56 protein-coding genes and 1 tRNA gene (1 of these 57 only partly in view) are annotated in these 54,987 nt (G+C 68.4%); 25 read left to right on the top strand and 32 right to left on the bottom strand.

The genetic code is table 11. From position 1 onward, the window contains the following. The 4 genes in view from ACFVWR_RS11960 to ACFVWR_RS11945 are tightly spaced (at most 13 nt apart) and all read left to right on the top strand, a layout consistent with a single transcriptional unit that may run on beyond the window. On the top strand, window positions 1-404 hold the 3' end of the coding sequence (locus tag ACFVWR_RS11960) for a carbohydrate ABC transporter permease (protein WP_387211874.1). The gene continues 625 nt to the left of window position 1, outside the view; 404 of the gene's 1,029 nt are visible here — the last part of the coding sequence; its start codon lies off the left edge, out of view; its stop codon occupies window positions 402-404. Beyond that, the gene (locus ACFVWR_RS11955) at window positions 404-1,318 is read left to right on the top strand and encodes a carbohydrate ABC transporter permease (RefSeq protein ID WP_387211871.1); all 915 of its coding nucleotides are present in this window, start codon (window positions 404-406) and stop codon (window positions 1,316-1,318) included. Before ACFVWR_RS11960 ends, ACFVWR_RS11955 begins: the two co-directional genes overlap by 1 nt. A gap of 10 nt (window positions 1,319-1,328) precedes the next feature. Then, window positions 1,329-1,583: a hypothetical protein gene (locus tag ACFVWR_RS11950; RefSeq protein ID WP_387211868.1), complete on the top strand. Its 255-nt coding sequence runs from the start codon at window positions 1,329-1,331 to the stop codon at window positions 1,581-1,583. A 13-nt stretch (window positions 1,584-1,596) separates the two neighbouring features. Further along, entirely contained in the window at window positions 1,597-2,610 is a 1,014-nt protein-coding gene (locus ACFVWR_RS11945) for a LacI family DNA-binding transcriptional regulator (protein WP_387211865.1), read from the top strand. A gap of 117 nt (window positions 2,611-2,727) precedes the next feature. Here ACFVWR_RS11945 and ACFVWR_RS11940 read toward each other — a convergent pair whose 3' ends face one another. Both ACFVWR_RS11940 and ACFVWR_RS11935 read right to left on the bottom strand, forming a co-directional pair. Next, window positions 2,728-3,966, bottom strand: coding sequence for an MFS transporter (locus tag ACFVWR_RS11940; protein WP_387211862.1), 1,239 nt, complete (start codon window positions 3,964-3,966; stop codon window positions 2,728-2,730). A 62-nt stretch (window positions 3,967-4,028) separates the two neighbouring features. Further along, window positions 4,029-4,499, bottom strand: a complete 471-nt coding sequence (locus tag ACFVWR_RS11935) for a MarR family winged helix-turn-helix transcriptional regulator (RefSeq protein WP_387211859.1) — start codon at window positions 4,497-4,499, stop codon at window positions 4,029-4,031. A gap of 108 nt (window positions 4,500-4,607) precedes the next feature. Here ACFVWR_RS11935 and ACFVWR_RS11930 point away from each other — a divergent pair, with 108 nt between their 5' ends. Continuing rightward, window positions 4,608-6,134, top strand: coding sequence for an amino acid permease (locus ACFVWR_RS11930; protein ID WP_387211856.1), 1,527 nt, complete (start codon window positions 4,608-4,610; stop codon window positions 6,132-6,134). On the opposite strand, the gene ACFVWR_RS11925 is transcribed toward ACFVWR_RS11930, so the two are convergent. From ACFVWR_RS11925 to rplJ, 3 genes are all read right to left on the bottom strand, one after another. After that, the gene (locus ACFVWR_RS11925; RefSeq protein ID WP_387211853.1) at window positions 6,107-6,754 is read right to left on the bottom strand and encodes a class I SAM-dependent DNA methyltransferase; all 648 of its coding nucleotides are present in this window, start codon (window positions 6,752-6,754) and stop codon (window positions 6,107-6,109) included. The genes ACFVWR_RS11930 and ACFVWR_RS11925 overlap by 28 nt on opposite strands. Before the next feature lie 526 nt (window positions 6,755-7,280). After that, the gene (gene rplL / locus ACFVWR_RS11920; protein ID WP_387211850.1) at window positions 7,281-7,667 is read right to left on the bottom strand and encodes a 50S ribosomal protein L7/L12; all 387 of its coding nucleotides are present in this window, start codon (window positions 7,665-7,667) and stop codon (window positions 7,281-7,283) included. A gap of 60 nt (window positions 7,668-7,727) precedes the next feature. After that, on the bottom strand, window positions 7,728-8,243 hold the full coding sequence (gene rplJ / locus ACFVWR_RS11915) for a 50S ribosomal protein L10 (RefSeq protein WP_387211847.1): 516 nt from the start codon (window positions 8,241-8,243) through the stop codon (window positions 7,728-7,730). A 447-nt stretch (window positions 8,244-8,690) separates the two neighbouring features. Here rplJ and ACFVWR_RS11910 point away from each other — a divergent pair, with 447 nt between their 5' ends. Both ACFVWR_RS11910 and ACFVWR_RS11905 read left to right on the top strand, forming a co-directional pair. Next, window positions 8,691-10,421: an MDR family MFS transporter gene (locus ACFVWR_RS11910; protein WP_387211844.1), complete on the top strand. Its 1,731-nt coding sequence runs from the start codon at window positions 8,691-8,693 to the stop codon at window positions 10,419-10,421. After that, on the top strand, window positions 10,418-10,882 hold the full coding sequence (locus tag ACFVWR_RS11905) for a MarR family winged helix-turn-helix transcriptional regulator (protein ID WP_387211841.1): 465 nt from the start codon (window positions 10,418-10,420) through the stop codon (window positions 10,880-10,882). The genes ACFVWR_RS11910 and ACFVWR_RS11905 overlap by 4 nt, the downstream gene beginning before the upstream one ends. 25 nt (window positions 10,883-10,907) lie before the next feature. Here the strand turns inward: ACFVWR_RS11905 and ACFVWR_RS11900 are convergent, their stop codons facing one another. The 3 genes from ACFVWR_RS11900 to ACFVWR_RS11890 all read right to left on the bottom strand — a co-directional run bounded on the left by ACFVWR_RS11900 (window position 10,908) and on the right by ACFVWR_RS11890 (window position 14,070). Next, window positions 10,908-11,687, bottom strand: coding sequence for an alpha/beta fold hydrolase (locus ACFVWR_RS11900; RefSeq protein ID WP_387211838.1), 780 nt, complete (start codon window positions 11,685-11,687; stop codon window positions 10,908-10,910). Beyond that, complete coding sequence (locus ACFVWR_RS11895; RefSeq protein WP_387211929.1) at window positions 11,684-13,219, bottom strand: sensor histidine kinase; 1,536 nt, start codon at window positions 13,217-13,219, stop codon at window positions 11,684-11,686. Before ACFVWR_RS11895 ends, ACFVWR_RS11900 begins: the two co-directional genes overlap by 4 nt. Before the next feature lie 95 nt (window positions 13,220-13,314). Further along, window positions 13,315-14,070 (bottom strand): response regulator transcription factor, encoded by a 756-nt coding sequence (locus ACFVWR_RS11890; protein ID WP_387211926.1) that lies wholly within the window; start codon window positions 14,068-14,070, stop codon window positions 13,315-13,317. A 186-nt stretch (window positions 14,071-14,256) separates the two neighbouring features. Between ACFVWR_RS11890 and ACFVWR_RS11885 the strand changes: the two genes are divergently transcribed. Beyond that, the gene (locus tag ACFVWR_RS11885) at window positions 14,257-15,807 is read left to right on the top strand and encodes an ABC transporter permease (protein ID WP_387211835.1); all 1,551 of its coding nucleotides are present in this window, start codon (window positions 14,257-14,259) and stop codon (window positions 15,805-15,807) included. Window positions 15,808-15,832: 25 nt separating this feature from the next. Further along, window positions 15,833-16,504: an ABC transporter ATP-binding protein gene (locus ACFVWR_RS11880; protein WP_387211832.1), complete on the top strand. Its 672-nt coding sequence runs from the start codon at window positions 15,833-15,835 to the stop codon at window positions 16,502-16,504. A gap of 85 nt (window positions 16,505-16,589) precedes the next feature. On the opposite strand, the gene ACFVWR_RS11875 is transcribed toward ACFVWR_RS11880, so the two are convergent. From ACFVWR_RS11875 to ACFVWR_RS11855, 5 genes are read right to left on the bottom strand one after another with little or no spacing between them, the layout of a single operon-like run. Next, window positions 16,590-17,171 carry a pentapeptide repeat-containing protein gene (locus tag ACFVWR_RS11875; protein ID WP_387211830.1) on the bottom strand — a complete coding sequence of 194 codons (582 nt, stop codon included), beginning with the start codon at window positions 17,169-17,171 and terminating at the stop codon, window positions 16,590-16,592. Window positions 17,172-17,206: 35 nt separating this feature from the next. Beyond that, complete coding sequence (locus ACFVWR_RS11870; RefSeq protein WP_387211827.1) at window positions 17,207-18,256, bottom strand: sugar phosphate isomerase/epimerase family protein; 1,050 nt, start codon at window positions 18,254-18,256, stop codon at window positions 17,207-17,209. After that, the gene (locus ACFVWR_RS11865) at window positions 18,249-19,343 is read right to left on the bottom strand and encodes a Gfo/Idh/MocA family protein (RefSeq protein ID WP_387211824.1); all 1,095 of its coding nucleotides are present in this window, start codon (window positions 19,341-19,343) and stop codon (window positions 18,249-18,251) included. Before ACFVWR_RS11865 ends, ACFVWR_RS11870 begins: the two co-directional genes overlap by 8 nt. Before the next feature lie 4 nt (window positions 19,344-19,347). Next, entirely contained in the window at window positions 19,348-20,448 is a 1,101-nt protein-coding gene (locus ACFVWR_RS11860; RefSeq protein WP_387211821.1) for a Gfo/Idh/MocA family protein, read from the bottom strand. Next, a complete protein-coding gene (locus ACFVWR_RS11855) occupies window positions 20,445-21,188 on the bottom strand; it encodes a sugar phosphate isomerase/epimerase family protein (RefSeq protein WP_387211818.1) in 744 nt (247 codons plus the stop codon). The genes ACFVWR_RS11860 and ACFVWR_RS11855 overlap by 4 nt, the downstream gene beginning before the upstream one ends. Before the next feature lie 142 nt (window positions 21,189-21,330). On the opposite strand from ACFVWR_RS11855, the gene ACFVWR_RS11850 reads away from it, so the two are divergent. The 5 genes from ACFVWR_RS11850 to ACFVWR_RS11830 all read left to right on the top strand — a co-directional run bounded on the left by ACFVWR_RS11850 (window position 21,331) and on the right by ACFVWR_RS11830 (window position 26,589). After that, a complete protein-coding gene (locus ACFVWR_RS11850) occupies window positions 21,331-22,530 on the top strand; it encodes an ROK family protein (protein WP_387211815.1) in 1,200 nt (399 codons plus the stop codon). Between the two features lie 131 nt (window positions 22,531-22,661). After that, window positions 22,662-23,840: a Gfo/Idh/MocA family protein gene (locus ACFVWR_RS11845; protein ID WP_387211812.1), complete on the top strand. Its 1,179-nt coding sequence runs from the start codon at window positions 22,662-22,664 to the stop codon at window positions 23,838-23,840. 3 nt (window positions 23,841-23,843) lie between these two features. Beyond that, window positions 23,844-24,587, top strand: a complete 744-nt coding sequence (locus ACFVWR_RS11840; protein ID WP_387211809.1) for a ThuA domain-containing protein — start codon at window positions 23,844-23,846, stop codon at window positions 24,585-24,587. A gap of 225 nt (window positions 24,588-24,812) precedes the next feature. Beyond that, the gene (locus tag ACFVWR_RS11835) at window positions 24,813-25,871 is read left to right on the top strand and encodes a Gfo/Idh/MocA family protein (RefSeq protein ID WP_387211806.1); all 1,059 of its coding nucleotides are present in this window, start codon (window positions 24,813-24,815) and stop codon (window positions 25,869-25,871) included. 91 nt (window positions 25,872-25,962) lie between these two features. Continuing rightward, window positions 25,963-26,589: a YqaJ viral recombinase family protein gene (locus tag ACFVWR_RS11830; RefSeq protein WP_387211923.1), complete on the top strand. Its 627-nt coding sequence runs from the start codon at window positions 25,963-25,965 to the stop codon at window positions 26,587-26,589. A gap of 25 nt (window positions 26,590-26,614) precedes the next feature. Here the strand turns inward: ACFVWR_RS11830 and ACFVWR_RS11825 are convergent, their stop codons facing one another. Next, on the bottom strand, window positions 26,615-27,334 hold the full coding sequence (locus ACFVWR_RS11825) for a DUF998 domain-containing protein (RefSeq protein ID WP_387211803.1): 720 nt from the start codon (window positions 27,332-27,334) through the stop codon (window positions 26,615-26,617). A 187-nt stretch (window positions 27,335-27,521) separates the two neighbouring features. On the opposite strand from ACFVWR_RS11825, the gene ACFVWR_RS11820 reads away from it, so the two are divergent. Further along, window positions 27,522-28,490, top strand: coding sequence for an NADP-dependent oxidoreductase (locus ACFVWR_RS11820; protein ID WP_387211800.1), 969 nt, complete (start codon window positions 27,522-27,524; stop codon window positions 28,488-28,490). Here ACFVWR_RS11820 and ACFVWR_RS11815 read toward each other — a convergent pair. The 8 genes from ACFVWR_RS11815 to ACFVWR_RS11780 all read right to left on the bottom strand — a co-directional run bounded on the left by ACFVWR_RS11815 (window position 28,487) and on the right by ACFVWR_RS11780 (window position 34,499). Next, the gene (locus ACFVWR_RS11815; protein ID WP_387211798.1) at window positions 28,487-29,020 is read right to left on the bottom strand and encodes a GNAT family N-acetyltransferase; all 534 of its coding nucleotides are present in this window, start codon (window positions 29,018-29,020) and stop codon (window positions 28,487-28,489) included. The two genes, ACFVWR_RS11820 and ACFVWR_RS11815, sit on opposite strands and share 4 nt — an antisense overlap. Before the next feature lie 44 nt (window positions 29,021-29,064). Next, a complete protein-coding gene (locus ACFVWR_RS11810) occupies window positions 29,065-29,457 on the bottom strand; it encodes a ChaB family protein (protein ID WP_387211795.1) in 393 nt (130 codons plus the stop codon). A 166-nt stretch (window positions 29,458-29,623) separates the two neighbouring features. Then, window positions 29,624-31,624 (bottom strand): protease pro-enzyme activation domain-containing protein, encoded by a 2,001-nt coding sequence (locus ACFVWR_RS11805; RefSeq protein ID WP_387211792.1) that lies wholly within the window; start codon window positions 31,622-31,624, stop codon window positions 29,624-29,626. Window positions 31,625-31,835: 211 nt separating this feature from the next. Further along, window positions 31,836-32,525, bottom strand: coding sequence for a 50S ribosomal protein L1 (gene rplA, locus ACFVWR_RS11800; RefSeq protein WP_387211789.1), 690 nt, complete (start codon window positions 32,523-32,525; stop codon window positions 31,836-31,838). A 90-nt stretch (window positions 32,526-32,615) separates the two neighbouring features. Beyond that, complete coding sequence (gene rplK, locus ACFVWR_RS11795; protein ID WP_387211787.1) at window positions 32,616-33,047, bottom strand: 50S ribosomal protein L11; 432 nt, start codon at window positions 33,045-33,047, stop codon at window positions 32,616-32,618. Window positions 33,048-33,152: 105 nt separating this feature from the next. Then, the gene (gene nusG, locus ACFVWR_RS11790) at window positions 33,153-34,076 is read right to left on the bottom strand and encodes a transcription termination/antitermination protein NusG (RefSeq protein WP_387211784.1); all 924 of its coding nucleotides are present in this window, start codon (window positions 34,074-34,076) and stop codon (window positions 33,153-33,155) included. A 35-nt stretch (window positions 34,077-34,111) separates the two neighbouring features. Then, the gene (gene secE, locus ACFVWR_RS11785; protein ID WP_387211781.1) at window positions 34,112-34,384 is read right to left on the bottom strand and encodes a preprotein translocase subunit SecE; all 273 of its coding nucleotides are present in this window, start codon (window positions 34,382-34,384) and stop codon (window positions 34,112-34,114) included. Between the two features lie 42 nt (window positions 34,385-34,426). Next, window positions 34,427-34,499: transfer RNA gene (locus ACFVWR_RS11780), tRNA-Trp, on the bottom strand. Between the two features lie 360 nt (window positions 34,500-34,859). Here ACFVWR_RS11780 and ACFVWR_RS11775 point away from each other — a divergent pair. Next, window positions 34,860-35,792 (top strand): endonuclease domain-containing protein, encoded by a 933-nt coding sequence (locus ACFVWR_RS11775; RefSeq protein WP_387211778.1) that lies wholly within the window; start codon window positions 34,860-34,862, stop codon window positions 35,790-35,792. A 28-nt stretch (window positions 35,793-35,820) separates the two neighbouring features. On the opposite strand, the gene ACFVWR_RS11770 is transcribed toward ACFVWR_RS11775, so the two are convergent. Both ACFVWR_RS11770 and ACFVWR_RS11765 read right to left on the bottom strand, forming a co-directional pair. Next, on the bottom strand, window positions 35,821-36,516 hold the full coding sequence (locus tag ACFVWR_RS11770) for a LuxR C-terminal-related transcriptional regulator (RefSeq protein ID WP_387211775.1): 696 nt from the start codon (window positions 36,514-36,516) through the stop codon (window positions 35,821-35,823). After that, entirely contained in the window at window positions 36,513-37,829 is a 1,317-nt protein-coding gene (locus ACFVWR_RS11765) for a PspC domain-containing protein (RefSeq protein WP_387211772.1), read from the bottom strand. Before ACFVWR_RS11765 ends, ACFVWR_RS11770 begins: the two co-directional genes overlap by 4 nt. A gap of 114 nt (window positions 37,830-37,943) precedes the next feature. Here ACFVWR_RS11765 and ACFVWR_RS11760 point away from each other — a divergent pair, with 114 nt between their 5' ends. Genes ACFVWR_RS11760 through ACFVWR_RS11745 form a run of 4 tightly spaced genes read left to right on the top strand, consistent with a single transcriptional unit; the run spans window position 37,944 to window position 41,764 of the window. Next, window positions 37,944-39,674, top strand: a complete 1,731-nt coding sequence (locus ACFVWR_RS11760; protein ID WP_387211769.1) for a PspC domain-containing protein — start codon at window positions 37,944-37,946, stop codon at window positions 39,672-39,674. Further along, window positions 39,671-40,048, top strand: coding sequence for a hypothetical protein (locus ACFVWR_RS11755; RefSeq protein WP_387211766.1), 378 nt, complete (start codon window positions 39,671-39,673; stop codon window positions 40,046-40,048). Before ACFVWR_RS11760 ends, ACFVWR_RS11755 begins: the two co-directional genes overlap by 4 nt. Window positions 40,049-40,055: 7 nt before the next feature. After that, entirely contained in the window at window positions 40,056-40,955 is a 900-nt protein-coding gene (locus ACFVWR_RS11750) for an ABC transporter ATP-binding protein (protein WP_387211763.1), read from the top strand. Next, window positions 40,952-41,764, top strand: a complete 813-nt coding sequence (locus tag ACFVWR_RS11745) for an ABC transporter permease (protein ID WP_387211760.1) — start codon at window positions 40,952-40,954, stop codon at window positions 41,762-41,764. The genes ACFVWR_RS11750 and ACFVWR_RS11745 overlap by 4 nt, the downstream gene beginning before the upstream one ends. Window positions 41,765-41,779: 15 nt before the next feature. Here ACFVWR_RS11745 and ACFVWR_RS11740 read toward each other — a convergent pair whose 3' ends face one another. Continuing rightward, window positions 41,780-43,873 carry a RecQ family ATP-dependent DNA helicase gene (locus ACFVWR_RS11740; RefSeq protein WP_387211757.1) on the bottom strand — a complete coding sequence of 698 codons (2,094 nt, stop codon included), beginning with the start codon at window positions 43,871-43,873 and terminating at the stop codon, window positions 41,780-41,782. A 165-nt stretch (window positions 43,874-44,038) separates the two neighbouring features. On the opposite strand from ACFVWR_RS11740, the gene ACFVWR_RS11735 reads away from it, so the two are divergent. Continuing rightward, window positions 44,039-44,518, top strand: coding sequence for an SRPBCC domain-containing protein (locus tag ACFVWR_RS11735; protein ID WP_387211754.1), 480 nt, complete (start codon window positions 44,039-44,041; stop codon window positions 44,516-44,518). Next, window positions 44,515-44,829, top strand: a complete 315-nt coding sequence (locus ACFVWR_RS11730; RefSeq protein WP_387211751.1) for an ArsR/SmtB family transcription factor — start codon at window positions 44,515-44,517, stop codon at window positions 44,827-44,829. Before ACFVWR_RS11735 ends, ACFVWR_RS11730 begins: the two co-directional genes overlap by 4 nt. On the opposite strand, the gene ACFVWR_RS11725 is transcribed toward ACFVWR_RS11730, so the two are convergent. From ACFVWR_RS11725 to ACFVWR_RS11710, 4 genes are read right to left on the bottom strand one after another with little or no spacing between them, the layout of a single operon-like run. After that, complete coding sequence (locus ACFVWR_RS11725; RefSeq protein WP_387211748.1) at window positions 44,826-45,809, bottom strand: glycoside hydrolase family 43 protein; 984 nt, start codon at window positions 45,807-45,809, stop codon at window positions 44,826-44,828. The genes ACFVWR_RS11730 and ACFVWR_RS11725 overlap by 4 nt on opposite strands. Window positions 45,810-45,814: 5 nt before the next feature. Then, window positions 45,815-46,726: a carbohydrate ABC transporter permease gene (locus tag ACFVWR_RS11720; RefSeq protein WP_387211745.1), complete on the bottom strand. Its 912-nt coding sequence runs from the start codon at window positions 46,724-46,726 to the stop codon at window positions 45,815-45,817. Further along, window positions 46,723-47,718 (bottom strand): carbohydrate ABC transporter permease, encoded by a 996-nt coding sequence (locus ACFVWR_RS11715; protein ID WP_387211742.1) that lies wholly within the window; start codon window positions 47,716-47,718, stop codon window positions 46,723-46,725. The genes ACFVWR_RS11720 and ACFVWR_RS11715 overlap by 4 nt, the downstream gene beginning before the upstream one ends. Beyond that, complete coding sequence (locus ACFVWR_RS11710; protein WP_387211739.1) at window positions 47,708-49,018, bottom strand: ABC transporter substrate-binding protein; 1,311 nt, start codon at window positions 49,016-49,018, stop codon at window positions 47,708-47,710. Before ACFVWR_RS11710 ends, ACFVWR_RS11715 begins: the two co-directional genes overlap by 11 nt. A gap of 176 nt (window positions 49,019-49,194) precedes the next feature. Here ACFVWR_RS11710 and ACFVWR_RS11705 point away from each other — a divergent pair, with 176 nt between their 5' ends. The 3 genes from ACFVWR_RS11705 (at window position 49,195) to ACFVWR_RS11695 (ending at window position 52,825) form a co-directional block, all read left to right on the top strand. After that, entirely contained in the window at window positions 49,195-50,205 is a 1,011-nt protein-coding gene (locus ACFVWR_RS11705) for a LacI family DNA-binding transcriptional regulator (protein WP_387211736.1), read from the top strand. Between the two features lie 73 nt (window positions 50,206-50,278). Further along, the gene (locus ACFVWR_RS11700) at window positions 50,279-52,114 is read left to right on the top strand and encodes a glycoside hydrolase family 2 protein (RefSeq protein WP_387211733.1); all 1,836 of its coding nucleotides are present in this window, start codon (window positions 50,279-50,281) and stop codon (window positions 52,112-52,114) included. A 147-nt stretch (window positions 52,115-52,261) separates the two neighbouring features. Further along, window positions 52,262-52,825, top strand: coding sequence for a GNAT family N-acetyltransferase (locus tag ACFVWR_RS11695; RefSeq protein ID WP_387211730.1), 564 nt, complete (start codon window positions 52,262-52,264; stop codon window positions 52,823-52,825). Window positions 52,826-52,854: 29 nt separating this feature from the next. On the opposite strand, the gene ACFVWR_RS11690 is transcribed toward ACFVWR_RS11695, so the two are convergent. The 3 genes from ACFVWR_RS11690 to ACFVWR_RS11680 are packed head-to-tail and all read right to left on the bottom strand — an operon-like array spanning window position 52,855 to window position 54,904. Further along, entirely contained in the window at window positions 52,855-54,039 is a 1,185-nt protein-coding gene (locus ACFVWR_RS11690) for a UDP-N-acetylmuramate dehydrogenase (protein WP_387211727.1), read from the bottom strand. Continuing rightward, a complete protein-coding gene (locus ACFVWR_RS11685) occupies window positions 54,036-54,458 on the bottom strand; it encodes a MaoC family dehydratase (protein WP_387211724.1) in 423 nt (140 codons plus the stop codon). Before ACFVWR_RS11685 ends, ACFVWR_RS11690 begins: the two co-directional genes overlap by 4 nt. Continuing rightward, entirely contained in the window at window positions 54,458-54,904 is a 447-nt protein-coding gene (locus ACFVWR_RS11680; RefSeq protein ID WP_387211721.1) for a MaoC family dehydratase N-terminal domain-containing protein, read from the bottom strand. Before ACFVWR_RS11680 ends, ACFVWR_RS11685 begins: the two co-directional genes overlap by 1 nt. Between the last annotated feature and the right edge of the window lie 83 nt (window positions 54,905-54,987).

Here is a 54,987-nt window from a genome sequence, read left to right as displayed (position 1 = left end):
CGCCGTTCATGGCGCTGCTCATCCTGGCGGGTCTGCAGATCATCCCCGAAGAGGTGTACGAGGCCGCGAAGGTCGACGGCGCGACGACCTGGCAACGGTTCTGGCGCGTCACCCTGCCGCTGGTCAAGCCGGCGCTGCTCGTCGCGGTGCTCTTCCGAGTGCTCGACGCGCTGCGCATCTACGACCTTCCCGCCATCCTCACCGGCGGAGGTGGTGGCACCGGTAATGCCACGACCACCCTCTCGATCCTGGTCGTCGACCAGATTCGGCAGGGCTTCAACAGCGCCTCAGCGCTCTCGACCATCACCTTCATCATCATCTTCCTGGTCGCCTTCATCTTCGTGCGGTTCCTCGGCACGAACGTGGTGCGAACACAGGAAGCCCAGCAGAAGGGAGCGAAGTGATGACCACCGTCGCCGGCCCCGCCGCAGCCACAGCGGAAGCCCAGGCCCTGCCTCGCACCAAGGCGAAGAGCAGAGCCAAGTCGCGCAACCGCAATCAGAGCATCCGCACCGGGGTCAGCGCGATCATCATCGTGCTCTGGTGTCTGCTGCCGTTCTACTGGATGGTCGTCACGTCGTTCCGCGACGTGGGCTTCACGTTCGAGACGACGCCGTTGCCCACGCACTTCACCTGGGACAACTACATCACCGCGTTCTCGACCCAGCTGGGCAACCACCTGGGGCAGGCACTGCTGAACTCGCTGTTCATCGGCGCCTGTGTCACGATCATCGCCCTGCTGGTCGGAACGTTCGCCGCCTACGCCCTCGCTCGCATCGACTTCCGGTTCAAGGGCATCGTGCTCGGGCTCATCCTCGGCGCCTCGATGTTCCCGGGCGTCGCGCTCATCACGCCGCTGTTCCAGCTGTTCACGAACATCGGCTGGATGGGCACCTACCAGGCCCTGATCATCCCGAGCATCTCGTTCGTGCTCCCCCTCACCGTCTACACGCTCACCTCGTTCTTCCGCGAGATGCCGTGGGACCTGGAGGAGGCGGCGCGGATCGACGGATGCACGCAGGCTCAGGCCTTCCGCAAGATCATCCTGCCGCTGGCCGCGCCGGCCGTGTTCACGACAGCGATCCTGGCGTTCATCTCCTCGTGGAACGAGTACCTGATCTCCAGCCAGCTGTCGAGCGACGCGACCCAGCCGGTGACCGTGGCCATCGCCTCCTTCGCCGGCAGCCAGCCGCACCAGGAGCCGTACACCGCGGTCATGGCGGCGGGCACGATCGTCACGGTGCCCCTCGTCATCCTGGTGCTGATCTTCCAGCGCAGGATCGTCGCCGGGCTCACCGCCGGCGGCGTGAAGGGATAGGGCGACTCGGATGCGCTGGGACGATTCGCTGGAGATCGTCGATGTCGGCATCGGCATCGTGGGGTTCTTCGCGTTCGCGTTCCTCGTCGTCACCGTGGTGACTGAGCTGACGGGCGCCGACGCCCTCGGCTGGGCGCTGACGCTGCTGGCGCTCGTTCTCGTTCTCGTGCTCCTCTGGCAGGCGCGCCGCCGCATCGTGGCGGCGCGCCGGCCGGCGGATGCGGGCGAGCCGGCCGCCCGCCGCGTGCCGGGCAAGAACTCCTGAGCCGGGGTTCGCCATGGCAGGGATCGACGAGGTCGCGCGCGCGACGGGCGTCTCGACCGCCACGGTCTCGCGTGCCCTGCGCGGCCTGCCCAACGTCTCGGACACGACCCGTGCTGCCGTCAGGCGCGCGGCCGACGAGCTCGGGTATGTCGCGTCGTCGAGCGCCTCAGGCCTCGCCAGCGGGCGCACGCTGGCGATGGGTGTCGTCGTGCCGTCGGTGAGCCGCTGGTTCTACACCAACGTGCTGGAGGGCGTCGACGCGGAGCTGCGGTCGGCCAGCTACGACATGATCCTGTTCAACCTGGGCGGACACCGCGGCGACCGTGAGCGCGTGTTCCATCGGTCGATCCTTCGCAAGAGAACGGATGCCCTGCTGGCCCTCTGCCTCGACTTCACGGCCGACGAACGCCACCAGCTGGCGTCGCTCGGGCATCCGACGATCGTGGTCGGCGGCCCGGTGAAAGGGCTCCGGAGCGTAGGGATCGACGAGAAGACCACCGGGATGACGGCCACCGAACACCTGATCAAGCTCGGGCACCGGGAGATCGCGCACATCGGCGGCGAAGACGAGGAAGGTCTCAACCGGCAGGTTCCGGTCGGGCGGCTGCACGGCTTCCAGCACGCGATGCGCTCCGCCGGCCTGACTGTCAGGCCGGAGTGGATCGTTCCCGGCGGCTTCTCGCTGCCGCAGAGCCGGTCGGCGATGAACGCACTCCTCGACCGCCCCGGCCCCCGGCCGACGGCCGTGTTCGCCGGGTCGGACGAGATGGCGTTCGGCGCCATGCTGGCCGCCTACGACCGCGGCCTCACGGTGCCGGGCGACCTGTCGGTGATCGGGATCGACAACCACACCTTCGCCGAGTCGTTCGGGCTGACGACGCTCGCGCAGAATCCGTTCGATCAGGGCGCCGTCGCCGCCCGCATCCTGCTCGACGAGCTCGGTGGCGCCGAGCCGCGCACGCGCTCGGTCCGCTCCCCCGTCTCCCTCGTCGTCCGCACCTCCACCGCCCCACCGCCCGCCCCCTAGCGCCGAAAGCAATCGAGTACAGGAAGAACGCTCCCAAAAGCACGTTTTGGGAGCGTTCTTCCTGAACTCGATTGCTTTGGGCGGGGGCGGGGGCGGGGGCGGGGCGGGCGGGCGAGGTCAGGTGGCGTCGGCGAGGGTGAGCGACTCGGCCTCGACGATGGGGCTCTCGGCGGGGCCGTCGACGCGCTTCAGGTGCTTGTGGCCGATGACGATCAGCGCCACGGCAACCAGCACCGAGATGGCCCCGGCGAAGAACGGCGTCGAGGGCGAGATCGTGTCGGCCAGCAGAGTCGCCGCGGGCGGGGCGATCGCTCCGCCGAGGAAGCGCACACCGGAGTAAGCACTCGAGGCGACCGAGCGGGGCAGATCTGTGGCCTCCATGACGCACTCGGTGAGCACCGTGTTCAGGATGCCGAGAAGCAGTCCACCGACGACCACGCATACGATCAGGCCGACCAGCGAGCCGATGAACAGCCCGGCGGCGGCCAGGTCGATCGCGAGCAGCGGCATGACGATCCACAGCACGCGGGTGCGCGGCATGCGGCTCGTGAGCAGCGGCGCTCCCCACACCGAGGTGACGGCGAGCGCGACACCCCAGCCGAAGAAGATGAAGCCGAGACCGATCGCCGAGTCGACGCCGAGCGGCACCAGAGCGAACGGCGTGTAGGCGAGCAGCACGAAGAACCCGATGTTGTAGAACAGGGCGGCAGCGGCGAGGAACCCGAGGGCCGGCTTGGCCAGCGCCTTGAACGGAGCACCGATCGAGGTCGGGGTCGGCTTCTCGGGATTCTTCTTCAGCAGCGACACGATCGCGACGAAACCGACGGCCATCAGCACCGCGGTGCCGAAGAACGGTCCGCGCCAGCTCCAGCTTCCGAGCAGACCGCCGAGCAGGGGGCCGATCGCGATGCCGAGCCCGAGCGCCGCCTCGTAGAGGATGATCGCCGACGACGTTCCGCCCGACGCGGCTCCGACGATGGTCGCCAGGGCGGTCGAGATGAAGAGCGCGTTGCCGAGTCCCCATCCGGCGCGGAACCCGATGATCGCCTCGACGTTCGGCGACAGTCCCGCCGCGAGCGCGAAGACGACGATGAGCGCCAGACCGATCAGCAGGGTCTTCTTGGCGCCGATCCGGCTCGAGATCCAGCTGCTGAAGAACATCGCGATGCCGGTGATCAGCAGATAGCTCGTGAAGAGCATCTCGGTCTCGGTCGGCGTCGCCTTCAGGCTCGCCGCGATGGCCGGCAGGATCGGGTCGACGAGACCGATTCCCATGAAGGCGATGACCGAGGCGAACGCGACGGCCCAGACGGCGGTCGGTTGCTTGAGAATGTTGTTGGGCTTGTCGTGTGACATGGCTGAGCAGGGGCTCCTATCGAGATGTCTGGTGTGGTGGATGCGGCGCGCGGCCGCGAAGGTCAGCGAGCGCCGGCGACGGCTTCCGAGGCGGCGGCCGACAGCTCGACGCGCGAGCCGATGATGGTCACCGTGCTGCGCAGGGCTTCGATCTCGTCGTCGCTGAGGTCGGCGAACATTGGCACGAGAGCCGCGCTCAACTCGTCGCGCCAGGCCTGAAGCGCGTCGGCGCCTTTCGGTGTGATCGCGATCTGCCAGGCGCGAGCGTCGTCGGTGTCGGCGATCCGTTTGACCCACTCGGATTCGACGAGGTTGCGCACGATCTTCGTCATCGTCGGCTGTGAGACCCGGCTGTGCGCGGCGAGCTCGCCGAGTCGCATCGCGCCGGTGGTCTGCAGAACGCTCAGAGTGCGCCAGGTGGCGGGCGACTCGGTGCTGCCCGTCACCCTCGCCGCGAGCCGGGTGAGGCGGTGGCTGGCGACCACGAGGTCGCCGAGGATGTGGTGAAGATCTGTGAGATCGGTCTGTGGCATTACTCCATTATATATAGCCGACCTATATAGTTCAAGTCGCGTCGAACAATCCACTTGAATCTGATATTCGCACTTTCATACTTCTGATTTTTATGGTTTTCTGGGGGAATGCGCCAACAGAACGACGACGTCCTGCGTGACCTGGCCGAGACGGAGGAGTCCGCCTCCTACCATCAGGCCCTCAAACGCCGCCACATCCAGATGATCGCCGTGGGAGGCGCGATCGGCACCGGGCTCTTCCTCGGAGCAGGCGGCCGTCTCGCCGCCGCCGGCCCTGGCCTGCTCATCGTCTACGCGGTCTGCGGAGTCTTCGCGTTCTTCATCCTCCGCGCGCTCGGCGAGCTGGTGCTGCACCGTCCCGACTCAGGGTCGTTCGTCTCGTACGCCCGCGAGTTCTTCGGTGAGAAGACGGCGTTCATCACCGGCTGGATGTACTGGATGTACTGGTCGATGGTGGCGATCGTCGACGTGACCGCCATCGCGCTCTACCTCGCCTTCTTCGGCAAATACATCGAGGCCTTCTCCGCCATCCCGCAGTGGGTCTTCGCTCTCGCCGCCCTGGTGCTCGTGCTCGTGCTCAATCTGCTCTCCGTCTCCGTGTTCGGCGAGTTGGAGTTCTGGTTCTCGGCGATCAAAGTGACGGCCTTGATCGGCTTCCTCATCGTCGGCGTCTGCTTCGTGGTGTTCGGCACCCCCGTCGACGGCCGTACGCCCGGATTCGACCTGATCTCCGCGAACGGCGGGATGCTGCCGAACGGCCTCCTCCCGCTGGTGATCGTCGTGCAGGGCGTCGTCTTCGCCTACGGCGCCATCGAACTCGTCGGCACCGCCGCCGGGGAGACGAAAGACCCGGAGAAGACCATGCCGCGGGCCATCAACTCGGTCATCCTGCGGATCGCGGTGTTCTACGTCGGCTCGGTGCTGCTGCTCTCGCTTCTGCTGCCTTTCACCGCCTACAAAGAAGGCGAGAGCCCGTTCGTCACCTTCTTCGCGTCGATCGGCGTCGAGGGCGCCGACGTGATCATGAACCTCGTGGTGCTGACCGCCGCCCTGTCATCCCTGAACGCCGGCCTGTACTCCACCGGACGCATCGTGCGCTCCATGGCGCTCCGCGGCTCTGCGCCGCTCTTCACAGGCCGCGTGAGCCGGCACGGCGTTCCCTTCGGCGGAATCCTGCTGACCGGGGCCGCCGCCTTGCTCGGCGTCGGCCTCAACCTCGTCATGCCCGGTCAGGCCTTCGAGATCGGCATCAACCTGACGTCGATCGGCATGCTCACGGCGTGGTCGATCATCGTGCTCTGCCAGTTGCGCTTGCGTGGTCACGCCGCGAAGGGGCTCGCCGAGCGGCCACGGTTCCGGATGCCCGGCTCGCCGTACACGAGCTATCTCACGCTCGCCTTTCTGGTCACCGTCGCCGTGCTGATGCTTTTCGACTACCCGACCGGCACCTGGACCTTCGGCCTCACCCTCGTGATCGTCGTGCCGGCGCTCATCATCGGCTGGTTCGCCGTGCGACGGCGCGTGGCCCGCATCGCCGAGCTCCGTGACAGCGCTGTCGGCCGCGCACGCGACAGCGCGGGCGACAGCACCGTCGACGACGGCGGGGCTCAGGACCGCGATCGGGCGAGCACATAAGCCTGCTGGGTCTTCTCCCCCGCATCCGGCGCACGAACCGCACGCAGGCGCTCCTCGAAGCCGGCGGCACTCAGGAGCTCGGCGACCCGCGCGGGGCGCTGGCGTCTCGTGTCGAGCGACAGCTCGTGACCGTAGGCCCGTTCCAGGTGCACCACGTCGTCGCCCACCTGGAAAGCCAGCAGCAACCAGCCGCCGGGCCGGATGACCCGGGCGAACTCCGCGAACAACGCCGGTTGCCGCTCGTCGGGCGTGTGGATGATCGAGTACCAGGCCAGCGCTCCGGCGAGCGCGTCGTCGCCGAGCTCGAGATCGGCCATGGTGCCCACGTCGAAGCGCAGGTGCGGATGGGCGCGACGAGCGACCTCGATCATCCCCGGTGAGAGGTCCACACCGAAAGCGTCGAGCCCGAGCCCGGCGAGCTCGATCGTCACACGCCCCGGGCCGCAGCCCAGGTCGGCCACGGCGCCACCGCCGTCGGCGAGCAAATACTCGGCGAAGACCCCGAGCATGGCCCGGTCGACCGGCTTTCGGGCGAGCTCGTCTTCGAGCATGGCCGCGTAGTCGGAAGCGACGGCGTCGTAGGCGGTACAGGTCTCGGTCACGTCGAGCGGTTCGGGCATGCCCCGAGTGTATGGAGCACCGCCGACCTTCAGGGATGCATCGCCGCGCAGAGAGAAAGCCCCCGGCCGTACCAGGGCCGGGGGCTGTCGAAGGGATGGAGGCTACCGCAGGAACCGCTCGTAAAGAGCGGTGCTGCGGTACAGATCCGGCGGGTGCGCGGAGTGTTCGCGGGCTTCCCCGCTGAGGACGACGCTGCTGAGGCGCCGCCAGTACGCGGCATAGCCGCGCCATCGACTGGTATTCATCGTGGTTCTTTCCGGATGCGCGTCCTTGCACATCGCTTGCCCGCAGGCAGGCGCTATCGGACGCTGGATGAACCGTCACCGGATGGTGACGGCCGATCCGGGCATCCGCGTCGCTCGACCCCTCTGCGTTCGAACCCGCACGGGTTAAACACAGAGGGCGTCGTTCCCATTGCGGGGAACGACGCCCTCGCAACGCGGATACTCGGTGTGTGGAGTCCGCGTCGCGACTTGCGTCAGGCGATGTCAGCCTGCGGTAGAAAGAGCCCCGATGGGGCGCAGACTACTTGAGGGTGACGGTGGCGCCAGCTTCTTCGAGCTGAGCCTTCGCCTTGTCAGCGGCTTCCTTGTTGGCGCCTTCGAGAACGGTGCTCGGGGCGCCGTCAACGAGTGCCTTCGCCTCACCGAGGCCGAGGCTGGTGAGTGCGCGCACCTCCTTGATGACCTGGATCTTCTTGTCGCCGGCCGCCTCGAGGACGACGTCGAAGGAGTCCTTCTCCTCGACCTCTTCAACGGGGGCGGCAGCGCCGGCACCGGCCGCAGCAACGGCGACGGGGGCGGCGGCGGTGACCTCGAAGGTCTCCTCGAACTTCTTCACGAACTCGCTCAGCTCAATGAGCGTGAGCTCCTTGAACGCGTCGAGCAGCTCGTCAGTCGTGAGCTTTGCCATGATTTTCTCCTTAGGTGTTTTCGTGTACTCAACCGCTGGTGGTGCATCCCGGGGGATGGACTACGCAGCGGACTCCTGCTTCTCACGCAGCGCGTCGACCGTGCGAACGGCCTGCGACAGCGGTGCGTTGAACAGATATGCGGCTCCGAACAGCGAGGCCTTGAAGGCGCCGGCGAGCTTCGCCAGCAGAACTTCACGAGACTCGAGGTCGGCGAGCTTGCCTACCTCTGCTGCGGTCAGCGGGTTACCGTCGAAGTAACCACCCTTGACCACCAGGAGAGGGTTTGCCTTGGTGAAGTCACGCAGCGACTTCGCGACGGCGACAGGGTCTCCGTGCACGAAGGCGATCGCAGACGGACCAACGAGCTCCTCGTCGAACGACGAGATGCCGGCGTTGTTGGCCGCGATCTTGGTCAGCGTGTTCTTCACCACGGCGTACGTCGCGTGCTCACTGATCGATGTGCGCAGCTGCTTGAGCTGAGCGACAGTGAGACCGCGGTACTCGGTCAGCAGAACGGCGGACGAGTTCTTGAAGAGATCTTCAAGCTCGGCAACCGCGGCTTCCTTGTTCGCCATGGCCTACTCCTCTGATTTTGCGTCGCACACCGCGGAGGCGATGTGCGCCTCGACCGCCGGGGAAAAGAAAAAAGCTCCGTACGCAGTGGCACGGAGCTGGCGACGCGAACCGGAGTTCACGAGTCTGCTTCATACACCTGCGCGGGCCCTCACCTGAGTGAGTCTTCGTTCGTGAGCTTTCGCGCACGACGACCAGCGGTCTTTGGCTTCGATCACAGTACGGGATGCGGGCGACCGAATGCAAGTCGAGCGCGCCTCCGAATTTAGTTGACTTCGGTCTACTATCGAGATACAGTTGATCCAGATCAACTATTTGGGCGCAGCGTCGAGCCAACAATCCGCTTCGTCCCCCGCATTGGAGTACCCACGCACATGTCGAAATCCGTCGATACGGATGCGCGCGCATCCGCTCATCCCATAACCCCTGAGGGCTCAACCCCCGCGCCCATGTCGCACCGCCAGGTGCTCCAGGCGCTCTCCGGCCTCCTGCTCGGCATGTTCGTGTCGATCCTGGCCGGCACGGTGGTCTCGAGCTCCCTCCCCCGCATCATCGCCGACCTCGGCGGCGACCAGGCGGCGTTCACCTGGGTGGTCACGTCCACCCTGCTCGCCACAACCGTGTCGACGCCCATCTGGGGCAAGTTCGCCGACCTCTTCAGCCGCAAGCTGCTCATCCAGCTCGCCCTCGTGCTGTTCGTCCTCGGCTCGGCACTCGCCGGCTTCTCGCAGAACCCGGGCATGCTCATCACGTTCCGCGTGGTGCAGGGCCTCGGCGCCGGTGGCCTCACCGCCCTCAGCCAGATCATCATGGCCGACATCATCAGCCCGCGTGAGCGCGGCCGCTACATGGGCCTCTTCGGCGGCATCATGGCCGTCGGCACCATCGGTGGTCCTCTGATCGGCGGCCTGCTGACCGACTCGATCGGCTGGCGCTGGAACTTCTTCGTCGGCGTGCCGGTGGCGATCGCGGCCATCCTGCTGCTGCAGAAGACCCTGCACCTGCCGAAGCGGCCCCTGCAGAAGGTGCGCATCGACTATCTCGGCGCCGTGCTGCTCGCCGGCGGCATTTCGCTGCTGCTCATCTGGGTCACCATGGCCGGCAACCAGTTCGACTGGATCAGCTGGAACACCCTCCTCATGGTCGGCGGCGCCGTTCTGCTGCTGGTGGCGACCGTGGTCACCGAACTGCTCGTGAAAGACCCGATCATCCCGCTCGGCATGTTCAAGAACCGCACGTTCACGCTCGCCGTCATCGCCAGCATCGCGGTGGGTGTCGCGATGTTCGGCACGTCGGTGTTCCTCAGCCAGTACATGCAGCTCGCCCGGGGCGCGACCCCGACCGAATCCGGTCTGCTGACCCTGCCGATGATCGCCGGTCTGCTGATCTCCTCGACTGTGGTCGGGAGCCTGATCAGCAAGTTCGGCAAGTGGAAGGCGTTCATGGTGGTCGGCTCGGTGCTGCTCACTGCGGGTCTCTACCTGATGAGCACCATCGAATACGACACGAACTACGTCGTGGTCTCGATCTACATGTTCGTGCTCGGCGCCGGTGTCGGCATGGTGATGCAGAACCTGGTGCTCGTCGTGCAGAACGCGGTCTCCCCCACCCAGCTCGGCGTCGCAAGCTCGTCCGTCGCGTTCTTCCGCAGCCTCGGCGGCACCATCGGCGTCTCGGTGATGGGCAGCGTGCTCGCCACCAAGGTGACCGAAGCGATGACCAGCCACGCCGCTGCGATCCAGGCTCAGATCGTGAAGCTCGGCGAGGCCGGCGCACCGATCGCGAGCGCGCTGCAGAGCGGCACCCTCCCCAAGGTGAGCACCCTGCCGGTCGGCCTCCGCACGATCATCGAGTCGATCTACGGCCAATCGGTCGCCGATATCTTCCTGGTGGCCGTTCCGCTCGCGATCATCACGATCGTCGCGATCCTGCTGCTGCCGAACAACAGGCTCGGCACCAAGACCGCCATCGAGCGCCTCGAGGAGGAGAAGCAGAACGCCCCCGCAGGCGGCCTGCTGGAGCACGCGGAAGAGCTGGTGGTCGAGGCGTCGGAGGCCTACGTCGGAGTCGCGACCGGTTCCCTTCCGGCGCAGCGGCCCTCGGGTCAGCAGGCGTCGGGTGAGCAGGCCGGCGGGCGGAACGCGGGAACGACCGAAAGCGACGCGTCGAGCCGGCGATGACCACCATCGAGCACGGGACAGCCGCCGTCGACGCGGCCATCGCCGGCGTCGAAGAGCAGTTCAGCGTGCTGTTCAACCGGATCCACACCGTGATGCGCGACCGCGCGCTCGGTGTGCATCCGGACCTGCAGCCGGTCGGCTTCAAGATGCTGAACGCCATCGTGCGGCTCGGGCCGACACACGCCGGCGCCCTCGCCGAGCGGCTGTCGACCGACAAGAGCGTCATCAGCCGTCAGGCGAACATCCTCGAGTCGCTGGGATTCATCGAGCGGCGAACCGACCCTCTCGACCGGCGAGCGAGCTTTCTGGTCGCGACCCCGGCTGCGGCCGAGAAGATCAACGAGGTGCGCGCGAGCGACCAGGCCATGCTCTACACCAACCTGCGCGACTGGGGGCAGGGCGACGTCGAACGGCTGGGCGAGCTGCTTGCCCGCCTGAACGACACGGTCACCGGAGGCTGATGGAGCCGGCGACCTGGGCCGCGGCTCAGGGATGCGCGGCGAGGAAGTCTGCGATGTCGTCGCCGAAGCGCGGGTGCAGCGGAACACCGCCGTGCGAGCGCGACCGGTAGAGGATGTGCGTTCCGTGCGGAAGGCGCCGGGCGGTCTCGCGGGCGAGGTCGGGCGGGTAGAACACATCCCTGCCACCCGAGAGGATGAGCGTCGGGGCTGTGACGGCGTGCAGCCCGTCGAACACGTCGTAGGCGTCTTCCGCGCGAACCAGCGCGATGAGGCTCTCGGCGTCGTCGGGCTGCGGGGTGGCACGGCTGACCAGCCGCACCAGCGGATCGAGATGGCGACTGTTCATCGTCGCGCTCGCAAGCTCGCCGGAGGCTCGCCGGTCACCGGCGGCGAGCAGCGACAGGTACCGCCGCTGCACCGCCCTGCCTCGAGAACCGAGACGCGCGGCCCCGGCGGCGACCACGAGAGTCGTGACGAGGTCGGGCCGATCGACCGCGAGCTGCAGCGCCACGCTGGCTCCGGTGGAGAGTCCCATGAGCGCGACCGGCCGACCGAAGCGTTCCGCGATGAGTCGGGCGTACACGTCGGCGACCTCCGCCATCGTGAAGGCCGGATGCAGAAACGCCGGCCGCCCGACAGCGTGCACGCGCATCCGCCGGGCCGCGCCGCGCAAGACGAGTCGCTCGACGACGCGATCGACGCCGCGGGGGTTGCCTGTCTCGGCGGGCAGGGCACGGATGAACAGCAGCGGTGCGCCGTTCCGCGGCCCGTACTCCTCGATCGCGAGGATGCTCGCCTGCGTCACGGCTCGCTTGTCGCTGAGCCGGAGGTGGAGACGCCAGGCTGGTTCGCGGTCGCGTCCCAGGGCAGCGAGACCGTGAAGACGGTCTCCCCCGGTTCGCTCCGCACGCCGACCTCGCCGCCGTGGGCCTCCACGACAGCGCTCACGATGGCGAGACCGAGGCCGGTGGAACCGGTGGTGCGCGCACGCGAACTGTCGGCGCGCACGAAGCGTTCGAACAGCGACGACTGCACCTCCGGAGCTATCCCTGGGCCGTTGTCGGTCACCGAGACGATCGCCCGGCCCGCCTTCTCGTCGACGGTCAGCGCCGCCGTCACCTCAGTCCCCTCGGGGGTGTGCACCCGGGCGTTGGCCAGCAGGTTCACCACCACCTGGTGCAGTCGGGCCTTGTCTCCGGTCACCTCGATCGGCTCCTCCGGGAGCACCATCGACCACTTGTGGTTCGGGCCGGCCGCGTGGGCGTCGCTGACGGCATCCACGAGCAGCACGGAGAGGTCGACGGGATCCCTGTCCAGCTCGCGACCCTCATCGAGTCGTGCCAGCAGCAGGAGGTCTTCGACGAGCGACGTCATGCGGGTCGCCTCCGACTCGATGCGGCCGAGCGACCGGGTCACATCGGTCGGAAGCTCGTGCGGCGAGCGGCGCGTCAGCTCCGCGTAGCCCCGGATCGAGGCGAGCGGCGTTCGCAGCTCGTGGCTGGCGTCGGCGACGAACTGGCGCACCTTCTGCTCGCTCGCCTGCCGCGCCGTCAGCGCGGAGGAGACGTGGCCGAGCATCCGGTTGAGTGCCGCTCCGACCTTGCCCACCTCGGTGCGCGAGTCGGTGTCGGCCTCGGGAACGCGAACCGACAGCGCGACATCGCCGCGGTCGAGGGGCATCTCCGACACCTCCTGAGCCGTGCCGGCCACCCGCTCGAGCGGGCGCATCGCCAGACGCACCACGAAGCTCGCGATGAGGAAGGCGAAGATCAGCCCGGCCAGGGTGACGAGCACGATGACGAAGGTCAGCTGGCTCACCGTCGCACTGACGTCGTTGAGGGGCAGGCCGATGATCACGCTGTCACCGTTGACGAGCTCGGTCGCGGCGACCCGGTACGAGCCCAGCGAGGAGCCGAGGTCGAGCGTGCGCGGAGTGCCGTCGGCCTCCAGCTTCGCGACGGCGGTGAGGTCGGCGCGAACGATCTGCGGCTGAGCGGGTTCGTTGTTGGGCTGCCCGCTCTGGTCTTGCGGGCTGAGGATCACCGGGAAGAGCAGGCGATCGCCGCTGCGCACGACTCCGAACGTTCCGGTGGGTTGCCCGGGAGTCGCGACGATGCGCTGCACCTGCGAGTCGACCGGGGATGTTCCGTAGATCTGGTTCGCGGCCCGCGCACCGCGATCCAGGGCGCTGGTGAGCTGGCCGTCGAGCCGGCTCACGAGATACCCCTGCAGCGCGAAAACGCTCACCGTGCCGATCGCCGTGCCGAGCACGGCGAGCATCGCGACCACGACGAGAACGACGCGGCTGCGGAGCGTCCACGACCGGAACGGGCGGATGCGCGACGGGCGACCGTGCGCCCGCTCGCCGGAGTCCGATGTGTCGGAACCGGGTGTCCCCGCCGCGGGATCCGAACCCGTCACCGGGGAGGTGGTCACGTCGCGGCCTTGACCATGTAACCCGCGCCGCGCACGGTGTGGATCATCGGCTCGCGGCCCGAGTCGATCTTCTTGCGCAGGTAGGAGATGTAGAGCTCGACGACGCTGGAGGATCCGCCGAAGTCGTAGCTCCACACCCTGTCGAGGATCTGCGTCTTGCTCAGCACACGCCGCGGATTGCGCATGAGGAACCGCAGCAGCTCGAACTCGGTGGCGGTGAGCTGGATGGGATCGCCGTCGCGGTGCACCTCGTAGCTGTCCTCGTCGAGCACCAGGTCGCCGACGATGAGCACGGGATCGCTCTGATCGGCGACCGCCGCGCGCGACCGGCGGAGCAGTCCGCGCAGGCGCGCCACCAGTTCCTCCAGGCTGAACGGCTTGGTCACGTAGTCGTCGCCGCCCGCCGTCAGCCCGGCGATGCGGTCGTCGAGTGAATCCTTCGCCGTCAGGAAGAGCACGGGCGCCTCGTTGCCGTCTGCGCGCATCCGGGAGAGCACCTGCAGCCCGTCGATGTCGGGAAGCATGATGTCGAGCACGACCACATCCGGCTTGAACTCGCGGGAGATGCTGAGCGCCTGCTGGCCGTTCGACGCCGTCTTGACGTCCCAGTCCTCGTAGTGGAGCGCCATCGACAGGAGGTCGGTCAGTGTCGCCTCGTCGTCGACGACGAGCACGCGTATCGCGCTGCCGTCGGCTCGGCGCAGAAGGGTGCGGGCTTGGCTGGGGGTGCCGGGGACAGCCCGGGAGTTCATGGTCACCTTTCCTATTATCGCGAGTCGACTCCGCGCCGGCTATGCGAAACCTATGCGCTGTCTGTGAACGATTCCCCCGGCGACCCAGCAGAAACATAGGCCGGCCACAGTGCGCCCAAATCCGTCATCCATACCGTCGTCCTGTCCAGTGGGAATCCCCGCATCACATCGAGAATCTGGAAGCCTATGTTCGGCACTTATCTGCGTCGCGAGCTCGTCAATCGCCGCAAGCAGACGATCATCATCGCGGTGGGCATGGCCCTCGCGATCGCCCTCGTCATCATCGTCAACTCCGTCTCCACCGGGGTGAGGCAAGCCCAGGCGAGCGTGCTCCAAGCCGTCTACGGCGTCGGAACGGACATCACCGTCACCGAGCCCGCCACTGAGCAAGCCGCGTCCACCCAGCAGGGCGCCGGCGGCGGCCCGCGCTTCGACTTCGGCGCCGACGCCGGCACCGACACGGGAAGCGGCAGAACCGTCGACACCTCCCGGTTGGAGCCGACCCGCGGAGCGACGGTGATGGCCAGCACCGCGCTGGCGACGGCGGCCAAGGTGCAGAACGTGGCGGCCGCAGCATCCGTGCTCTCGCTCACCAACACGAGCTTCAGCGGCACGCTTCCCGACTTCCAGCAGCGCCAGCAGGGCACCGGCACCAAGCCCGGGGAGGGTGGCGACGCGTCGACCGCTCCCCCGACCGGCGGCGCCGACGGAGCGGGCGGCAGCTCGTTCACCGTCGACTCGTTCTCGGTGATCGGACTCGATCCGGCGGGCAAGTCGGTCGGCCCGCTCTCCTCGGTGACGCTGACCGGCGGTCGCACCTTCACCGCTGCCGACAAGGGCAAAGACGTGGTGGTGCTGGATGCCGCCTACGCAAAGACAGCGAGCAAAGCCGTCGGCGACACCGTCACCATCGGCGGCACCGACTTCAAGGTGACCGGCATCGTCACGGCCACCGGAAGCGACTCGACTACGGCGGCGAACGCTTACATCCCGCTCGATGTGGCGCAGACGCTCTCGGGCCAAGCGGACAAGATCAGCGCCGTGTACGTGACGGCGGCGTCGTCGAGCGACATCGATCAGATCAAGGCCGACCTCACGAAGGCGCTGCCGACGGCGACCGTGAGCACGCAGGCCGACCTGGCCTCCAGCGTCTCGGGCTCGCTCGGAACGGCAGGAGAGCTCATCGCAAACCTCGGAACCTGGCTCTCGATCATCGTGCTGGCGGCCGCCTTCCTCATCGCGATCCTGTTCACGATCTCAGGCGTCACCCGCCGCACCCGCGAGTTCGGCACGCTGAAGGCCATCGGCTGGAGCAACCGACGCATCGTCGGCCAGGTGGCGGGAGAATCGGTGGTGCAGGGCATCATCGGGGGCGTGATCGGCATCGCCGTCGGATTGATCGGCGTGCTCGTGGTCAACCTGGTCTCACCGACTCTGTCCGGCGGCGTCGGCAACGGCTTCGCCACCGCCGCCGGACAGGCAGGGCGCACCGCCACCGGCGGCAGCACGGCCGCACCCGGCGCCGGCTTCGGTGGTGGCGAGGGCTTCGGCGCCGCTCGGGAAGCGAGCCGCGCGGCCGCCTCCACCACCGACATCGTGCTGCACGCTCCGGTGACCGTGTGGATCATCGTCATCGCCGTCGGCCTCGCCGTGCTCGGTGGCCTCATCGCCGGGGCGATCGGCGGATGGCGCGCCTCGCGTCTGCGCCCGGCCGCCGCCCTCCGCTCCGTCGCCTAGCCGTCACACCGTTCAGGAGAACACCATGTACACCCTCACCAACGTCACCAAGACGTACACGCAGTCGAAACGGAATGTGACCGCGCTGAAAGATGTGACCCTCGAGATCCCCGATGGCCAGCTCGTGGCCATCCAAGGGCCGACCGGCGGAGGCAAGTCGACGCTGCTGCAGATGCTGGGCGCGCTCGACCGACCCAGCTCGGGCACCGTTCAGCTCGAATCGTCGAGCCTCTCGGGTCTGCGGGACAGCAAGCTCACCGCCATCCGCGCGACGGAGATCGGATTCGTCTTTCAGGGCTTCAACCTCATCCCGACCCTCACCGCCCAGGAGAACGTCGAGACGGCGCTCGCACCGCTGAAGGTGACCGCCGTCGAACGCAGGCGCCGCGCGACGGAAGCGCTGGCGTCGGTGGGTCTCGCCGATCGCGGCACTCACCTGCCCTCCGAGCTCTCCGGCGGTCAGCAGCAGCGGGTGGCGATCGCTCGCGCCCTGGTGAAAGACCCCGACGTGCTGCTCGCCGACGAGCCGACCGGCAACCTCGACGAGGAGACCCGCGACGAGATCATGGATCTTCTCGAAGGTCTCTGGCGCGACCGCGGGCTCACGCTCGTGATCGTCACGCACGACAGCGCGGTTGCGAAGCGCGCCCAGCGCCGTCTGCACATCAAGCACGGCCAGGTCAAAGAGGTCGCCTGACCCCGTTCGCCGAGTGTGGCCGTTTCGGTCGAGAGTGCCCGGCACACCGGTCACGCTCGACCGGAGCGGCCACACTCGCGAGAAGTCAGCCGATGACGATGAGGCCCAGCGACTCCACGATGGCGACGGCCTGACGCTCATCGATGACCGCGTTGGTGAGCGTCACCGTCTGGGGGTCGAGACCGGTGATGTCGCTGCCGCGCAGATCCGCCTTGCTGAAGTCGGCGCGCTCGAAGGCCGAAGCCGACAGGTCGCAGCCGGTCAGCGTCGTTCCCACGCAGCGGGCGCGGCTCAGGTCGGCCTCGCGCAGGCGCACGCCGGCGAACTCGGCGCCCGCGAGGTCGGCATCCCGAAGCCCCACGAACGACCAGTTGCCGCCGGTGACCTTCAGCAGCCCGAACTCGCACCCGTCGAACGTGCTTCCCGTCAGCTTGCACCGCTCGAACCCGGCGTCGAAGAAATTGCAGCCGGTGAAGGTGCAGTTCACGAACGCCGAGTCGGTGTGCTTGGAGACGTTGAACTTTACGTTCCGAAACGTGCAGCCGGTGAACACCGCGGCACGAGTGACCGCCTCGGTCAGATCGAGGTCGACGAACTCGACATCGGTGAACTCAGCCCCGTCGAGCTCGCGTCCGTACCAATCCTCGCCCCGAATCGTCGACTCCATGCCTCCATCCAAGCAGCAGCGGCCGACGACCGCGTTCAGCCCTGGTTGCTGAACGCGGCGTCGAAGGATGCCGTCGGCAGATCCCACAGCAGCGACCGGATGTAGCCGACGGCCTCTTTCGCGCCGTGCAGCCTGTCCATGCCGGCGTCTTCCCACTCGATCGAGATGGGGCCGGTGTAGCCGATCGACTCGAGCGCGCGGAAGGAGTCCTCCCAGGGAACGTCGCCGTGACCGGTCGAGACGAAGTCCCAGCCGCGGCGCGGGTCGCCCCAGGGCAGGTGCGAGCCCAGCACGCCGGCGCGGCCGTTCTTCGGGCGCAGCCGCGTGTCTTTGCAGTCCACGTGGTAGATGCGGTCTTTGAAGTCGACGATGAATCCGACCGGGTCGATGTCCTGCCACATCATGTGGCTCGGGTCCCAGTTGAAGCCGAACGCCTCGCGGTGGTCGATCGCTTCGAGCGAGCGCACGCTCGACCAGTAGTCGTAGGCGATCTCCGACGGATGCACTTCGTGGGCGAACCGCACCCCTTCGCCGTCGAACACGTCGAGGATGGGGTTCCATCGGTCGGCGAAGTCCTGGTAGCCGGCGTCGATCACGTCGGCGGGAACGGGCGGGAACTGCGCGACGTACGGCCAGATCTTCGAACCCGTGAAGCCGACGACCGTGTCGACACCGAGCTTGCGGGCGACCTTCGCGGTCAGCTTCAGCTCTTCGGCGGCACGCTGGCGCACACCCTCCGGCTCTCCGTCGCCCCACACCTTCGAACCGACGATCGCCTGGTGACGGAAATCGATCGGGTCGTCGCAGACCGCCTGGCCCTTGAGATGGTTCGAGATCGCCCAGACCTTGAGGCCGTACTTGTCGAGGATGTCGAGCCTGCCCTGCAGGTACGCGTCGTCCTCAGCGGCACGCCACACGTCGAGGTGCTCACCGGATGCGGCGATCTCGAGCCCGTCGTATCCCCACTCGCTCGCGTGCTTGGCGACCTCTTCGAGCGTGAGGTCTGCCCACTGCCCGGTGAAGAGCGTGACCGGATGCGTGCTCTCGAGCTTCTTGCCCGCTGCGGCGCCGTTGGTGTCAGTCATTCTGTGTTCCCATCTCGATCCACGTGCCCGCCTCGGCCGAGTCGAGCACAGCATCCGTCACCCGAACGGCGCGCAGGCCGTCGGAGAATCGCGGCAGTCCTTCGGGATTCGCCCCGCCGATGGCCGCATAGGTGTCGGCCACGAACGCGTTGAACGCGTCTTGATAGCCCTGGGCGTGGCCCGAGGGCACGACGCAGAGCCGGGCTGCATCGTCGGCCAGCTGGTCGGCGTCGCGCGGGATGAGCATGCTGCCCTTGCGCTTGCCGACCCACAGCGTCTCGGGCTGTTCCTGGTCGAACGCCACGCTCTCGGCGCTTCCGGCGATCTCCAGGTAGAGGCGGTTCTTACGACCCGGGGCCACTTGCGACACGAGCAGCGTGCCGAGGGCGCCGGAGCGCGTCTCGATGACGACGGCCACCGCATCCTCCGTCGTGATCGCGGTGTTGGATGCGCGCTCGCTGAACACCGTCTTCTTGGTGGCGGCCAGGCGCGACACCCTGTCGCCACTCACGAACTCGACGAGGTCGACGAGGTGGGAGCCGATGTCGGCGAACGCGCGCGACCGGCCGCCCTTCTCCGAATCGACGCGCCAGTTGTCGTCGTCGACGCCGAGCAACCAGTCCTGCAGGTAGGAGGCGTTGATGCTGAGCACCTGGCCGGCCTCGCCGGAGCGGAACCGGGCCCTGGCCTCCCTGACCATCGGGTGGAACCGGTAGACGAAGGGAACGGTCGCGGTGAGCGAACCGACCCCGGCCACGAGGGCTTCGGCGTCGGCGACCGTCGTGGTCAGGGGCTTCTCGCAGACCACGTGCTTGCCCGCAGCGAGCACCGCTGCCGCCTGTTCGGCGTGCAGCGCGTTCGGGGTGCACACGTGCACCACGTCGATGGAGTCGTCGACGAGCACCTCGTCGATGGAGGCGTATGCCCGCTCGATCCCGAGCGTCTGGGCGACGTGCGCCGACTTCTCGGGAGATGACGACACCACGCCGACGAGCTGAGCCCGGGCCGCGCGGGCGGCCCGGGAGTGCACCTCGGCCATGAATCCGCCGCCGATGATCGCGGTGCGGATGGGCTCGGCTGCGCTCACGCGATCACTCCCCGAGGGTCGCCGCGCGCGGGTCCCAGTCTTCCGGCAGCGCCGGCGCGACCGTGACCGTGCTCTCCACCGCGACCGGCTGGCCGGAGAGCCCCGCCTCGATGGTCGACACCATGATGTCGAGCACGTGGTAGGCCTGCTCGCCCGAAGCGCGCTCCGGTTGCCCGGCACGGATGGCTCTGGCCAGCTCGACCACGCCGGTTCCCCGGCTGCTGGTCGACCCGGTGGCGGGAATCGTCTCGATGCCGTCGGCTCCGTGCACCAGGAGCTCGCCGACGAACGTGTTCGGGTCGGGGACGACGAGGGTGCCGTCGACTCCCGCGACCTCGAACTGCGTGCGACCGAGCTTCGAGTCGAAGCTGAAGATGCTCTGCGCCGTCTGTCCGCTCTCGAACTCGTAGAGGGCGCTCACGTGGGTGGGAACGGTGACGGCGAACTCTTCACCGGCGCGCGGCCCCGAGCCGATGACACGGGTCTCGCGCGACTTCGACGCGGCGGCGCTGACGCGCGCGACCGGACCGAAGAGCTGCACGAGCGCCGTGAGGTAGTACGGGCCGATGTCGAACAGCGGGCCGGCGCCCTCCTGGAAGAGGAAGTCGGGGTTCGGGTGCCACGACTCGGGCCCCGGACTCTGCATGAGCGTCAGCGCGGTGAGCGGGGCGCCGATGGCTCCGCTCTCGACGAGGCGACGGGCCGACTGGATGCCGGCGCCGAGGAACGTGTCCGGCGCCGTCGCGACGCGCAGACCCTTCTCGTGCGCGGCGTCGAGCAGCTGCTTGCCACTCGCCCGGTCGAGCGCGAACGGCTTCTCGCTCCACACGTGCTTTCCCGCGGCGAGCGCCTGGAGGGCGACCTCCACGTGCACCCGGGGAAGGGTGAGGTTCACGACGATCTCGATGCCGTCGTCGGCGAGAAGCTGCTCGACCGATCCGGAGCCGGCGATGCCGAACGCCTCCGCCTGCGCCTGGGCGCGGGCGAGGTCGATGTCGGCGATGAAGCGCACCTCGAGGTCGGGGAAGGTGGTCAGGTTCTTGAGGTACTCGGTGCTGATGACTCCGGCGCCGATGACGCCGACCCCGACGCGGCCGGCGCTCACGCGAGACCCTTGGCGGTGAGGAACTCGAAGCTGTCGGCGACGGCCTGGAAACGGTCTCCGCGCGAGTCGTCGAGCTCGATGACCCGCAGCGCGTTCGGCGCTGCGGCGATGATCGCCTCGACCGGGAGCGAGCCCTGACCGACGGCGACCTGGTCTTTCGTCTCCGTGGTGGCGGGGCCGTCTTTGATGTGGAGCGCGACGACGCGGTCGCCGAGCTTCGCGAGCAGTTCCACCGGGTCGTGACCGCCGACGGCCACCCAGTAGGTGTCGACCTCCAGCACGACCGCGTCGTCGAGCTTGCCGGCGAAGTATTCGAGGGCGGTGACGCCGTCGATCGTCGCCTCGAGTTCGTGGGCGTGGTTGTGGTAGCCGACGCGCACGCCGTAGTTCGCGGCGACCGCCGCGGCCTCGTTCAGCTGGGCGGCGATCTCGTCGACGCCTTCGGCCGTCTGCCACCGCGCCGGGTCGACGAACGGGTCGATCACGGTCTCGATGCCGAGCGACTTCGCGGCCTCGAACACGGGCTCGAGCTCACCGCCGATGAAGCTCTGGTGCGTGGTCGGCGCCGTCAGGCCGGCCTCGCTGAGACCGCGGCGAAGGTCATCGCCGAAGGACAGGAATGCGAACGGCTCGACCTGGGTGAACCCCAGGTCGGCGATGCGCTTGAGCGTGCCTACCGTGTCTTCGGTGAGAAGTTCACGCACGGTGTAGAGCTGCACGGAGAGATTGGACTTCGACACTGTTCTCCTCGTCGAGTGGATCGGTTGTGTGGCGCTCGGAGCGCACCTCCATTCAAGCAGACTTCTGCCGATTGTCAATCAAAAGTAGCTCGATCCGAAACAGTCTTTGGATCGCCGGGAATCGGTGTGGTTCAATGACGTCATGACCGAGAGCGCTCGCGAGCAGACGCTGGTCGCGCCCGACGCAGCGCCACTGCTGACGATCCTGCGCGACGGCATCCCCCGCACGCGCGCGCAGCTCGCCGAACTCACCGGCCTCGCGCGCTCCACGATCGCCGTTCGCATCGACAGCCTCACGGCCACCGGACTGGTCGCACCCGCCGGCGACGATGTCTCCACGGGTGGCCGACCGCCGGCACGTATCGCCTTCAACCCGAGCTCGCGCATCGTCATCGCCGTCGACCTCGGGGCGACGCACGGCGTCGTCGCGATCGCCGATCTGGCCGGAACGATCCTGCAGAGCGAGTCGCGCCGCATCCTCATCACCGACGGCCCCGAGGCCGTGCTCGACTGGGCACTGACCACCGCGTCCGCGTTGTTCGCCGCATCGAACCGCGCCGAAGCCGACCTGATCGGCATCGGCATCGGCGTTCCCGGCCCGGTCGAACACTCCACCGGCACCCCGGTCAACCCGCCGATCATGCCCGGCTGGGACAGGTTCGACATCCCGTCGTACGTGCGCCGCACCTTCGATGTGCCGGTGCTGGTCGACAACGATGTGAACCTCCTCGCTCTGGGCGAGCACGCGACAGCGTGGCCCGACCAGTCCGATCTGCTCTTCGTGAAGGTCGCCACCGGCATCGGCGCCGGCATCATCAACGGCGGCCGGCTCCAGCGCGGCGCGCAAGGGTCGGCGGGCGACCTCGGCCACGTGCGCGTGCCGTTCGGCGCAGACACCCCGAGCCACGGTGCACAGGATGCCGACCTCGAGGCCCTCGCGAGCGGCCCGGCCATCGCGCGATCGCTCACGGCGGCGGGCATCCCCGCGGCGACGAGCGAGGATGTGGTCACTCTCGCGCGCACCGGCAACCCTGCTGTGCTCCAGGCCATCCGGCAGGCGGGCCGCGACCTCGGCGAGGTGATCGCCACGTGCGTCAACCTGCTGAACCCGTCCGTCGTGATCGTCGGCGGCAGCCTCTCCCGCGTCGGCGAGCAACTGCTCGCCGGAGTGCGCGAGGTCGTCTATCAGCGCTCCACCCCGCTCGCCACGCAGTACCTGACCATCACGCAGTCTCGGGCGGGCGAGATGGGCGGTGTGCTCGGGGCGGCCATCATGGTCATCCAGCACGCGCTCGATCCCGACGCCGACAGAGGCAGCCCATCCAGATCGCTGGGGCGCTGACCCCACCCTTGTCGCGAGGCGCGGGAAAGACGAGACTCGACGCAGAATCGAATCGTTTCGACCGGCGCCACCTCCGCCGCCCCTCCCTCCAAACACCCACCACCAGAACACCACAATCGGAAAGGACCGTCGTGAGCATCGCAACGGCAAACACAGGCAGCACCCGCGCCCCGCTCCGGGCCGGAGTCGTCGGGCTCGGCTGGGCCGGACAGCAGCACATGGAGGCGTACTCGACGCTTCCCGGTGTCGAACTGGTCGCCATCGCGGGAATGGAGGACGCACCGCGCGCCGAGCTCGGCGAGCGCTACGGCCTCACCCGCCTCTACCGAGACTGGAAAGAGCTCGTGGCCGACGGCGACCTCGATGTGATCAGCGTCGCCGTGCCCACCTTTCTGCACGCGCCGATCACGGTCGGAGCGCTGGAGGCGGGCATCCACGTGCTGAGCGAGAAGCCGATCGCACGCACCGCCGCCGAGGCGCAGGACATGGTCGACGCGGCCCACGCCGCCGGGCGCGTGCTCGAGGTCGCGTTCAACCACCGCCGGCGTGGCGATATCGAGGCGTTGAAGGCGGCGATCGACGCCGGCCAGATCGGCCGGCCGTACCACGGGCGCGCCACCTGGCTGCGGCGCTCGGGCATCCCGGCTCTCGGCAGCTGGTTCACGAACCGCGAGATGGCGGGCGGCGGACCACTGATCGACATCGGCGTGCACGTGCTCGACTACGCCATGCACCTGTTCGGCGAGCCGCGCGTGATCGCCGTCTCCGCCGTCACCCACTCCGAGCTCGGCACGCGCGGGCGCGGCGGTGCGGCCGGCGGCAAGCAGGATGTGGGCAGCGCGTACGAGGTCGAAGACCTGGCCAGCGTTCTCCTGCGGCTGGAGGGCGGAGGCTCGCTCGTGCTCGAGACGAGCTGGGCCGCCTATCGCCCTGCCGGAGACGAGTTCGGCATCACGCTCTACGGCACCGAAGGAGGCGCCGACCTGCGGGTCGTCGACTACGCCCCGGCCGGCGAGCTGACCATCTTCACCGGCGAGGGCGAGGCGACGGCCGACATCACCGTCGCGGCCGACCCCGGCCGGGGCCACACCGCCGTCGTGGAGACGTTCCTCGAACACGTCGCCGATGAGGCCAACTGGTCCCGCTACGACGGAACGGTCGCGCTCGAACGCGCACGAATCATCGACGCGGCCTACGAGTCGGCAGCGCGGGGCGCCGAGGTGCGCCTCGACCACGCCGCCTCGGCCGAGTCCGCCGCCGACGCATCCGAGGCGCCCACCGCATCCACCACCGCTTCGACAGGAGTCTGACCCATGAGCGCACTTCGCGTCACCGTCTGGAACGAGGGGGTCCACGAGGCCACCCAGCCCGAGATCGCCGCCATCTACCCCGCCGGCATCCACGGCGCCATCGCCGAAGGGCTCGGCGAGCTGCTGGGGCCGGATGCGACCATCCGCACCGCAACGCTGGCCGACCCCGAGCACGGCCTGACCGAGCAGACGCTCGCCGACACCGACGTGCTGCTCTGGTGGGGCCACATCGCCCACGACCAGGTGTCGGATGAGGTCGTGGAGCGGGTGCGACGCCACGTGCTCGGCGGCATGGGACTGATCGTGCTGCACTCGGGGCACTTCTCGAAGATCTTCATCCGGATGCTCGGCACCACCTGCTCGCTCGCCTGGCGCAACCCCGAAGGCGGCGAGCGCGAGCTGGTCTGGAACGTGAACCCCACACATCCGATCGCCCAAGGTGTGGAGCAGCCGATCGTGATCGAGGCGCAGGAGATGTACGGCGAGTTCTTCGACATCCCGACTCCCGACGACCTGGTGTTCATCAGTTCGTTCACCGGTGGCGAGGTGTTCCGCTCCGGCGTCACGTTCACCCGCGGTCGCGGCAAGATCTTCTACTTCAGCCCCGGCGACCAGGAGTACCCGGTGTACTTCCACCCGCAGGTGCGGCGTGTTCTCGCGAACGGCGTGACCTGGGCGGCGCCGGCGTCGAGCGTCCGGCGCGAGCCCGAGGTGTCGAACCCCGACGCCGGCGTCTGGCCGCGCTGACACCGAAGAGGAAGGGGCGCACGAAGGGGTGGGGGGACTCTGTTCGTGCGCCCCGGCTTGTTGGTCGGGACAGGCTGTGCGGGGGCGCGCGGTGGATAGCGGGGGTACCGCGCGCCCCTTCTCCTGAAGCTTTAAAGCCTCAGGTATTTATTACCTTAGATGTGCAATGCGATGGCGTCAACCGTTTGGCGCCGAAAACATGACCGAGTGAGAAAGACTGGACCGATGACGCACCCCTTCGACACGCTCCCCGCACCACGCCACCCCGACCCCGCCGACGCTCCCGCGCTGCGCTGGGGGGTGCTCGCGCCCGGGGCGATAGCCGCCGACTTCACGGATGCGCTGCACGGCCACTCGGGACAGCGCGTCGTGGCCGCCGGCTCGCGCTCCGCCGAACGCGCTGCCGCCTTCGCCGCGGCGCACGGCGTCGAGCGCTCCTACGGGTCGTACGAACAGCTCGTCACCGATCCGGAGGTCGATGTCGTCTACGTCGCCTCGCCGCATCCGCAGCACCTCGAGCTCGCCACGCTCGCGATCGGCGCGGGAAAACACGTGCTGATCGAGAAGCCGATCGCGGTGACCGCCAGGGACGCGACGACGATCGCCGAGGCCGCCCGGCAGGCGGGCGTGTTCGCCATGGAGGCGATGTGGACGCGCTACCTGCCCCAGACCGACATCGTGCGCCAGCTGCTCGACGATGGCGCGTTCGGGGATCTGCGCGTGGTGACGGCGGACTTCGGATTCGCGGCCGACTTCGATCCCGCGAGTCGCATGTTCGATCCCGCCCTCGGCGGCGGCGCCCTGCTCGACCTCGGCGTGTACGCCGTCTCGTGGGCGTCGTTCGCGCTCGGGGCACCCGAGTCGGTCATCGCCAGCGGGAGCCTCGCACCGACCGGCGTCGACGAGCAGGCCGCCCTCATCCTTACGTCGGCCGACGGCGCCCAAGCGCTCCTCAGCACCGGCGTGCGGGCAGCGACGCCGTCGCTCGCCACGATCAGCGGCTCCGCGGGGCGCGTCGAGACCGACAGCCCGTTCTGGTCGCCGAGCGGCCTGCGGTTCTTCCGCGGTGACGGCAGCGCTGCGGCGCACTGGACGGACACCTCAGGCCGCCACGGACGCGACGGCATGGTCTACGAGGCCGCCGCGCTCGCCCGCTACGTGGCCGACGGTCTCACGGAGTCTCCCCTGCATCCGCTCGACGAATCGATCAGCACGCTCGTCACCATCGACGAGGCGCGACGACAGATCGGAACCGTGGGCGTGGGCGGCGGTCCGGCCGACTGAGACGGGGCAGAATGGGAGGATGTTCGACCCCGCTCTGACCCGCGCGCTCCCCCTGGTGGAGCTCTCGCCGGAGCCGGGCGCACCCTCCGCGATGCAGGAGCCGAGCTCCCCGGCGGGGGCGGAGCCGCGGCTCAGCGGCCACCTCGGCCGTGTCGTCGCACGATCGAGCGACCGGGTCGCGTGGCTGCGTGCCCGCAGCCGGGGCATAACGGCCACCGATGTCGCCAAACTCTCCACCCCGCGGTCGGTGATGAGCGCCGCCTACGACAAACTGCACGGCACGGGGTTCGGCGGCAACGTCTACACGCAGCACGGGCGCGAGCGGGAGCCCGCGATCGCCTCCTGGGTCGCGGCGACCCACGGGATCCACCCGAGTGACGCCCTCTTCCACGCCGAACGGGACCGCCGCCACCTGGCGACGCCCGACGGTCTGGCGCTCAGCCACTCCGGCTCGCTCGAACTCGCCGAGATCAAGACCTCCAACAAGGAGTTCCGCAGCGTTCCGCGCAACTATCTACGGCAGATCTGGTGGCAGCAGTACGTGCTCGGCGCCGAGCGCACCCTCTTCGTCTGGGAGCAGCACTCGAACTTCGTTCCGCTGCACGACGAACCGCAGTGCGTCTGGATCGACCGCGACGAGGTCGAGATCGCGAAACTGGTCGCCCTCGCCACCGACCTCATCTCCGAACTGGCACGGCGCACCCGCGTCGCGAGCTGACCCCCGTACCTGCGCAGAGTACGACTCAGGCCGCAGTGGGCGACGGCACGCGCACGAGCGACACCCCGTACACCGCGAGCCAGGCGATCGCGACAGTGGTGCCGGCAAGTTCGAGCCAGGCGCCCACATCCGTCGCCACGTGCACGATCGCCAGCAGACCGCCGACGATGGTGATCAACGCGACGATGACGCAGCAGATCAGCGAGAAGCGGGCGATGCGCGGCAGTGCAGTCGCGAAGGCGACCTGGAGCATCGCGTAGCACGCCGCCGCGAAGCCCAGCACCGCCGTGACGGTGTGCACCAGATCCTGCACGGTCGAGCGCGGGTCGATCAGCGGAACCGGGCAGGCTGCCGTGCAGGTGACCTGCGAGGCGAGCACGAAGCACAGACCGGCGAAGCCGAGCGTCAGCGCCGGCGTCCACCGGCCCAGCAGCCGCGCCGTCGAACGGATGTGACCGCTGGCCAGCGCGATGGCGCAGCCACCGGCCGCGATGCAGAGCAACGCCACGGCGAACGCGACGGCGGTCGGCGCACCTTTCGCTCCCAGCTCGCTGACATACACCGGATACGGCACCGTCAGCCGCGCCGCCCAGATGATGGTGAGACCGCCGAGCACTGCGACCGTTCCGATCGCGAGCAGCACGGGCGTCGCACGCTGCCAGCCGCGGGCGAGCAGCGGCATCGCGAACGGCTGACGCACGATGCGCAGAAGCCGGGGCGCGCGGCCGCGCGGCAGTCGGGTCACCGGCACTCCTCGGGTCAGCGGTCGTCTCGGGTTGCGACGCTTGGCCGCGAGGAGCATCCTAACCAGGGAATGCCGGAAACGGCCTGGGGGTATCCGAAACCGATTGTTCACAAGCGGTGACCCCGTCGTAACACCGGCGAATCATTGTCGGGATTGACTGAGGTGCGAACCGACGAGGGGACGACACATGCAGACGACCATGCGAGCCGCGCTGCTCGAACGGGCGGGGGACGCCGACGAGCTCACGGTGGGCGAGGTGCCTGTGCCTGATCGCGTGAACGCCGAATTCCTCGTGAAAGTGGTCGCCGCCGGCCTGAACCCGATCGACGCGAAGACCCGTGCCGGGCGGGGCGTGTTCTCGGCGATCAAAGACTTCCCCGCCGTGCTCGGCCACGATTTCAGCGGGGTGGTGGTGCAGTCGCCCTATGCCGCGCATCCGATCAAGCCCGGCGACGAGGTTTTCGGGATGGTGATGGTCCCCCGCTTCAGCGGCACCTACGCAGAGTACGTCTCGGTGCCGAGCCTGAGCGTCGTGCGCAAGCCGAGCACACTGTCGCACATCGAGGCCGCCGGCGTTCCGGTCGCGGCACTGACCGCCTGGGGCATGGTCGTCGAGGTGGCGAAGGCGCACGAGGGTCAGCGGATGCTCGTGCACGCCGGCAGCGGGGGCGTCGGCCATTTCGCGGTGCAGTTCGCGTCGTACTTCGGTGCGCACGTGATCGCGACCACATCGAGCAAGAACGTCTCCTGGCTGCGGTCGCTCAGCGCCGCCGAGGTCATCGACTACACCACGACGCGGTTCGAGGATGCGGTGCGCGACGTCGACGTCGTCATCGACCTGATCGGCAACGTGCACGACGACACCGGCTCGCGTTCGCTGTCGGTGCTGCGGCCCGGCGGTCTCATCGTGAACGCCCCGACCGGCAGCTGGCCCACGTTTCAGGAGGAGATCACGGCAGCCGGCGTGCGCGGCACCGACTACAAGGTGGCCCCCGACGGCAACGCACTCGCCGTCATCTGCCGGCTGCTGGAGTCGGGCAACGTGCGTTCGCATGTCGACCAGATCTTCGCCCTCGACCAGATCGCCGACGCCCATCGCGCCCTCGAGTCGGGGCACACCCGCGGCAAGATCGTGGTCAAGGTGGCCGAAGGCTAGAGCTCGCGCTCCATCACCCAGTCGTCTTCCATCCGGTCGCCGACCAGGAAGTGCTTCGCGCCCACCCGCTCGAAACCGTGCTTGGCGTAGAAGCGCTGCGCACGCGCGTTCTCCTCATTGACGCCGAGCCACATCCCTGCGGCCCCGCGCGCGGCAGCCTCTTCAAGGCTCGCCGACATCAGGTGCGTCGCGATTCCGGCGCCGTGGTGCCCCGCCAGCACGTAGCACTTGCTGAGCTCGGCGGTGGGGCGGATGCGGATGGCCGCGCGCACGTCGTCGTCGGCCGGCTCGCCGAAGTTCACCATCGTGTACCCGACGGCCTGACCGTCTGTGTCGTGCGCGATCAGCACCATCCGCTCGCCGTCGGCCACATACTCGGCGAAACGCTCCTCCGAGAGCACGGTGGCCACGAAGCGCGCCTTCGCCTCCTCGGTCGTGTGCGGCGGGCAGGCGAGCGGAAACGTCGCAGCGGCCACGATGGCGAGCTCGCCCGCATCGTCGGCCACGGCGCGGCGGATGGTCACGGTCATCCCTTCACTGTATTCGAGCCGGCGCCGCAGGGTGGCCGGGCCGCTCAGCGGCTCGCGGCGGTCTCGCGCCGGTTCTCCTGCTTGATCGCCTCGACGAGCTCGTCCTTCTTCATCCTCGACCGGCCGGAGATGCCGAGCCGGGCCGCGATGTCCCGCAGGTGCTTCGTGGAGGCGTTGGCGTCGACCCCTTCGGCCGTGGGTGCGTCGGTGTCGCGGCCGCCCGCTGCTTTCGCGTCGGAGGGGCCGCTCTCCGCCTTGCGCTCCCAATGGTCCCCGACCTTCTCGTACTGGTTCTTCAGCGCCGAGAACGCGGTTCGATGGGCGCGTTCACCCTCCCCGTACTGCTCGACGGCCGAGTCGTGCGCGGCCGACCAGAGCTCCTGAGCGTGCTTGTCCGACCGCTCGATCGTCGACGGCATCTCTTGCGAAGCAGGCATCAGGTTTCCTCTCCCTCTCGTCTCTCCCTCGTCGGAACGACGCCTGCGACGCTACGCCGGGCATCCCTTGAGTCAAGGGAAGGAAGGGATGCCCGGGGGCAACCTCCCGAGCACGCGAAAGGCCGGCCGCCCCGCGGGACGACCGGCCTTCAGCGAGGCGCAGACGCTAGTGGCGTCCGGAGGCGACCAGGGAGAGCAGGTTGAACGAGACGCCGCCGAGGCCCGTCACGCTGTCGTAGCCCTTCGCCGTCTTCAGCGACGTGTCCTGATCGAACGACACCAGGTAGCTGTTGCCACTGGTCGCGCTCGTGTACGCCACGGCCTGGGTCGGGTTCTGCGGCAGCACGTCACGGAAGCTGCTGGGCAGCACGCGCTTGATGCCGTAGAGCGTCGGGTTCGCGAAACCGATCGACGTGTGCGTCTGCTGCTGCACGATCGCGATCTGGGCGGCGACGATCGGCGAGGCGAGCGAGGTTCCGCCGTACGTCTCGTTGATGAAGTCGCCCGTCTCGAGGGTGTCGTCGTCGATGATCGGGCGGATGCCGATCTGGAACCCGGTGTACGGGTCGGCGAGCGCCGCCACGTCGGGCGAGACCCGGTGACCGTTGGCCAGGGCCGCAGGAACCGCGTTCTTCTGGTAGTCCGGCTGAGAGAACACCGCGCTGGTGCCACCGCCCGCGCCACCGACGAAGCGGGAACCCGGGAGCGGTTCGACGTAGGTCAGGTTGCCCGAGGCATCCTTGACGATCTGGTCGACGGTGTCGCCCCAGCCCGTCTCGAACGTCATCTTGCCGTTCTTGTCGATGCCCATGCTCGTACCGCCGACGGAGGTGACCCACGGCGACGAGGCCGGGAAGTCGGGAGACGCGTAGCCGAGGTTGGCCGCCTCATCCCCGTTGTCACCGCTCGAGAAGTAGAGGCCGATGCCCTCACCGGCGGCCTGCAGCTGCAGGTTCACCTCGCCCTGGATGACGTCGGCCGGAACCGCCTCGCCCAGGTTGCCGTAGCTGTTGCTGACGATGGTGGCGAGCTTGTTGTCGAGGATCTTCGACATCGCCACATCCAGGCCGCCGCCGCAGTTCGTGCCGCCGACGTAGAGGATGCGCGCGCCGGGAGCGATGCCGTGCACCGACTCGACGTCGAGCGTCTGCTCGCCCTGCCACCCGCTCGGGTACTGGCACAGCTCCTGGTCGGTGAATTCGCTCGGTTTCGGAACGAGCTGCTGGTAGCTGGAGTTCGTGAGTCCGGGCTCGCCGTTCGCGGCCGAGTACGTGTTGACGTCCTTCAGGATGCTCGGGCTGGCGTAGGCGTCGATGATCGCGACCGTCTGGCCCGAACCGTTCACGCCCTTCTTGTTCAGGTCGCTGAGGCCGTAGGCCGAGCGCAGCTGCGAAGGGGTGTAGCCGCAGTTGAAGGTGCTGTACTGCGTCTGCCCGTTGTAGCTCGGCGGAACCGTCACCACGTGCTCACCCGTGTAGTGGGAGCACGGCGTCGCCACGACGGGCGCCGCGGCGACCGACTTGCGGCTGACCTGGGGTTCGCCGGATGCGCCGAGATCGCCCTGCTGGATCGAGTCCGGCTTGGTGAGGGTGCGCGACTGCTCGATGCTCACACCGGACACCTTCGTGCCGACACTCGCCGGCAGTGTCGGGGCCGAGGTCGGAGCGATGAGCTGCTTGCCCGCGAAGTTGAACGAGTGCAGCGACGTGCCGAAGATCGAACCGAGCTGCTCGGCCGTTCCGCGGAAGACCACGTACTGCCGGCTGGCGGGCACGGCCGTGATCGTGAGGCCGGCCGTCTTCAGAAAGCTGACGATGGCATCCGAGTCCGCCTTCGTGGGCGAGAAGCGGTTGATCCACTGACTCGGGCTGAGGGATTTGCGGAAAGCCAGGTTGACCGGGGACGACACGGCCTTGGCGAGCGCCTCCGCCCCCTTCTGGTCGCGGAGAGGAAGGTAGATCTCCCCCTCGAGTGTCGCGTCGGTCGGGGCTGCTCCAGCGTCGTTGGCGGAGGTGGCCCAACTGGGCACCGAATCGGCGTACGAGACACGGTCGGCCGCATTCGCGGCGCCCGTCCCGGCCATCGACAGGGCCACCACCGCTGCTGCAGTGGCGACGATTCCGAGAGACCTTTTGTGAAGGCCTCGCCGGCTGATGCGAGTTGTCATGAACATCATCCTTACTCGACAGTGAGAAGGTGCGCGGCGCGCACCACTGGCGAGAGTAAACCTGGAAGTTCTACCGCCACAAGAGGGGGTAGACAGTTCTGTCGTACTTATTTACACATGTGAACATTCACAGACTTCGGTGAACGGATGCGCATCCGCCGACGACGAAGGCCCGCTCCTCACGGAACGGGCCTTCGAACGAGTGCGACGACTAGATGGCGTTGACGTCCAGGGGGATGCCCGGGCCGAACGTGGTCGACACGGCGCCCTTCTGGATGTAGCGGCCCTTCGAAGCGGACGGCTTCAACCGCATGACCTCTTCGAGCGCGGCGTCGATGTTCTCCTGCAGCTGCTCGGTGGTGAAGCCGGCCTTGCCGACGACGAAGTGCACGTTGGCGTGCTTGTCGACGCGGAACTCGATCTTTCCGCCCTTGATGTCGGACACGGCCTTGGCCACATCCGGCGTCACGGTTCCGGTCTTCGGGTTCGGCATGAGGCCACGCGGGCCGAGCACCTTACCGAGACGACCGACCTGGCCCATGAGCTCAGGAGTGGAGACGGCCGAGTCGAACGCGGTGTAACCACCGGCGACCTTCTCGATCAGCTCGGAGCCACCGACCTCGTCGGCGCCCGCGGCGATCGCGGCTTCAGCGGCCGGACCCGTCGCGAACACGATGACGCGCGCGGTCTTACCGGTGCCGTGAGGAAGGATGACGGTACCGCGGACCATCTGGTCCGCCTTGCGCGGGTCGACGCCGAGCTTCAGCGCGACCTCGACGGTCGAGTCGAACTTCGCCGAGCCGGTCTCGCGTGCCAGCGAGACGGCCTCTGCGGGGGTGTAGTACTTTCCGGCCTCGATCTTCTCGGCCGAGGCGCGGTACGCCTTTGACTTCTGTGCCATTTGTTTCTCCTATCGAGAATGTGGTGCGAGCCTGGCCGGCTCTGCCACGGATATGTCTGTGAGTGCTGCCGTCGGCAGTGAACGGGGAGGTTACGCCTCGACCGTGATGCCCATGGAGCGGGCGGTGCCTGCGATGATCTTCGACGCGGCGTCGATGTCGTTCGCGTTGAGGTCGGCCATCTTCTGCTCGGCGATCGCGCGCACCTGCTCCTGGGTCAGCTTGCCGACCTTGTTGGTGTGCGGAACTCCGGAGCCCTTGGCGACTCCCGCAGCCTTCTTGATGAGTTCGGCCGCCGGCGGGGTCTTGAGGATGAACGTGAACGAACGGTCCTCGTAGACGGTGATCTCCACCGGGATGACGTTGCCGCGCTGCGACTCGGTCGCGGCGTTGTAGGCCTTGCAGAACTCCATGATGTTGACGCCGTGCTGACCCAGCGCCGGACCGATCGGCGGCGCGGGGTTGGCGGCGCCGGCGTTGATCTGAAGCTTGATCAGACCAGTGACCTTTTTCTTCGGTGCCATGTTTCTTCCTTCTTTGTGTGTTCGAGCGTTCGGGATGAAACCCGAACGGCTCTCCCGGTTTCTCGGCCTGTCCGAGACCCGGTGGTTGTGAAATCTGGGGGTCGGTTAGAGCTTCGTGACCTGGTCGAAGCTGAGCTCGACCGGCGTTTCGCGCTCGAACAGGGAGACGAGCACGGTGAGCTTGCCGCTCTCGGGCTTGATCTCGCTGATGGAACCGGGGAGACCCGCGAACGAGCCTTCCTTGATGGTGATGGTCTCGCCGATCTCGAAGTCGACCTCGGCAGGGATGACCCGCTGAGCAGTCTTCGTGCCCTTGGCGGCGCCACCCTTGGCGGGTGCCTCCTGAATCTGCACGAGGCTCTTCAGCATCGAGAAGGCCTCTTCGAAACGCAAGGGCGTGGGGTTGTGCGCGTTGCCGACGAACCCGGTGACGCCCGGCGTGTGGCGAACGACCGACCAGCTGTCCTCGTTGAGGTCCATGCGCACCAGCACGTAGCCGGGGATGCGCACGCGGTTGACCATCTTGCGCTGGCCGTTCTTGATCTCGACCACGTCTTCCATGGGAACCTGCACCTCGAAGATGAAGTCCTCCATCGACAGCGAGACCATACGGTTCTCGATGTTCGACTTCACACGGCGCTCGAAGCCGGCGTAGGAGTGGATGACGTACCACTTGCCGATCTTGCTGCGAAGCTCGGCGCGGAACTCCTCGTAAGGGTCGGTGGCCGTCTCGTCCTCGTCCTCGACGGCTTCCAGAGCGGCCTCGGCCTCATCGTCGTCATCGACCTCGAGGGCCTCGTCGACGGCACGGTCGGCTTCGGGGTCGACGGCCTCGGCCATCGCATCCAGCACGGCGTCGAGATCGATCTCGGTGCCGTCCTCGGCGACGACGTGCAGGGCCTCGTGCTCGGCCGAGTCGACCGAGTCCTCGTCTGCGGCGAGAACGTTACCGGTCTGCGCCTCATCGTCTTCGGAGGACTGCTCGGCTGCGGTCGCCCAGTCCACGTCGTCGCGATTTGTCTCAGACACTGATTCTCATTCCATTTCTGTCGTTGGCCGTGAGGTCAAGACGGATTGCCGAACACCCACACCACGCCGAGTCCGAAGATCCAGTCGAAGAGGGAGACGAGCGCCATCATGATCACCACGAAGACCAGCACGACGCCGGTGTAGCTGAAGAGTTCTTTGCGGGTGGGGGTGACCACCTTCTTGAGCTCACCGATGACCTGCCGGATGAACAGGGCGATCCGCGCGAAGGGTCCACGCTTCGCAGCGCGATCCTTTTTCGCATTGGCGACGATTTCCTCGCTGGGTTCGTCGATAACTTTTCGGGCCACCTGGTTACACCTTTCGTGGGCCGGCATCGGAATGCCGGCTTGCAGGGCGGACAGGACTCGAACCTGCAACCTGCGGTTTTGGAGACCGCTGCTCTACCAATTGAGCCACCGCCCTAGGAAAGTGATTTCGCGAAGCTCGTTCGCGCACATCCACAGGTCAAGGCTAACCGATCAGGCTCCGCGATTACTCCGGCCGTACGGGATTGCTTCTGCCAAAAATGGGCGCAAAAAAGCTTGGCAGATTTCAACTACCGCGACCAAGTGTATGTGACGCACGCACCCCTGTAAAGTTCACGCCCCGCCCCCCTTACCCCGCCCCCCTTACCCCGCCCCGCCCGCCCCCCCCCCCCCCCCTCAGCCGTCGAGTTGCGCCGAAGTGTTGCTTCGCGCTCCCTTTCACCCCATTTCGGCGCAACTCGAATACTGGGGCTGTGGATAACGACCGTGGCGGGGCCGTCAAGGCGAGCATGGAGGGATGAGGCGAGCGAGAGAAGTGCCGGCGGTGCTGAGCACGAGTGGCTTCACCACTGGTGCGGGTCGCGCGGCGGGCATGTCCAAGGAGCGGATGAGGGGGCGGGATCTCGCTCGGCCGTTCCACGGGGTGCGCTCGACGGGCCATGACGCGGGCGCTGTCTCCGCGCTCTGTCAGGCATACGCCTCGCGCATGCACCCTCGTGGCTTCTTCAGCCACACCACCGCGGCGGTCGTCTGGGGCATCCCGATTCCCCGTCGCCTGGAAAGTGCCGCCGACCTGCACGTGAGTGTGCCATCACCGCTCCGCGCGCCATCCGGCCGCGGGATCGTCGGGCACTCAGCCACCGTTCGGCAGTCGGCGGTCAGACTCAGGGATGGTGTGCGTGTCAGCGCGCCTGAACGCACGTGGTGCGAGCTCGGAGCGATGCTGTCGATGGAGGATCTCGTTGCCGCAGGAGACCACATCATCCACCATGGCCGGCGGCTCGCCAGTCACGAAGCCCTTCGGCTCTCGGCCGCGGCTTGGGCCGGTCAGCGCGGGGTCGCCAACCTGCGATCAGCGGTCGATCTTCTCGGCGAGCACTCGGAATCCCCTCCGGAGAGCCGGCTCCGGCTGATGCTCCTGCGCGCAGGGTTCGACGATCTGAGAGCCAACGCGCCGATCGTCTTGCCAGACGGCACGCGGTATCGCGCCGACTTCGCCATCCCCAGCCGAGCTCTTCTCATCGAATACCAAGGGGATCACCACCGTGACCGCCTCCAGTACCAACGCGATCTCACCCGCACTGCAGCGTTGCAGGCCGACGGATGGACTGTCCTCCAACTCGGCCACCGGGATCTGCTGTCCGAAACCGCCCTCATCGCCCGCATCCGGGCCATCATCCTGGCGCATTCTCCGATCGACATGCGGCGAAGTGGTGTTTTCGACACCTGAGAAGCCCACTTCGGCGCATCTCGGCGGGTCAGAGGAGCTTGCGCTCGAGGGCCCAGGCGGTGAGTTCGTGGCGGGAGGAGAGCTGGAGCTTGCGGAGCACGGCGGAGACGTGCGTCTCGACCGTCTTGATGGAGATGAAGAGGTCGGCGGCGACCTCCTTGTACGAGTGCCCTCGCGCGATCAAGCGCATGACCTCGCGCTCCCTGGCCGACAGGCGGTCGAGCTCGTCGTTCGTCTCGGCCTGCTCGCCGGATGCGGCGCCGAACGCGTCGAGAACGAAACCGGCGAGACGGGGCGAGAACACCGCATCCCCGCCCGCGACGGCCACGACCGCGTCGCTCACCTGGCTGCCGGAGCTGCCCTTCGTCAGATAGCCGCGCGCGCCCGCCCTGATCACGCCGACGACGTCTTCGGCCGCATCCGAGACGCTCAACGCCAGGAAGCGGGTGTCGGGGCATTCCGCGATCGTGCGACGCACGACTTCCGCGCCACCGCCCCCGGCACCGCCCGGCAGGTGCACGTCGAGCAGCACCACCCGGGGACGGGACGCGAGGATGGCCTTGACCGCCGCATCCACGTCCGACGCCTCGGCGACGACAGCGAGACGCCGGTCGAGGTCGGCGCGCAGGCCGGAACGGAAGATCGAATGGTCGTCGACGATCGCGACAGTGACCGGCGGCGCGGTGTCGTCGCCGTTTGCAGGGTCGGGAAGCAGTTCGGTCATGGCGCCTCGTTCTGGGATTCGATGCTCAGGTGGATCTCCGTGCCTGAGTCGCGGGAGGTGACAGTGGCCTGCCCGCCCGCACGTTTCATGCGGCCGACGATCGATTCGCGCACGCCGAGCCGGCCTTCGGGGAGCTTGTCGATGTCGAATCCGGCGCCGCGATCGCGCACGAACACATCCACTCCGCCCGGGCGGTTCTCGACGTACACCGAGATCTCGCCCCCGGCGTGACGCGCGGCGTTGAGCATCGCCTCGCGGGCGGCCGCAGCCAACTCCGCCGTGCCGCGTTCGACCGGCTCCCCCACCGCCACCACGTCGATGTGAACAGGATGGTCGACCTCGAGGGCCGCCGCGAAGTCGCGGAGATCCGTGGCCAGGTCTGCGGCCGGCGCCTCTCCGCCGGCGAACAGCCAGTCCCGCAGTTCGCGCTCCTGCGCCCTGGCGATGCGGGCCACCTCGCTCGACGCGCCTGCACGGTTCTGGATGAGCGCGAGCGTCTGCAGCACCGAGTCGTGCAGGTGGGCTGCGATCTCCGCCCGCTGCTCCTCCTTGATGCGGGCGGTCCGCTCGGAGATCAGTTCGCGCCACAGCCGGAAAGCCCACGGCGCGAGCAGCACGGCCGCGCCCGCGAAGGTGACGGCGATGATGCACAGCCACACCCATCCTGAGTCCACCTGGCTCGGGGTCGCGCTGAGCCCGGCAGCCATCACCAGCAGGAAGGCGCCGGATGCGATGCGCAGAGCGGCCGACGACGCCGGCCCGCGCGCGGCGTCACCGATGTCGACGAGCTGATCCCAGGTGACCGCGCACACGGCGAAGGCGATCATCAGGCCGACCAGCGCGAGAACACCCAGCGGGGACTGGCCGCCCACGACGAGGCCGATCGTGCCGATTCCGGCGAGCGCGGCGAGCGCGAGAAGCAGCCACGCGACCGGAACGGTGCGCTGCACCCCCTCGACCGGGCCGCGCCCGGCCGTGCCGCCATCGACCGCGGTCGAGTCGACGGGTGAGCGCAGCGGGGTGAGCGCCCAGAGCCAGAGGTACAGCAGCACGCCTGCGCCGCTGAGAAAGGACAGACCGACGAAGATCCAGCGCACCGCAGCGAGCGACCAGCCGAGGTGGTCGGCCAGCGCCACGCTGACACCACCGAGCACGCAGTCGCGCGGGCGGGCGAGCGGAGTGCGTTGACCCCGCGGCGCGCCGGGAACGCGGGCGTCCCGCTGGAGACGCGGCTCGCGACGGCTGCGTGCAGCGCGCGGCCCGCGCTGTCCGCGCGGCGTGCGCGGGGCGTGGGGCATCGCGGTGTCGGTCACGGTGAAATCCAAGCAGACTCGGCGGGCTCCTGATACCCCGACCCCGAAGGAATCAGGGTCGGTTCAGGGTGATACCCCATGGCAGCCGCCTTCGGGCCACGCCACGATCGAAGCATGTCACAGCACGATTCGACGCCCCCAGCCGGGGCCGGCACCCCCTCCTCCCCCTACGGCGGACCACGCACCGGGCTCTCCGGCCGCGGCACCCGCTTCTTCGATTGGATGCGCGGCCTCGGCCTCGTGCGCTCCGACGGGTGGATCGGCGGTGTCTGCGCCGGCATCGCCGATCGTCTCGGGATCGACCCGATCATCGTGCGCGGGATCGTCGTCGTCGCGGCGGTGCTCGGCGCTCCCGCCCTGCTGCTGTATGCGGCGGCCTGGGCGTTGCTGCCCGACCGCGAGAACCGCATCCACTTGCAGCGGCTTCTGGACGGCGAATTCCAGCCGGCCATCGTCGGCATCGGGGCGATGGCGTTGGTGTCATTGCTGCCGATGACCCAGGGTCTCTGGTGGGCGGGCCCGAACTTCTGGGGCGAGCCGTCGTGGGGGGATGCGGTCGGCCGCGTGATCTGGACGCTCGTCGTCATCGGCCTGGTGGTCGGGCTGGTCATCGCTGTGACCCGTGGCAACTGGGCTCGCGAGGCCCAGAGCGGCCGGCCGGGCGGTGGAGCTCGTGCGGCCGGGGGCACCGGCGCGACGGCGGCCGGCACCGGCGCGACGCCGACCGGCGCGACCGCGACGGATGCGGTGTACGTGGCGAACGCGAGCACCGTGACCGCCCCGGATGCCGCGGCCGGCGCAGCGGACACGGCGAGCACCCCGACCGAAGGCGTATCCGGCACCGGCTCCGACGCATCCAGGAGCCCTGACGATGGCACGGGCGGCAGCGCCGCCACCGACATCAGCGCGGGCGACGGCACCGGCACCGACGCGACCGACGCCACCCCCACGCTGGACACCTCCGCAGAACCGACCGAACCGCCCGCGCCGGCGGTGGGCGCGTCCACGGCGGATGTCGCCAGCTGGCAGGCCCGGCACGTCAGCTGGCAGGCCGAGCACGCGCAGTGGAAGCAGCGGCTCAACGCCGACATGCGGGCCGTGAAGCAACAGCGTTCGGCCGAGATGCGCGCGCAGTCCGCAGCGATGGCGGCGGAAGCGGCGGCTCGCCGCAGGGCGTACCGCGCGGCGAACCCGCGGGCCGGGGCCTCCTTCGGCTGGGCGGCGGTCGGGGTCGCGCTGGTCGCGGCGGCGCTGACGCAGTCGCTCTGGCAGTCGACCGCGCTGCCGGAGTTCAGCTTGACGGCGGCCTTCGCCGTCGCGACGGGCGTCTTCGGAGTGTCTGTGCTGATCGCCGGTCTCGCACGCCGCCGCAGCGGCTTTCTGATCTTCCTCGGCATCCTGCTGGCCGTCGTCACCGTCGTCTCGGGCCTCATTCCTCGCGACCGCCAGGTCGTGTTCGACGGCGCCTCTATTTCGGTCGACGGCTCGACGAGCCTCGCGCAGCCGTATGGACACACCGATCTGGACTTCGCTTCCGATCTGACGAGCACGCGCGGTACGCCGGTGGTCGACCTCCAGAAGGGCGTCGGCACGACGACGGCCTGGGTGCCGACCGACGTGACCGTGCGGGTCGAGGCTGTGCTCCACGGCGGCTCCCTGTTCGTGACGGATGACGACCAGGGCACATCGAGGGCGCACACCTGCACGCCCGACCGCGGCGGCATCTGCACCATCGAGGTGACGGTCGGCCCGAACGACGGTGCCGACACTCCCGACTCGGTGCTTCGCGTCGACCAGACCGGCGAACTGAGCGTCAACATCCAGAACCAGGGAGAAGGACAGTGAGCGACGACAACACCACCGCTGAGTACGGCGCCCCGCGAGAGGCCGCGCCAGAAACCGCGACGCAGCAAGCCGCCGCGCCGGAATCCGCGACGCAGGATGCCACGCCCGGCACCACCGCTGGCACCACCGCTCGCGTCACCCGGCCGCACATCCGCTGGGCCGGAGTGGTGTGGGGCGTGATCCTCATCGCGGTGTCGGCGTTCGTGCTCTACACGGTCGCATCGCCGTCGAACCACTTCGCGTTCTCGTACTGGCTGTCGCACCTCACGCCCGGCAGCGGGTGGACGCTCGTCGTGGTGGCAGCCGGGGTGGTCATCCTCGTTCTCGCCCTTCTTGCCGCCGTGAGGAGCGCTCAACGCAAACGACGTGCATGATGAGGGCATGACCCCGACGCCCCCAGCCGTTTCGGTGCGCGACCTCCGCAAGAGCTATGGCGCGTTCGAGGCGCTGCGGGGCGTCGATTTCGACATCGACACGGGCGAGACGTTCGCTCTGCTCGGCCCCAACGGGGCGGGCAAGAGCACGACGATCGAGATACTCGAGGGCTACCGGGAGCGCAGCGGCGGCACGGCGAGCGTGCTGGGCGTCGACCCGCACCGCGGTCGCCTGGACTGGAAGTCACGCATCGGAATCGTGCTGCAGTCGAGCGGCGAGTCGGGCAACGTCAGCGTGCGCGAGCAGCTCACGTTCTTCTCCCGCCTGTATCCGCGGCCGCGGGACGTCGACGAGGTGATCGCGGCCGTCGGGCTCGCCGACAAGGCGAAGACCCGCATCAGAAACCTGTCCGGTGGGCAGCGGCGGCGGGTGGATGTGGCGCTCGGCGTGATCGGCCGCCCCGAGCTCCTGTTTCTCGACGAGCCGACGACCGGTTTCGACCCGGAGGCGCGGCGCGAGTTCTGGGAGCTCATCCGCGGTCTCAAGCGGGAGGGGACGACCATCCTGCTCACCACCCACTATCTCGACGAGGCCGCGCAGCTGAGCGACCGGGTCGCCGTGATCGCCGCAGGACGACTGGTCGACATCGGCGCGGTGGATGCCATCGGCGGGGCGGATGCCCGGGTGCCGATCGTCCGTTGGCGCGACAGCGCGGGCGAGCCGCGCTCGGAGCGGACCGACGCTCCGGCCGCCTTGGTGGCACGGCTCAGCTCGGAGATGGGCGGGGAGCCGCGAGACCTGGAGGTCATCCGCCCGAGCCTGGAAGACATCTACCTCGACCTCGTGCACAAGGCGACCGCGAATGCGACGGATGCGTCGAGCGCCGCGTCCGGGGAGCGCGCATGAGAACGTTGCGGCTGGGCGCCGACCGCATCCGTTACGAGGTCGCCGTGTATTTCCGGCAGGGCGACACCATCTTCTTCACCTTCCTCTTTCCGGTCGTCATGCTCGGGATCTTCTCGGTGGCGTTCCAGGGTCTGGGCACGGTCGGCGGTGCACCCGACGGCACGGGCGGCATCAGCCAGGCGGCCTACTACCTGCCGGGGATGATCGCGGCGGGCATCCTGCTGAGCGGCGTGCAGAATCTCGCGGTGGACATCGCCGTGGAGAAGGGCGACGGAACACTCAAACGTTTGGGCGGTACTCCCCTGCCCGTCGTCTCCTATTTCGTCGGCAAGATGGGTCAGGTCATCGTGACCAGCGTGCTGCAGATCTTGCTGCTCCTGCTGGTAGCGCGGCTCGCGTTCGATGTCTCGCTTCCGACCGATCCCGCACTCTGGCTTCGTTTTCTCTGGGTCTATCTGCTCGGAATCGTGACGTCTGCGGTTCTCGGGATCGCTCTTTCGGCGGTTCCCCGCACCGGGAAGAGCGCCACGGCCGTCATCATCCCGATCGTGCTGGTGCTCCAATTCATCTCGGGCGTCTACCTCGCCTTCAACCTGTTGCCCGAGTGGCTGCGGAACATCGCCAGCCTCTTTCCGCTGAAGTGGATCGCTCAGGGGATGCGGAGCGTCTTCCTGCCCGCCGGTTTCGAGTCGCAGGAGCCCAGCGGAAGCTGGGATCTCGGTTGGATGGCGCTCGTGCTCGGTCTCTGGCTGGTCGCCGGCCTGGTGGCGTGCCGGCTCACGTTCCGGTGGATCCGCAAGGACGGCTGAGGCTGCGCCGAACACTCAGCTGCGCAGTGCGGCCGCGAACGGCAGCACGGCGGAGGCGCCGGCGGCGCGAAGCGTGCGGCCGGCGACGGTGATCGTCCAGCGACTGTCGACGAGGTCGTCGACGAGCAGCACCGGCTGCCCGGCCGGCACCTCCAGCGCCCCGATCCCGAATTGATCCCAGACCGATGACAGCCGGAACGCGCTGTTACCCCCCGGCTCCCCCGATGGCCCGCCACCGAGCAGTTCGAGCGACCCCAGGTAGGGCAACCGCCCCGCTTGAGCGAACCCTCGGGCGAGCGAATCGACGAACAGCGGGCGCCGCCGCGACGGCACGCTGACGACGGCGACCGGTCGCTGCTCCCAGTTCCAGTCGGCGAGAACCCGGATGCACGCCGCGAGCACGGTGGCCGGGCATTGCTGGTCAGCCGCGTCGGGTGCGAGCAGCTCGCGAAGCGGTCCTCCCCAGCCAAGGTCGGTCAGGCGGGCGAGAGCACGACCGGGCGCGAGGATCTCGTCGGCGCCGATCTTGCCTCGAACGGGCACGCCCAGCCTGTCGGCGCCGGTCGGCCAGAGCTTGCGCGGCTCGATCTCGACGCCCACGCGATCGAGGGCCGTGGCGACCGACGCAGCCGCGCCCGAGGCGACCTCGCTCGGGTACCAGGCGCCCGCGCACCGGTCGCAGCGCCCGCACGGCTCAGCCGTCGGATCGTCGAGCTCGTTCTGCAGAAAGGTCATGCGGCATTCGCTCGTCGTCTCGTAGTCGAGCATCGCGCGCTGTTCGGCGCGGCGTGCGGCCGCGATGCGCTCGTAGCGCTCCTCGTCGTACACCCACGGCTGCCCGGTCGACACCCACCCCTTCGCGACCCGCCGCACAGCTCCGTCGACGTCGAGCACCTTGAGCAGCAGTTCGAGCGTCGACGGTTTGAGGTCGACCTGGCTCTCGAGCGCCCGCGTCGACTGCGGCTCCGGCCCGAGCGCACCCAGAACGGCGTCGGCCTTGGGTTTCGACGGCATGGATGCGGTGGCGAAGTAGTCCCAGATCGCCCGGTCTTCCTGCCCCGGCAGCAGCAGCACGTCGGCCGAGTCGGTGGCGCGGCCCGCGCGGCCGACCTGCTGGTAGTACGCGACCGGCGACGATGGCGCGCCGAGGTGCACGACGAACCCGAGATCGGGCTTGTCAAAGCCCATGCCCAGCGCGCTGGTGGCGACGAGCGCCTTGACCTCGTTGCGCTTCAGCCTGCCTTCGAGGTCTTCTCGCTCGGCTGTGTCTGTCTGGCCCGTGTAGGCGAAGGTCTCGTGGCCCGCCTCGCGGAGCAACCGCGCTGTGTCCTCAGCGGCGGAGACCGTGAGCGCGTAGATGATTCCGCTGCCCTCCAGCGCCCCGAGGTTGCTGACCAGCCACGCCAGCCGGGCTCCGGCATCCGGAAGGGTCAGCACTCCGAGCCGCAGCGACTTTCTCGCGAGCGGCCCACGCAGTGTGAGCACGTCGCCGTGCCCGCCCTCCCCCATCTGCTCCGCCACATCCGCCACGACGCGCTCGTTGGCCGTGGCGGTCGTCGCCAGAACGGGCACGCCGTCGGGCATGGACGCGATCAGATCGCGCAGGCGCCGATAATCGGGCCGGAAGTCGTGTCCCCAGTCGGAGATGCAGTGCGCCTCGTCGATCACGAGCAACCCGCTGCGGCCGATGAGCGACGGAAGGTACTGGTCGCGGAAATCCGGATTGTTGAGCCGTTCGGGCGAGACGAGCAGGGCATCCACCGAGTCGTCGCGCAGCGCCTGCATAACGTCGTCCCACTCGTGCCGGTTCGACGAGTTGAGGGTGACCGCCCGTACGCCCGCGCGCTCGGCCGCCGCCACCTGGTCTCGCATCAGCGCGAGCAGCGGAGACACGAGGATGGTCGGACCGGCGCCGCGCGCCCGCAGCAGCATGGTGGCGACGAAGTAGACGGCGGACTTTCCCCAGCCTGTGCGCTGCACCACGAGCGCTCTGCGCCGCTCGTCGACGAGGGCCGAGATCGCCTCGAACTGGCCGTCGTGGAATTCTGCGTCGTCGCGGCCGACCAGGGCTCGCAGCGTGGCGAGGGCGTCGTCTCTCGTGGTGCTCATGGACCCATCGTTTCAGAGGCCTCCGTCACCGCGACCCGAGCGCCCAGGATCTGTGGAGAACTCGAAGCTCCTCGACACTGTGGAGACTCTGCAACCAAAAGGTTGCAATTGTCGATCGGTCGTGCAACTATCGAGTTGCACATCACCCACGAAAGGAAGATGATCATGAGCATGACCGATTACCAGGCATCCGTCGTCGACGAGAAGACTTTCGTCGTCACCCGCTCGATCCACATCGCGGCGCCCGTCGAGAAGGTGTGGCGCGCCATCACCGAACCGGCACAGATCTCGCGCTGGTTCGGCCGGGCCGAGTTCGATGGCAGCGGTGCCGGCGCGAACGGCACCCTCACGTGGCCCGATCGCCGGCCCGTGCCGGTGCGCATCGAAGCGATCGACGAGCCGCGCACCGTCTCGTATCGCTGGAGCAACGACGACGCCAGCGGCAGCGAGCCCTCCGAGGTCGACGACGCCACCTCGACGGTCTTCACCTTCAGCCTCGAACCGCTGGACGACGGCACGCGACTCACCGTCGTGGAGACCGGATTCGATGTCACCTCCGACCCGGCGGCGAACCTCGAGAGCCACCGCCAGGGCTGGAACGCCGAACTCGACAAGCTCGTCGCCCTGCTCGAGGGCGACGCGTGACGACGACGCTGGTTCCCGTGTTCGCCGCCCTCGGCGACGAGACGCGGTGGAGCATCCTGGCGGCACTCGGCGAGGGCGATGCTTCGGCATCCGCCCTCGCCGGGCGTCTCCCGGTCTCTCGCCAAGCCATCGCCAAGCACCTTGCGCAGCTCCAGGAGGTCGGCCTGGTCGAACCCGTGCGCGCCGGGCGCGAGGTGCGCTACCGCGTGGTCGGGGCGCAGCTGAGCGCCACCGCTCGCCGCCTCGACGCCATCGGCATCGAGTGGGAGAACCGCCTCGCCGCGATCAAGGCGATCGCCGAATCCCTCTAGCCCAGGCTCGGCGTCGCGCCCGCCCAGGCCAGCGGTCGCACGACCATGCCGCGATAGGAATATGCCTCGTCCCAGCTGTGGAAGACGAGCCAATCCTTGCCGTCGAGCGTCACGACCGACTGGCCGCCCGGCCCGAGATACCGGCCTTTGCTCGACTCGGTCGAGAGGAACGGAGAATCGGACGGCTGGTAGGGCCCGGCGAGGGCGGATGCGGTGGCCACGCCGATCGCATAGCGATCGGTCGCGTAGTCGTTCGCCGAATAGAAGAGGACGTACTCGCCACTGCGCTTCACCAGGTAGGGCGCTTCGATGAGGTCGCCCTCCCACGCCCTCCCCTGGTCGAGCAGACGCACGGCCGGCCCGGTGAGCGAGAGCCCGTCGGCGCTCAATGGGGCCAACTCGATCCAGGTGTCGAGGCCGCAGCAGTTGCCGTCGGTCTTCCACACGAGATACAGGGCACCGTCGTCGTCGCGGAACGTGCTCGCGTCGATCGCGCCTCCGGCGTCATGCGGACACACCAGCGGCTCCGCGCCCACTCCGGTGTACGGTCCCCCGGCCGTCGAGCTGGTCGCGGTGCCGATGCACTGATAGGCCGACGACGACTCCTTCGCGGTGAGGTACATCACGTAGCCGTCGTCGACTTTCACCACATCCGGCGCCCAGGTCTTGCCGGGCGACGCCCAGGCCGGGAGCGCCGTCAGGGCATCCTTGTCACTCACGGTCCACTGACGCATGTCGTGCGATGTCGCGGCGCGCACGGCGAAACCCGGTGTGTTCGTGGCGAACGCGTACGCCGTGTCGCCGTCCACGATGACCCCCGGGTCGGCGAAGTCCTGATCGATGACGAAGTCGGTGCCGGAGCCCGTCGAGGCTGACTCGCCCGACGCGGGCGCTCCCCCTGACGTGCATCCCGCGGCGAGGCCGGCCACCGCGACCGCGCCCGCGCAGGCGAGGGCGGCGCGAATCGCCCGCGACCGCATCCGCATCACCCCTTCACACCCGAGCTCGCCACGCTGTCGACGATGTGGCGCTGAGCGATCGAGAACAGGATCAGCACCGGCACCGAAGCGATGACCGCACCCGCCATGACGATCGCGAAGTGCGTCGAGTACGCGCCCTGCAACTGGGCCAGGCCCGGCTGCAGCGTGAGGTTCTCCGGGCTGAGCAGCACGTACACGGGCCAGAGGAAGTCGTTCCAGTTGGCGAGAAAGCTCAGCACAGCGAGGGTGGCGAGCGCCGGTCGGGCGAGCGGGAGGACGATCTGGAGGAAGATGCGCACGTCGCCGGCGCCGTCGATGCGAGCGGCCTCCTCGATCTCGACCGGCAGGCCGATGAAGAACTGGCGCAGGAAGAAGACACCGAACGCGCTGGCGGCGCCCGGAATGGAAATCGCCCAGATCGTGTCGAGCCAACCCAGGTTCTGCACGATCAGGTAGTTCGGGATGAGGAAGATGACCGGCGGCACCAGCAGCGTCGCCACGATCGCGCCGAACACGATCCTCTTGCCCCAGAACTCGAGCCGGGCGAGGGCGTATGCGGCCGCCGAGGCCGTGACCAGGATGATCACGGTCTGCAACACGGCGGCGCCCAGGCTGTTGAGGAACCACCGGAAGATCGGCTGCTGCCCGCTCGCCAGCGTCGTGTACGCGTCGATGGACCAGGGGTTGGGAAAAGCAGAGAACGGGTTGCGGATGGCGTCGCCGTCGGTCTTGAACGACGTGAGCACGATCCACACGAGCGGGAGCACGATGAGCAGCGCGATGATCGTCAGCACCACGTAGAGCACGATCCGGTTGCCGGTGCGGCGGCCCGATCGACGGCGCGCCGGTGTGGCCGGTCTCGGCGCCGCGGAGCCCTCGGCCGGCGAACCGGGGCGGGAGTCTTTGAGAACGGTCATCGGGGCAGCCTTTCGGAACGCTCCCGCTGCAGGCGGAAGTTGACGATGCTGATGATCGCCAGGAATACGAACAGCACGTAGCTCATCGCGGATGCTGCGGCCATGTTGTTCTGCGAAAGACCCTGATCGGAGATGTACATGATGGCGGTGCGCGTCTGGTTGGCCGGGCCGCCCTTGGTGATCAGGTAGGACTGACCGAACATGTTCGCCGAGGCGAGGATGGTGACGGTCACGACGAAGGTCATCACCTGGCGCAGCCCGGGGAGGGTGACGCTGAAGAACTGACGCATCGCCCCGGCGCCGTCGAGGGAGGCGGCCTCGTACAGGTCGGCGCTGATGCCCTTCAGCCCGGCGAGGATGATCACCGTGTTGAAGCCGAGCGTCCACCACACGGTGACGCCGACCAGCGAGATCCAGGCCCACGGCACATCCACCGTCCACGGCAGGTTGTCGGGCAGCCCGAGCATGCCGAGCACGTGGTTCACGATGCCCGACTGCGTGTCGAGCAGGTACTTCCAGATGACGCCGATGACGGCGACGCCCAGCACGTACGGCGCGAAGAACACCGCCCGGAAAACGGTGCCGCCCCGGATGGCCCGGTTGAGCAGCACGGCGATCAGCACAGGGATGACCAGCAGGAACGGCACGCTCGCCACCGTGAAGATGCCGGTGGCGCCCATCGACTGCCAGAAGTCGCCGGAGGTGGACGAACCGGGCGTGAAGAGGTCGAGGTAGTTCTTCAGCCCGACGAACTTCTGCGTGGTCCGGAACGGGCTCCAGTTGGTGAGGCTGATCCACAGGCCGAACACAGCTGGGCCCGCCACGAACACCAGGAAGAGCACGAGGAACGGCGCCAGGAAGAGGTAGGCGGTCTTCGTGCGGCGGGGCGCGGCAAGACCGCTGTTCCTGGCGGAACGGCCACGCCCGGCGCGCCGAGGCGGCGCCCCGGCACCGGGCCGGGACGCCGCCTCCACAGCGAGCTCATTCGCCATACGTGTCGGCATTCTGCTTGAGCAGCGTGTTCGCCTTGGCGACCGCGTCGTCGAGCGCTTCCTTCGGCGACTTCTTGCCGGTCAGCGCTTCGTTCACGGCGACGGTGACCGTCGCGGTGGCGTTCGTGATGCCGGGCGCCGAGGTCTCGTAGTGCGCGTACGGCAGCTCGTCGAGGAACGGCTTGAGGTTCGGGTACTTCTGCACCAGCGCCGGGTCGTCGCGCACCGAGTTGCTGGCGGGGAGCTCGCCCGTCTGAGGCCAGTCGGCCGAGTTGTCGTTCATCCACTTCACGAACGTCGCGGCGGCGGCCGTCTTGTTCTTGTCCTGGCCCTTGTTGTTCATGAACATCCAGTGCGTCGAGCTCGACCACACCGCCTTCTCGGTGCCGATCTGCGGAACCGCGGTCGCCGTCCACTGCAGCTTGTCGAACGCGGTGTTCGTGGTCTGCCAGACGCCGTTCCAGTTGAACGCGGTCTTGCCCGCGATGAGGGCGTTGATGTTTCCATCCTGAGCGACGTTCGCCGGGCTGTAGCCCTGCTTCACGAGGTCGACCATGTGAGTGAGCGCCTGCACGCCCGCATCCGAGTTGAAGGTCGCCTTGCTCACGTTCTTGTCGAAGAGGTCTCCGCCGAACTGCCAGAGCAGCGACTCGAACTCGAACGTGCCGGTGAACACGTAGCCGTCGACCCATTCGCCCTGCACACCCGCCGCCTTGAGCTTGGCGAGCGCATCCATGTACGAGGCCTTGTCGGTGGGGACGGTCTCGGGGTCGAGACTGGCCGCCTTGAGCACGTCCTTGTTCACGTAGAGACCGAGGGGCGTGACGCTCCACGGGATGCCGTACTGCGCGTCCTGGTAGGAGCCGGCCTTCATGAGGCCCTCGGGGAAGTCGTCGGCCGAGTAGCCGAGCGACTTGACGATCGATTCGCTCTTCAGCAACAGCCCCTGCGCCGCGTAGGTGGCGACGTCGTCGCCGTGCGCGACCGCCACATCCGGACCCTTGCCCGCCTTCACCGCGAGGGGCATCTTCTTCGCGAGGTCGGCCCATTCCATCGGCACGTCTTTGACGACGATGTTCTTGTGCTCCGTGTTGAACTTGTCGACGAGCCTCGGAACCAGCACGGGTGCTGCGCCGCCGGTCCAGCCGTTCCAGAAGTTGATGGTGACCTTGGGGCCGGAGTAGTCGCCGCCGGCGACCTCCCCGCCTGCGCCGCCGGAACTGCCGCACGCGCTCAGTGCGAGCCCGACCCCGACAGCAACAGCGGCCGCGAGAATGCGCCGTGCCGATCGCTTCTTCATGTGATTCTCTCCCTTGAGTGCCTCGCGCTGGCCTGGTCGGCTCGGGCGCCCCGCCAATTTACAGCGCTAGAAATACACTGTCAAGGGGATGCGCGCCCACCGGGCTGGATGCGGGGCCGCCCCAGGCTCGACCCGGCCACCGGGCCAGTAGAGTGCAACAGACGAAAGGGGCCGCCGTGGCGAACGTGCGCTTGCAAGACGTGGCCGAGCTGGCCGGCGTCTCGATGAAGACCGTCTCCAATGTCGTGCACGAGTACCCCCACGTCAGCGCCAAGATGCGTGAGCGCGTGCAGCGGGCCATCGACGAACTCGGGTACCGGCCCAACATGCTCGGCCGCCGCCTCGCCACCGGTCGCACCGGGCTGATCGCCCTGGCCTTCGCCGACGTGACGCTGCCCTACTTCGCCGAACTCGCCCGCCGCGTCGCGTCGCTGGCGGAGGAGCAGGGCTATCGGGTGATCATCGAGGAGACCGACAACACCCTCGAAGGCGAGCGCGCCGTCGTCGCGACGAGCGAGGCCGGGCACGTCGACGGGATGATCTTCCAGCCCGCCAAGATGAGCTCGGCCGAGCTGTCGCAGACGCGCACCGATCTGCCCCTCGTCATCCTCGGGGAAGGCGCCGCTCCGCTGACGATCGACCGGGTGATGATCGACAATGTCGCCGCTGCTCGCGAGGCGACCGCTCACTTGGTCTCGCTCGGCCGCACCCGCATCGCGTTCGCGGGCCACGAACTCGACCAGCTGTCTCGCACGTCGGAGCTGCGCATCGCCGGCTACCAGGCCGCGCTCGAAGAGGCCGGGCTCACCGTGGCCCCGGAGCTGCTCATCCCGAGTGCCGCGATCTCCCCGATCGACTCCGCTGTCTCCGTCGGCGCGGCCCTGGACGCCGGGCTCGACGTCGACGCCATCATGTGCCGCGACGACCTCGCCGCCATCGGCGCCCTGCGGGCGTTGCAGGAACGCGGCAGGAGAGTCCCCGACGAGGTGGCGATCACAGGGTGGGACAACACAATGATGACGTCGGTCACCTTTCCCAGCATCACGACCGTCTCCCCCGACATGACGGCACTGGCATCCCGCGCTCTCACCATGCTGCGCGAGCGCATCGACGGTCTCGACTCGATGGGCCGTCACGAGCTCGTCGGCTTCGAGCTCGTGAAGCGCGAGAGCGCCCCCGCTTCGTAACCCGGACCGGTCAGGGATGCCGGATCGCATTTCCTGTTTTACAGCGCTGCATTTCTAGGGCACGATAGTGCCCATGACGTTCAAGCCGGCCACTGCCAACGACGGAACCTATCCACGCCCGCAGGTCGTGCGCGAGCACTGGCTCGAGCTCGACGGCGAGTGGGGTTTCGCGTTCGACGACGCGCAGACCGGCCTGCGCGACGCCTGGTTCAAAGCTGGCTCCAGCAGTGGCTCCGGCGCCGACCACTTCGACCGCTCGATCGTCGTGCCGTACCCACCCGAATCGCCCGCATCGGGCATCGGTGACACGAGCTTCCACCCGGTGGTCTGGTACCGCCGGGCGATCACGGCCGAAGACATCGCCGCGGCCGGTCACGGTGGCGGCAGCCGGCTCGTCCTGCATTTCGGCGCTGTCGACTACCGCGCCGCCGTCTGGATCGACGGCGCCCTGGCCGGAGAACACGAGGGCGGCGGGTCGCCGTTCTCCTTCGACATCACCGACCTGATCGCCGACCCCGCTCTCGGAGCCACGATCGTCGTGCGCGCCGAAGACGACCCCGCCGACCTCTCACAACCGCGCGGCAAGCAGGACTGGCTGCTCGAGCCGCACGTGATCTGGTATCACCGCACCACCGGCATCTGGCAGCCCGTGTGGCTCGAAGCCGTGCCTGCCGTCGCCATCGAGACTGTCCACTGGACGCCCGACCTGGTGGACGCCAGCGTGCTCGCCCGGGTGCGGTTCGACCGGCCCACCGCATCCGGAGCGACGCTGACGATCGCACTCGACTTCGACGGGCTCGCGCTCGGCCAGGTGTCGACGCCGGTCTCCGGGCGCGAGGCGGAGGTTCGCATCCCGTTGCCGACCCAGCGCAATGGTCAGTCGTATGAGCACCTGCTGTGGTCGCCCGAGCATCCGCGACTCATCGATGCCGTCGTGACCCTCGCATCCCCGGATGCCGTGGCCGACGACGTCGTGCACTCCTACCTCGGCCTCCGCTCGGCGGCCGTCGAGCACGGGGACTTTCTGCTCAACGACCGCCCGTACTACGTTCGCTCGGTGCTCAACCAGGGCTACTGGCCCGAGACCCATCTCGCCGCCTCGACCGACATGCTGCGCGCGGAAGCCCAGCTCATCCTCGACCTCGGGTTCAACGCGACGCGCATCCACCAGAAATACGAAGACCCGCGGTTCCTGTTCTTCGCCGACAAACTCGGCCTGCTGGTGTGGGGCGAGGCGCCGGCCGCCTACGAGTTCACGTCGACGGCGGTCACCCGCACAACGACCGAATGGCTCGCGATCGTCGACCGCGACTTCTCGCATCCGTCGATCGTCACCTGGGTGCCGACGAACGAGAGCTGGGGCGTGCAACACATCGCGCACGACCAGAGGATGCGTGACTACGCGGCCGCGCTCGTGCACCTGACGAAGGCGCTCGACCCCACCCGGCCCGTGATCTCGAACGACGGCTGGGAGCATGTCGCCTCCGACATCCTCTCGGTGCACGATTACGAGGCGTCCGGCCCTGTGGTCGCAGAGCGCTACGGCAGCGCCGAAGCGGTCGACCGTCTGCTCGCGGGTCTCGGCCCCGCCGGCCGCCGGATGATCGTCACCGGCGACCGCGACCCGAACGCCCCTGTGATGCTCACCGAGTTCGGTGGTGTCTCGTTCGTGGAGCGCGCCGACGGCGTCGAGGGTGCCTGGGGGTACTCGGCCGCCGCAGACGCCGCGGACTTCGCCGAACGGGTCGGGTCGCTGCTGGCCGCGGTGATCGCGAGCCCCGTACTCTCCGGGTTCTGCTACACCCAGCTCGCCGACACCGGCCAGGAGACGAACGGGCTGGTCACGGATGCGCGCGTGCCGAAGCTGCCCGTCGAGAAGCTGCGGCGGATGGTTCGGGGCACCGCTTAGGCGTAGCCGCCGGAGTTTTCGGGCGGCGCGCCGGGAGAACATCCGTCGTGCCGGAGAAATCGGGGCGTTGGGGCGGAATCTCCGTCGCAGCGGATCGCGAGGCCGAGGCGGGCACGGGGGGCGGGGCGTTGCGGCAGACTTGTGGCCATGACCGACGCACCGGCACGCGAGGGCGAGCTCCCGCTCGAGACCGATCGGCTGCGGCTCCGGCCGTGGCGGGCGTCCGACGCCGCCATGCATCACAAGCTGTGGACGGAGCGGGACCCGCGCGTTCCTCCGCATCGCCGGATCGACGCACACGGCCACCCCACCGTGGCAGACCTCGAAGACTGGGCTGGTCGGCGCGACGACACCCCGCCGGTCGGGCTGCTCGTCGCCGAGCGAAAGGACACCGGCGAAGCGATCGGCTATTGCGGGCTGATCCCGAACGTGCACGGCCAGCACGACGAGCCCGAGATCGCTTTCGAACTCCTCCGCCGGGCCTGGGGCCAGGGCTACGCGACCGAGGCGTCGTGGGCGATCATCCGCCGGGCTGAAGCGTCGGGCTGCCGCCGGCTGTGGGCCACCGTGCGTGACTGGAACACGGCATCCCGACGCGTTCTCGCCAAACTCGGTTTCGTCGAAACAGGTCGCGTCGAGCCGGACGAGGCTCACGGAGACTCGCTGTTCGTCGCGAAGACCCTGCGACCCTCCGTGCCGCCGTCGCCCTAGGGGCCCATCGCGGAACGCGTCAGCCGAAGCTACAGCACCAGCCCCACGAGGATGGGCTCCGGGTGCAGTACCACCCCGAACTCCGCCTGGACGCGGGCCTGCACATACGACGCGAGCTGCACGATCTCGTCGGCGGTCGCCCCGCCCCGGTTCGTGATCGCCAGCGTGTGCTTGCTCGAGATCGCCGCGTGCGAACCCGGGAGGGAGAAGCCGCGGCGGATACCCGCCCGCTCGATCAGCCAGGCCGCACTGAGCTTCACCTCGTATGGCCCACCCGCCAGCGACGGGATGTCGTCGGGATGCACGCCTCCGAGGCCGAGGCCGAGCACCACATCCGGTTCGGGCGGCGACACCGGCCAGCGCGGAGCACCAGACGGCAGCGACCGGGCGAAGTTCTCCGACACGATCGGGTTGGTGAAGAACGAACCCGCGCTCACCGTGTCCTGATCGTCGCGGTCGAGCACCATGCCCTTGGATGAGCGCAGCCCCAACACCGACCGCCGCAGTTCCGCGACCGGCACACGCGAGCCGAGTGCGACGCCGAGCGAATCGGCGAGCTGAGCGTAGGCGACCGGCGCGCTGAGCGGAGCACCGAGATCGCCGGGCTCGTTGCCGTCGGCGAGCTCGATGTCGACGGTGAGCACGACACCGCGCAACCCCCGCTTCAACACCGACGTGCGGTAGCCGAGACCGAGTTCACTGCGCGGCATCCACCGCACCTCGTTGGTGCCGAAGTCGAGGAACTCCACACCGAGCAGGCTCGATTCGATCTCCTGACCATACGCGCCGATGTTCTGCACCGGGGCCGCGCCGGTGGAACCCGGGATGCCCGCGAGGGCTTCGATCCCCGACCATCCGTTGCGCACCGTGTGCGCGACCAGCGCGTCCCACGGTTCGCCGGCCTGCACCCGCAGCCGCACTCGACCGGCCGGAGCCTCGAGCCGTTCGATGCCGCGAGTGCCGACGCGGATCACCGTGCCGCCGAATCCTTCGTCGCTCGCGACCGTGTTCGAGCCTCCGCCGAGCAGCAGCCAGTCGTCGTCCTCCGCCCAGACATCGAGAGCGGTCTCGAGCAGCTCATCCCGCGTCGCCGGCTGAACGTACCGCTCGGGCCGGCCGCCGACCTGCAGGGTGGTCAGGGCGGAGAGCGGTGGGGTGGCGGAGTCGGTGGAGTCGGCGTGTTCCGGCCGGCCGGCGTTCGTGTCGTCGGTCATCGTGCGAGCGCGACCCGCACCTGCGCCTTGCCGAGCACCGTGCTGCCGTCGAACGTCACGGTGAGGTCGATGCGCGCGGCGCCCGCCTCCGCATCCAGCTGCCCCACCTTGGCCACGACGGTGACGGTCGCGCCGGTGGCCGGGTCGACGACGACCGGCCGCGTGAAGCGCACCTGGTAGTCGGTGACGAGAGCGGGGTCGCCGGCCCAGTCGACCACGGGCTGCACGGCGAGACCCATGGTGAGCATCCCGTGGGCGATCACACCCGGCAGGCCCACCGACGTGGCGATGTCGTCGCGGTAGTGGATGGGGTTGAAGTCGCCGGATGCGCCGGCGTAGCGCACGAGCGTGTCGCGGCTGAGCTCGGTGGTGCGTTCGGCGACCACGTCGCCGACTGTGAGGGTGTCGAACGCGGGCATCACTCGTCTCCTCGGACGACAAGGGTGGAGGTCGCGGTGACGACATGCTCGCCGTCAGCCCCGACGATCGTGGATTCGGCGGTCACCATCGAGTGGGCGCCGAGCGATTTCACGCTGGTCACCGCGAGTGTCGCGGTCAGTTCATCCCCTGCGACGATCGGGCGAGAGTAGGTGAAGCGCTGGTCGCCGTGCACGACCCGGCTGAAGTCGATTCCCGAGTCGGGCTCTGCCAGCAGCTGCGCGAGCGTCTGCTCCTGCACCACGATCGGGAACGTCGGCGGCGCGACGAGGTCGGCGTGTCCCGCGGCGCGCGCCGCCTCCACGTCGAAGCTGAGCGGATTGGTGGCGAGAACGGCGCGAGCGAACTCGCGCACCTTCTCCCGGCCGACGAGGTATGGGCTGGTCGGCGCGAAGGCCCGCCCCTGCAACTCTGGGTTCACTGGCACCCGACCATTCTACGGATGCGCCCCGCGCCCACTCCCTCGACCGCGAGCTCGGGGAGTCGGCGGGCAGACGCAGAGAACCCCGG

Source organism: Leifsonia sp. NPDC058292, from assembly GCF_042880955.1.
In the GTDB taxonomy this organism is placed as follows: domain Bacteria; phylum Actinomycetota; class Actinomycetes; order Actinomycetales; family Microbacteriaceae; genus Leifsonia.
The sequence above is the reverse complement of the archived record's forward strand: the minus strand, read 5'-3'. Positions and strand labels throughout refer to the sequence as shown.

Excerpts from the sequence above, each read along its gene's own strand:
- ACFVWR_RS11955 (WP_387211871.1), top strand. The coding sequence starts at position 404 with ATGACCACCGTCGCCGGCCCCGCCGCAGCCACAGCGGAAGCCCAGGCC.
- ACFVWR_RS11950 (WP_387211868.1), top strand. The coding sequence starts at position 1,329 with ATGCGCTGGGACGATTCGCTGGAGATCGTCGATGTCGGCATCGGCATC.
- ACFVWR_RS11945 (WP_387211865.1), top strand. The coding sequence starts at position 1,597 with ATGGCAGGGATCGACGAGGTCGCGCGCGCGACGGGCGTCTCGACCGCC.
- ACFVWR_RS11940 (WP_387211862.1), bottom strand. The coding sequence starts at position 3,966 with ATGTCACACGACAAGCCCAACAACATTCTCAAGCAACCGACCGCCGTC.
- ACFVWR_RS11935 (WP_387211859.1), bottom strand. The coding sequence starts at position 4,499 with ATGCCACAGACCGATCTCACAGATCTTCACCACATCCTCGGCGACCTC.
- ACFVWR_RS11930 (WP_387211856.1), top strand. The coding sequence starts at position 4,608 with ATGCGCCAACAGAACGACGACGTCCTGCGTGACCTGGCCGAGACGGAG.
- ACFVWR_RS11925 (WP_387211853.1), bottom strand. The coding sequence starts at position 6,754 with ATGCCCGAACCGCTCGACGTGACCGAGACCTGTACCGCCTACGACGCC.
- rplL (WP_387211850.1), bottom strand. The coding sequence starts at position 7,667 with ATGGCAAAGCTCACGACTGACGAGCTGCTCGACGCGTTCAAGGAGCTC.
- rplJ (WP_387211847.1), bottom strand. The coding sequence starts at position 8,243 with ATGGCGAACAAGGAAGCCGCGGTTGCCGAGCTTGAAGATCTCTTCAAG.
- ACFVWR_RS11910 (WP_387211844.1), top strand. The coding sequence starts at position 8,691 with ATGTCGCACCGCCAGGTGCTCCAGGCGCTCTCCGGCCTCCTGCTCGGC.
- ACFVWR_RS11905 (WP_387211841.1), top strand. The coding sequence starts at position 10,418 with ATGACCACCATCGAGCACGGGACAGCCGCCGTCGACGCGGCCATCGCC.
- ACFVWR_RS11890 (WP_387211926.1), bottom strand. The coding sequence starts at position 14,070 with ATGAACTCCCGGGCTGTCCCCGGCACCCCCAGCCAAGCCCGCACCCTT.
- ACFVWR_RS11885 (WP_387211835.1), top strand. The coding sequence starts at position 14,257 with ATGTTCGGCACTTATCTGCGTCGCGAGCTCGTCAATCGCCGCAAGCAG.
- ACFVWR_RS11880 (WP_387211832.1), top strand. The coding sequence starts at position 15,833 with ATGTACACCCTCACCAACGTCACCAAGACGTACACGCAGTCGAAACGG.
- ACFVWR_RS11875 (WP_387211830.1), bottom strand. The coding sequence starts at position 17,171 with ATGGAGTCGACGATTCGGGGCGAGGATTGGTACGGACGCGAGCTCGAC.
- ACFVWR_RS11870 (WP_387211827.1), bottom strand. The coding sequence starts at position 18,256 with ATGACTGACACCAACGGCGCCGCAGCGGGCAAGAAGCTCGAGAGCACG.
- ACFVWR_RS11850 (WP_387211815.1), top strand. The coding sequence starts at position 21,331 with ATGACCGAGAGCGCTCGCGAGCAGACGCTGGTCGCGCCCGACGCAGCG.
- ACFVWR_RS11840 (WP_387211809.1), top strand. The coding sequence starts at position 23,844 with ATGAGCGCACTTCGCGTCACCGTCTGGAACGAGGGGGTCCACGAGGCC.
- ACFVWR_RS11835 (WP_387211806.1), top strand. The coding sequence starts at position 24,813 with ATGACGCACCCCTTCGACACGCTCCCCGCACCACGCCACCCCGACCCC.
- ACFVWR_RS11830 (WP_387211923.1), top strand. The coding sequence starts at position 25,963 with ATGCAGGAGCCGAGCTCCCCGGCGGGGGCGGAGCCGCGGCTCAGCGGC.
- ACFVWR_RS11820 (WP_387211800.1), top strand. The coding sequence starts at position 27,522 with ATGCAGACGACCATGCGAGCCGCGCTGCTCGAACGGGCGGGGGACGCC.
- ACFVWR_RS11815 (WP_387211798.1), bottom strand. The coding sequence starts at position 29,020 with ATGACCGTGACCATCCGCCGCGCCGTGGCCGACGATGCGGGCGAGCTC.
- ACFVWR_RS11810 (WP_387211795.1), bottom strand. The coding sequence starts at position 29,457 with ATGCCTGCTTCGCAAGAGATGCCGTCGACGATCGAGCGGTCGGACAAG.
- ACFVWR_RS11805 (WP_387211792.1), bottom strand. The coding sequence starts at position 31,624 with ATGACAACTCGCATCAGCCGGCGAGGCCTTCACAAAAGGTCTCTCGGA.
- rplA (WP_387211789.1), bottom strand. The coding sequence starts at position 32,525 with ATGGCACAGAAGTCAAAGGCGTACCGCGCCTCGGCCGAGAAGATCGAG.
- rplK (WP_387211787.1), bottom strand. The coding sequence starts at position 33,047 with ATGGCACCGAAGAAAAAGGTCACTGGTCTGATCAAGCTTCAGATCAAC.
- ACFVWR_RS11775 (WP_387211778.1), top strand. The coding sequence starts at position 34,860 with ATGAGGCGAGCGAGAGAAGTGCCGGCGGTGCTGAGCACGAGTGGCTTC.
- ACFVWR_RS11770 (WP_387211775.1), bottom strand. The coding sequence starts at position 36,516 with ATGACCGAACTGCTTCCCGACCCTGCAAACGGCGACGACACCGCGCCG.
- ACFVWR_RS11760 (WP_387211769.1), top strand. The coding sequence starts at position 37,944 with ATGTCACAGCACGATTCGACGCCCCCAGCCGGGGCCGGCACCCCCTCC.
- ACFVWR_RS11750 (WP_387211763.1), top strand. The coding sequence starts at position 40,056 with ATGACCCCGACGCCCCCAGCCGTTTCGGTGCGCGACCTCCGCAAGAGC.
- ACFVWR_RS11745 (WP_387211760.1), top strand. The coding sequence starts at position 40,952 with ATGAGAACGTTGCGGCTGGGCGCCGACCGCATCCGTTACGAGGTCGCC.
- ACFVWR_RS11740 (WP_387211757.1), bottom strand. The coding sequence starts at position 43,873 with ATGAGCACCACGAGAGACGACGCCCTCGCCACGCTGCGAGCCCTGGTC.
- ACFVWR_RS11735 (WP_387211754.1), top strand. The coding sequence starts at position 44,039 with ATGAGCATGACCGATTACCAGGCATCCGTCGTCGACGAGAAGACTTTC.
- ACFVWR_RS11725 (WP_387211748.1), bottom strand. The coding sequence starts at position 45,809 with ATGCGGTCGCGGGCGATTCGCGCCGCCCTCGCCTGCGCGGGCGCGGTC.
- ACFVWR_RS11720 (WP_387211745.1), bottom strand. The coding sequence starts at position 46,726 with ATGACCGTTCTCAAAGACTCCCGCCCCGGTTCGCCGGCCGAGGGCTCC.
- ACFVWR_RS11715 (WP_387211742.1), bottom strand. The coding sequence starts at position 47,718 with ATGGCGAATGAGCTCGCTGTGGAGGCGGCGTCCCGGCCCGGTGCCGGG.
- ACFVWR_RS11710 (WP_387211739.1), bottom strand. The coding sequence starts at position 49,018 with ATGAAGAAGCGATCGGCACGGCGCATTCTCGCGGCCGCTGTTGCTGTC.
- ACFVWR_RS11700 (WP_387211733.1), top strand. The coding sequence starts at position 50,279 with ATGACGTTCAAGCCGGCCACTGCCAACGACGGAACCTATCCACGCCCG.
- ACFVWR_RS11695 (WP_387211730.1), top strand. The coding sequence starts at position 52,262 with ATGACCGACGCACCGGCACGCGAGGGCGAGCTCCCGCTCGAGACCGAT.
- ACFVWR_RS11690 (WP_387211727.1), bottom strand. The coding sequence starts at position 54,039 with ATGACCGACGACACGAACGCCGGCCGGCCGGAACACGCCGACTCCACC.
- ACFVWR_RS11685 (WP_387211724.1), bottom strand. The coding sequence starts at position 54,458 with ATGCCCGCGTTCGACACCCTCACAGTCGGCGACGTGGTCGCCGAACGC.